This is a genomic window from Sphingobacterium psychroaquaticum (assembly GCF_004421025.1).
Lineage (GTDB): Bacteria > Bacteroidota > Bacteroidia > Sphingobacteriales > Sphingobacteriaceae > Sphingobacterium > Sphingobacterium psychroaquaticum.
Genome location: NZ_CP038029.1, coordinates 4,264,966 through 4,322,636 on the forward strand (window position 1 = coordinate 4,264,966; position 57,671 = coordinate 4,322,636).

Consider the following 57,671-nt stretch of genomic DNA (forward strand, 5'->3'; position numbering starts at 1 on the left):
ATGCGATCGCTCCTGGCTACATTGCAACCGACAATACCGAAGCGCTACGCGACGATCCGGAGCGCTCAGCTTCGATCTTAGGTCGTATTCCGGCCGGTCGCTGGGGCGAACCACAAGACTTTAAAGGCCCTGCCGTATTCCTTGCTTCTTCCGCATCGGATTATGTGCACGGCACGATCTTAACCGTCGATGGCGGTTGGATGGGTAGATAAAAAAACGGGGCCATTTATCGTGGCCCCGTTTCCTCTATTTCAAATCTTTCAAAATTTCCTGTACGGCTCTCTCGAGCTGTGGATCTTTATCGTTCACCCGGTCTTCTACTGTATTTTTAACGTAGATATCTGGTGCAACACCTGTCAGCTCTAAATCTTGACCGTCCAATGTGTAACATCCCCAAGCCGGTACCCGATACATCGAACCATCCACCAAGCCTTTGGCCGAAGTAAAGATAATCCATCTGTATGTCTCGGTTCCAATAATTTTCCCAAGCTTCAAAGCTTTAAATCCCGCAGCAGTCATCTCCGCATCGCTCAATGATTGTTCATTGATTAACAGCACAATTGGCTTCGCTCCGGGCGCGAAATTACTCTGAGGCGACTTCTTACCGCCGCGATATTGCCATTGCAAATAAGGTCGTTGTGCTAAGAAACGTAATACCTCATCATGTACATTTCCACCTGTATTAAAACGTAAATCGAGAATAATACCCTCTTTATTATTTTCCTGCTCGGCCATATCCAGCAAGAACTGGTTCAGCTGATCGCCCCCCATATTCTTCATGTGCGAATATGCTATACGATTTTTACCCCATTCGTCAACTTTTTTACGATTTCCTTTAATCCACTCATTGTACAGCTGTTCCTTTTGTGCGCCCGATGTTTGGGGACGGATATTGATATTCATGTCCTTACCGTTACGCTTTAACCGCAACGTCATCTCCTGCAATAACGACGGCTGCATAAAGTAAGCATCCCGATCGCGCGTTTTATCAACCTCCACACCATTTACGGCAACCAATTCATCCCCAGGTTGTATATCCACTCCCACGCGACTAGCCGGACTGTTCGCAATAATACGCGCTACCGTAAACGGTTGATCCCCACGAAACTCCAAGCCCACTTCATTGCTGGCTGTTCTGAAATCCTTACGCTCTTCTGGACCTGATGAATTAAATCCTAAATGCGAAGCGTTCAACTCGCCCAACATATCATTGAGCAACACACGTAGATCCATACGGTTACTGATATGAGGAAGATACGACGCATACCGCTTTTTCATGGCCTGCCAATCAACACCATGAAATGTACCATCATAGAAATTCTCTTCTATTCCCGCCCATGTTTCGTAGAACATCTGGTTAAACTCTTGCTCTAGATTCCGTTGAAATTTCTGCGAAATCTCAATCTTATCTAATTTATTCGCCTCTAGGTTGTATTTCTGCACCGAACCACGGCTCAACACAAAATATTTTCCTCCCACTTCCAGTAGGCCACCCCACCCACCATCAATCACTTTCTCTGTTTTGTTTGGCGTAAAAGGCTCCATAATGGTGCGATAAACCGCGCCTTTCCCTTCGCTGTGGTTGGAATAGTAGAACACATAATCTTTATCGCCTTTCTTAAGCAACTCGGGGTTATATTGTGTTCCAAAACCAGGACTTACCTGCGTGATGCGATCTAGCAATCCTTGCGTATTGATGGTTACCACGGTTTTACCTTTTGTATTGCTCCCTGCACTTACAGGTTCTTTTTTCGCAACATCCGCTCCCTTTTTAACGGAGTCTGGAGTCATCTTTGGCGCTTCTTTGAATAGCTCATCAAACTTACTCGTACGGTACTCTTCATCGAAATTATCTAATGCCATACGATAGATACTTGCATTCTGCATGCCCATGGGATAGGAAGGCTTAATACGATTGCTCGCAAAATAAATGTACTTCCCATCTGGAGACCAAGCCGGACTCGTTTCAGAAACGCCGGTATTCGTAAGGTTAATTGTTTTGTTTGTCTTTAGTTCATGTACAAAGATATCTTGCTCGAAGTTGCGATACGCTGTAAAGAGAACATACGCATCATCAGGAGAGAAAGATGGTGTCGAGTTCTGGAAAGCCCATATCTCATCCTTCACCACCGTCTTACTCTGTAAATCTTTAAGATCCATAATCCGGACCTCATCACGTCCACTCAAATAAACGGCCTGACTACGATCTTTGTTGAATGCAATATCTCGGTTATTACGCTTATCTGATGTAAGTTGCTTCGCAGCACCTGTTCCGTCAGCGGCAATCGTATACCAGTTTAAATACCCCTCAAATGTTTGATTGATAAGCAATGTACGATTATCCTTTAACCACTTGACTTCCATAATACGCTCCCCTAAACTGGGCATCTGGCGTACAAATTTCCCCTCTACATCACTCACAAAGAGCTCCCCGCGAGAAACAAATGCTAACTTCTTTCCATCAGGCGAGACGTCCATATTAGAAATATTATCCTTGACATCAAACTCCTGTTTCTTATCGAGTACTACATTTCGGCTCAATGTCACCTGCGGTTTTACCGTCTTTTTTGACGCAACATCATACACAAACAGTTGATAGTCTTTTTCGAAGGCGACTTTATTTCCATTTGCAGATACATTCGGTCGCTTAATGGACGTAGGGAAATTCGTTAATTCGGTCTTTTTTCCGTTAACGAAGGTATAGAGATTAAATTCATCATTTCCTTCATCAGAAGCAAAATAGATGGTTCCCTTACGATCAACGCTACCCCAAAAATCTTTCCCTGCGTAATCAGTAAGCTGCTTAAAACTCTTGTTCTTAGGATTGTAGGAGAAGATATCCGGATTAAAAGCGCCTTTGTAACGTTTCCGATTTGCGGCCGAATAACTCTCCCACGAATCGTTGAACAACAACTCGCCTTGCGGGGTTTCCACCACATTATGGATCGTATTGAAATAATGTCCAAAAACACGCGTTGCCGTGCCTCCTTCGATATTGACCTGATAACTGCTGAAATTATTATAACGACTGGACGTGAAATAAATGGACTTACTATCCCAGCTCCAGCTATCAACCACATCACCTGCCTCATGGAACGTCAATTGCTTGATATCTCCGCCTTCTAACGGCATAAGATAAACATCCATATTCCCGTTTTGATCGGCAGAAAAAGCCAACCACTTGCCATCAGGAGAGATACGTGGGGCGAGTTCATTGCCCGTCATTGCTGTCAGTCGTAACGCCAGCCCTCCATCGGTAGGAACACGCCAAAGATCACCGTTATATGCAAATACCATTGTACTTCCATCCGGGCTCAACGTAGGATAGGATAGGAAAGATGGCGTAGTGGTCTGCGCATGTAGCAGCGTACCAGGCCACGAGAGAGCCAAAGCCCAAATCAGATTTTTGATCATAAATATTGTAATAGGTTAAACCACAAAGGATACGCTTAATACTCTCGCGGTTAATTCGTTCTAAAACAAAAATACATAAAATACACTATATCAAGTACGCCCCAATTATAACCTTTTGCTTACAATACCAATCCGATCTTACTACACTCAATCTCCAAACGCACAACGAGTAAACATGATCGTCCTTCATAAAAATATAACACAGGGTTAAAATGAACTTTGTCCACAGTTAACATAGCTGAAATAGATTTGTAATACACTAAATCGAAAACAAATAAGCATGATTTTACTACTACGAAAAAACAGTTTAACTTATTTACTTTTTACCGTATTGAGCTTCCTGTTGCACCTTTCAGCCGCCGGGCAAGGTACACAAGCATCAATTTCGGGAACGATTTCAAATGAAAAAAATGCCACGGTTAGTGGTGTCACTGTACGGATCAAAAATGAATCTACCGGATTCACCACAACGACCGTAACCAACGATCGAGGAAATTATGATTTTAAACAGCTGCCCTTGGGTGGACCGTATACCGTAACGGCCAACCATATCGCTGATGGTGAAGGCCAAATAACCAATGTCTTTATTAACCAAGGGGATGTTGCTCGTGTAAACATCCAAATACTTTCTAAAACAGTATCGCTTGACGCCATTGAGGTAAAAGCTTCCGGCCTCAAGAATAGTAAAGATTATTTTGGAGCGGCTACGGCTTTCTCTTCAAAGGATATAAGCTCGTTGCCTGTCAATGGTCGTAACTTCACCTCCTTGACCGACCTTTCACCTTTGGCACGCGGAGGTAGTATCTCCGGACAGCTAGGTTCGTCTACGAACTTTACAATCGACGGTATGAATGCAAAAAACCCGACCTCAGCGGGCTCTACAACCAGCCGCAGTGGCGCGCCGTATTCTGTTTCTATGGAAGCGGTACGTGAGTTCAAGGTCGTAACCAATCAATATGATGTTACTTTTGGTCGCAGTGGAGGTGGTACCATCAGTGCGGCAACAAAAGCAGGAACAAATACGGTAACAGGATCGGTATTCGGTTTCGGTCGAGCCGATTGGTTAACCAGTAAATATGATATTCGCGGCAACAAACGTGTCGGGAACTACTCCACATACCAGTATGGTTTCTCGTTAGGCGGTCCGATTATCAAAGATAAACTTCACTTCTTTGCGGTATGGGACAGACAACAAGATAACCGGTCTTTATTGATTGCGAATATCCAGTCTCCAGCAGATGAGGTGTTATACCGTATTAATCAGTCTACATTAGACGAGTACCTGGATATTGCTCGGCGCAAATATGGCGTATCGGCTCAATCGCAAACAGGCTCTATTGACAAGAAAAGAACATCAGATGCCGGATTCCTTCGTTTGGATTGGCAGATCAATGAGAAAAACTTATTGACCATCCGCAACAATATGACGTACGACTATAACCCATTGGGGCTAGGCGACAACACCAGCATCAACATCTTAGAGTCTTACGGTAACGACAAAAACTTTGACAACAGTCTGTTAGCGACCCTACGCACGTCAATATCGCCGCGGATTACCAACGAAATGAAACTACAGCACCTTTACGTATACCAAAACAGTACGCAAAACGATCAGATTGGCAATAGCTATATTCCACGTGCAATTGTAGAGAATATTGTTTCTAAAATTGACGGTAAAGACCTTTCTACAGCAATACAACTTGGGGGACACCGTTTCGCACAAGAGAGCTTTAAGAATCATGTCTTTCAATTTACGAACAACTTATATTACGACACAGATCTGGCAAAGTATACATTTGGTGTAGACGTGATGGCAACACGTTCCACTTCGATATACGGATCAGAAGTTAATGGTCGTTTCCACTTCACAAGTACAACAAGTAAAGATCCGGCAATCCCTTCCACAACGGCTCTGCAGAATTTTGAGAATTTAAAACCGTACCGATATTATCGTGAAGTTCCACTGAAGGATGATGTCGCTGTACGTGGAACAATTATGAATTTCGGCCTTTATGGTCAAATGAAAACCAACCTTGCTGACGGACTAGAAATGACAGCGGGCTTACGTGCGGACTATGCCGCATATCCGACAGCAAATTTCAATAAACTGGTTTTTGATGAGCTCGGCATTCGTACAGATAATAAGATCAAGTCTTTTATCCTGCAACCGCGTTTACAATTTAGTTGGGATATTAATGAAAATCAAACCGACTATCTTCGCTTCGGTGCAGGGGTGTTTGCTTCAGACATCAACAACTACATGATTATCAATAACCTTACCTTCGATGGGTCCAACTTTGCAACAGTGGACGTGCTTGGAGCAGATGTGCCAACACCTGATTTCAACGCATACCGGAACGATGTCAATAGCATACCATCCTTAGCTCAACATCAACTTCCGATGATAAACTACACGGGTAAGGACGCAAAAGTGCCAACGGTCTACAAAGCAAATATCTCATACTCCAAGTTACTGACCGATAAGTTAAAAGTTGGGGTTACAGGCTTTATGACGTTAGCCCGAAATAACTATACGTATGTAGACCGCAACATGGTGAACGATCCTTTCTTCCGCTTAGCAAATGAAGGAAACAGAGGTGTATTTGTTCCGGCAAACAGCATTCCGGTAGACAATGGACAACCCGATTGGAAAGCGGGGCGTATTTCAAACAAATTGGGACGTGTTATGGAATTGACCAGCATGGGTAAAATCAACCAGTTTGCAGTAGTTCTTGACGGTACCTACAACTACTTTAAAGATGGGGCGATCACGGTAAGCTACACGTGGAACGATACAAAAGATAACACGTCATTCAATGGTAATGTGGCCAACACAGCGACCTTATCACAACCCGTTGTTGATGACCCACGTAACTTGAGTGCAATTACTTATTCTGATAATCAGTTTAGACACAAAGTCGTTGTGTACGGTAATCTTCCTACATTTTATGGAGTACAAATTGGCTTCCGATACACAGGTCTTGGCGGTACGCGCTACAGCATTTTATCGGGGGGTAATACCAACGGCGACTTTGTTACTTCAAGCAACGACCTGGCTTACATCTTTGATTACAACAACACGAACACGCCAGAACATCTTCGCAAAGGTTTACAAGCGATCTTAGATAACCCTGATGCCAGCCAAAGTATGAAGGACTTTGTTTCCTCTTCGGCCGGACAAGTGGCAAAACGTAATGGCGGTGTCAATGATTTCTTTGGTACCATTGACTTGCGCGTAGCGAAGAAAGTTCGTTTCTACAGAACGCACTCTATTGAGGTTTCCGCTGATATCTTCAACTTCGCCAACATGCTGAACAAAGAACGTGGCGTAAACAAATCATTAGGAAACCAATCGCTTTACCGGGTGACGGGATTTGATGCAGCCAAACAAGAATACAACTACCAAGTAAATAGTGCTGGAGTGGCTGGTTTCTCTGGAAATCCGTTTCAAGTACAGCTTGGGGTTCGTTACGCTTTTTAATAGACACATTTCCTCCTCCATATGTGAAACAAGGCTGCCCCACAAAAGTGGGTGCAGCCTTTGTAATTGTAATAATATACTAGTTTAATGGAAATCCGTTGGCGCTCCGCTGGTAAATAAAATAAAAATAACAGATATTAGTAGGGTTCAACCACAACCTATTTTTAATGATGGAAAGTAGAAGAGATTTTTTAAAAAAAGCAGGAATGCTTGCCGGTACTTTTGGACTGTTTAACAGCTTGCCACAGTCTATCCAAGCCGCCTTAGCCATAAACCCCGCCCTTGGATCCACCTATATGGACGCCGAACATATTGTATTGTTAATGCAAGAAAATCGTTCATTCGACCATAGCTTTGGAAGCCTTAAAGGAGTACGCGGATTTCACGATAGTCGCACCGTTGTTTCTCCAGATCGTCGTCCAGTATGGTTACAGTCTTACAAAAATGGAGACACTTACATGCCATTTCGTTTGGACATCAAGAACTCCCGGGCAGCCTGGATGCAGGACTTGCCACATTCCTGGGAAAACCAAATTGGTGCTTGGAATAAAGGGAAGTTCAACAACTGGCTTGAATGGAAACGATCCGGCAATAAGAATTACCGGGACCTTCCTTTGACGCTGGGTTACTATACACGAGAAGATATTCCATTTTATTATGCTTTTGCAGATGCTTTTACGATCTGTGATCAGCATTTCTGTTCGTCTATTACGGGAACCACGACGAATCGTCACTTCTTTTGGACAGGTACTTGCGTGCCAGAGAAAGGGGCGAAGCCGCTTGTACGCAACTCAGACACGTATTTTAACCGGATGCGTCATTGGAAAACGTTCCCTGAGCGCTTAGAGGAAGCAGATATCAGCTGGAAAGTATATCAAAATGAAGTGAGCATCAAAAATGATCTCGAAGGTCCACCAGAAAGCTTGCTTGGAAACTTCACCGACAACAATCTGGAATGGTTCGAGCAATACCAAATCCGCTACAAGAAGAGCCATATTGACCACTATGAAAGGCGGATTAAAGAACTGCCGGAAGAGATCGCCGCTCTAACGAAGGAGCTCGCGGGCAAGCATGACCAAAAACTACAGCAAAAGCTGCAACAAAAACAACAGCAGCTTGAAAGCTATGAGACAGAATACAATAAATTTAATGCCAAGCAGTTTGCACAACTGGATGCGCTAAGTAAAGCATTGCATGAACGTGCTTTCCAAACCAATGAAAACGACCCGCATTACCACGAAACAGAAAATGTTACGGTTGATGGAATCGAGATTACAGTGCCAAAGGGAGATATTCTCCACCAGTTTCGATCGGATGTTCGCAACGGACAACTTCCGACGGTATCCTGGCTTGTTGCTCCGCAACACTTCTCCGATCATCCAAGTGCACCGATGTATGGTGCTTGGTATGTATCCGAGGTATTGAATATTTTAACCGAAAATCCCGAGGTTTGGAAGAAGACTATCTTTATCCTCAACTACGATGAAAATGACGGTTATTTTGATCACGTACCACCATTTGTAGCTCCAAAACCAGGCGATACTAGCACGGGAATAACTTCCGCTAGTTTAGATTACAGCAGCGAATATGTCACCAAACAGCAGGAGCTGGACTACGGCATTGAAGAAGCTTATGCAACGGAAGGGCCTGTCGGCTTGGGCTACCGCGTGCCGCTTATCATAGCGTCGCCATGGAGCAAAGGAGGCTGGGTTAACTCGGAGGTTTGTGACATTACCTCCACCATTCAATTTATGGAGCATTTTCTTTCCAAAAAATATGGTAAACGCATAACGGAAGATAACATTAGCAGCTGGCGCCGTGCAATTACAGGGGATTTAACATCGGTATTCAGACCCTTCCAAAAGGAGGAACAAGTCATGCCGGCGTTTTTAGACCGAAATACGCAGGTTGCCCAGATTAACAAAGCGAGGGAGAAACCGGTACCCGATGGATTCAAGAAACTTAGTCCTGCAGAGATAAACCAGGTGATAGCAGGAGGAAGGGTTAGTAGTTCTCCGCATCAAGAACCGGGGACAAAGCCATCTAATGCCTTGAAGTATGAGCTTTATACACAAGATCGTTTACATGGAAATACACTGACGCTCCGCATGGAAAGTAGTCAGCAGCTCTTTGGTAAGGCAGCACTCGGTGCAGCGTTCAATGTGTACGCCTATAACCATAGGAGCGAACGCTCCAACTGGTCTTTTGCCTGCTCTCCTGGTGATGCGGTAAGCTACGACTGGCATGTTGATGATTTTGAAAATGGCTTGTACCATTTAGCTTTGCATGGCCCGAATGGGTTTTACCGCGAGTTCCAAGGGGGCAAAGGCGATAATGGACTTTCGGTAGATATGCAGTACGATCCGAAAAAGGAGGAGCTCATATTGATCCTGCGCAACCCTTCAACAAAATCTATCGCGCTGGAAATTAAGGATGGCTATCGCTCGCGCACAGAGAATAGGGTAGAGGTGGGCGCAAAAAAAGAAAGACAGCTTCGAATTGCGACAAAACAACAGCAGCGTTGGTACGATATCACGATCGTAAACACAAAAGACACCGCATTTAAGCGCCGCTTTGCCGGCCGCCTGGAAAACGGACTGCCGAGCATTACGGATCCACTAATGGCGGGTTAAAATCCGCATCTTATAACTTATACCCAATGCCGAGGATGATTGTCCTCGGCATTACCTGCGTCTCACGCTCCAAGCGGTAGTAATCGCCAAAGTGCAGTTTGGTAAACACAGCAAAAGCACGAAACCCTTAGTCTCCCTTCCTCAAATAAAAATAGAATGAACTTCCTGCCCCATACTCACTGGCGACACCAATCTCTCCTCCTTGGGCTTCAATAAATTCCTTACTGATACTGAGTCCCAATCCGGTTCCTCCTTTTTTAGCTCCCGGCACGCGAAAATAACGTTCAAAAATGCGATCAAGATATTTTGGTTCAACCCCTTGTCCGCTGTCTTTTACCGAAAAACGAACGCGCTGATCCGCCGCTTCAACCTGTATATGAACCATTGAATCTTCATGCGAATACCGCACCGCATTCGACAGAAAATTAGTCAGCACCCAAGCCGTTTTTTCGTTATCTGCAAACACTGTCTGTACTTGCGGATCAACATCGATCTTAAAACCAATTCCTTTTTGCTCCGCCGCCGACCTATTCGCCTTAACCGCATACTCGATCATTGGCTCCACCTCGGCAGGATGCAAATTAATCTGGATCGATCCGCTTTCAACCTGTGTCATATTCAAGAGCTCTCCCGTAATATTCAAGAGCCGTTCTAGATCTTCTTTAACACCACCGACTAGATTTCTCTGCTCTGGATTTAATAAACCAACCCGTTCATTTTCCAACAATTGAACCCCCATCTGAATCGACGCAATCGGCGTCTTAAACTCATGCGAGATTGTTCCGATAAAATTTGTTTTAGCCAGATCCAGCTCCTTAAATGGTGTAATATTTTTAAGGATAACCACTTGGCCAATAAACTGATCTTGCAGTTCACCTGTGGGCGTGACATTAATCGGAATCACGTCCTTCTCAAAATAACTTTCACGTCCATCAGCAAAGATTTTTATCGGTAATTTATCCTCACGTTCACTTGATGCGGTTAGCGTATTTTTAAATATATCCCGTATCAAATCGTTCTGCTGTGCGACCTGATCAACCAGCAAATCCAAGAGGTTCTTCTTATCCAGCGCCGTAACTTTTAACATCTCCTCATTGACGAAAATAATCTGTCTATTTTCATCAACCCCAATAACAGGATCATGCATATTATCTATAAGCGCCTCAATACGTTGCTTCGCTTTCAGTATTTTATCCAATTTGCTCTCCGAATATTCCTCTAATTTCTCGGCCATCGTATTAAAGGACTGAGCCAACTCCGCAAACTCACTCGTTCCCGCAAAATGCACCCGCTCGCGGTAGTTTTGACCTGCAATCTGACGAATACTTTCGGTTAGCTTACGAATCGGATCCGCAATATTGGATGGGAGATTAATCAATAAAGTAAACGCAATAACAAAACATAGGGTTCCTGCAATCGAGATTACAATAACCGCTTGTTCCGCTGTCTGCTCGGCAACCTTACTTTTCAAGGATATCGCGTGCATATTCTGCTCCATCAGCTGCGTTAAATCCATACGAATGGCTGATATTATCGTGCTATTACCAGGTTCCTTCTGTAAAGCCTCATAATGCGACACAATGGCATTTGTGGTCATCTGTTCACCTTGCTCCGTCACATTCTCTCGTTGCTTATCCAAGTTGATAGACAAGCGCCCCAAAGCACTTGGGTCTTGAGGCAATTCCTCGAGTGCACGCAACATATTTTTAGCATATAACAACGTGTTATAATTTGCTGTTAAGATGTTTCCGGTATCTTTTTTTAACACATTGATATACCAACCGCCAAGTGCTGCGAGAAGAAATATCATCAAAAAAAGGAGGCCAACGCCAACGTTTAATTTTGCTTTTATTTTCATGATTCTACCGTTTTTCATGTCCCGCTTAGGACAATATCACCAAATCAATATCCGCCTTAGAAAGCTGTCGAAGTAGCTTCCGAAAGGCATCCGTTGCCAAGAGCACCCTACCGAAAGTTAACCGAGGCTTTCCTATACACACCGTCGTAATTCGTCGCAGCGCACATTGCGCCATAATTTCTGAGGCCACACTGCGCCCCTCGACCTTTATAATCTCCGCGCCAAGCTCTGTTGCGAGCTTAAAGTTATTTATTAAATACCGTTGTTTATCCAACGCGATTCTGTCGGCACGCTCACGCGGTACCTGCACATATAAAACATACCAACTGCTGTTGTAGTAACTGGCGAGCCTTGCTGTTTTACGGATCACATTTTTTGCCTTTACTTCATTGGAACTGATGCAAGCCAAGAAGCGCTCCGGACGACTTTTCCGCTCCGGGACAACCTCCGCCTCCACCTTTCTTTGCACCTGCGCCGCAACCTCCTTAAGCGCCATTTCCCGTAATTGTAAAATGTGATCGTTCTTAAAAAAGTTCTGAAGCGCTTGTTCTATTTTTGTCGCATCATATATTTTACCCGCCTTCAATCGCGCAATAAGCTCTTCTGCCGTCAGGTCAATGTTCACAACTTCATCCGCGCTATCAACCACACTGTCTGGTATCCGTTCCTGCACTTCAATCCCAGTAACCGCTTTCACCGCTTCGTTCAGGCTTTCGATATGTTGTATATTGACTGCGCTGATCACGTTGATGCCCGCATCCAGAATATCCATGACATCCTGCCAACGTTTCTCGTTTTTGCTCCCTTCAATATTAGTATGCGCCAGCTCATCCACAATTACGATCTCCGGTCGAATGTTCAGGATCGCTTGTACGTCCATCTCCTCAAGCTCCTTCCCTTTGTAGAACAGCGTTCGCCGTGGGATCAACGGGAGCCCTTCGAGCAGGGCATGTGTATCTTTTCGAAAGTGCGTTTCAATATACCCGATCCGCACATCTACGCCACTAGCCAGCAGATCGTGTCCCTCCTGAAGCATCCGGTACGTTTTACCGACCCCGGCACTCATCCCGATGTAGAGCTTGAAGCGCCCCCGTTTGGAGCGTCGGATTAAATCCAAAAAGTGTTCCGCACTTTTTCTATCTTCTGCTTCCATATATTATCCTTCTTGTTGATTCTTTTGTTGTGTGGCTCCATTCCTATGATCGTCGTTTAAAAACTAACCGCCAAAGCCGTTAACGCCATCGGACTACTTTTCTCCAGTTCTCCCTTTCGATCACCAAACAACGCCCCCTTACTGCTAAAATTCCGTAGCTCGGTACGCCATACCACATTGGGCAAAATCGCATAATCCACATTCATCGAATACCCAAATGTACGGAATCCATAAGCTGTTTCCGTCGCGATAATCACGCCATTTTTATCGTTATAATACTCTCCTCTAGCCGCAATCGCGACCTTATCCGTGGGCGAATATCGCGCAATCAACACCGGCGTATACCACGTGTTATAACGACTACTTCCTTTTGCTTTTTGTTCCGCACCGATATCAAATCCTACCGTAATGCCAAACTGACGGCTTGCTTGATAAATAGCATAAAAATTATGAAAATACCGCATCTGTCGAACGCTATCGGCCTTATCACTTCCGATAAAGGAACCACTATTCAAGGTTAATTTATCGGTCGGTTTAAACGTTACCTGATGGCCAAATGCCGGAAGGCTATTGCCCTCAACACGCTGAATGCGTTGCCAACCGTTAAGCACCAATCCGCTAAGGAACCATCGCCCAGAAGGAGAGGTGTACGAAACTTTTGCTCCTGTTTCGAAATAAGGAGAATTCTCTGCAAACAAACTTCGTGTCAGCGTCCAGTTGTCTTTCCCAACAGCACTTTCAAACCCTAAGTGAGATGAAAAGACGCCCGCATCGATCCAGAGATCATGCTTTTTGGAGATCTTGATGCCGACATTAGCTTCGTAGATGTTCTTTGCGACACCTGGTTCAGCCGAATAATTCGCATTCATATAGGTTCCTGTAGCGAGTGCCAGGTTGGCCCGCGTGTTGGTCGTACCATAAGCTGCTTTAAAAAAGGCCAGGTTCACATTCACTTCATTATTCCGATTGTGACTATATATAAAATTCGGGCGCGTATTTCCGATCGGATTATTAAAGTCGTACAGGTAGTATGCTTCCGCATAACCACTAAAGTTCAACGCTTTGGTCGTTGTATTTTCTTGTGCAAAAAGGCTGCCTATTCCACCGAGCATAAGCCCGGTGAAAATTGTTGTATTTTTCATAAAAGATTGTGTGATTGGGTTAAAATAAAGGTTCATGGAAGTGGTCAAAGACACGAGCTAAAGGCGCGCGCCAGCAAGTGTTGACGAAAATCTCCATTGAAGACAGCGTATCAAAACGTCATGCCGATGAACCTGCCAAGGACACGAGCCACAGGCTCGCGCCAGCCAGGTCAGCAAACGTTACCACTTAGTTCTTGCTTTCTTTGTCCAATGCAATATTTAGTTCCAAAACATTGATTTTTTCGGGGCCGAACAATCCCCATAACGGTTTCTGCGTATGCTTTTTCACCAGCGCCTGTACGTGCTCCACATCTAAACCACGCGCTTTCGCCACTCGCGATACCTGTGCTGCAGCCCCTTGAGGTGATATATCCGGATCGAGACCACTACCGCTCGCAGTCACCATTTCTACCGGAATATGCGCTTCAGGAACATCGGGGTTATGGATCAAAAACGTATCGATTCGTGTTTTCACTTCTGCCAGGTATTCTTCATTTGAAGGCCCTTTATTACTACCAGCCGATCCGGCAGCATTATAATCCACCGCTGAGGGGCGGGACCAGAAGTAGCCATCCTCGGTGAAAGATTGTCCGATATTCTTATAATACTTCTTTCCTTTATGTTCAAGGGTATCTCCCATACCGCCACTTGGACTCATCTTTGCTATCGCCCAAACCAACGCTGGGTAAGCAACAGCCAACAGAACCAATAATACAACGGTCATCTTTATTGCAGCTAATACATTCGTTTTCATCTCTATACTAATTTTAAATCTTTTACTCGGCACCTATAAAAACAAGGACACCACCATGTCTATGGCTTTGATACCGACAAATGGAATCAATACACCGCCTACGCCAAACACCAAGAGGTTGCGTCGCAACAGCGCACTGGCACCAATCGGCTTATAGGCCACCCCTTTAAGCGCCAATGGAATCAGGAACGGAATAATAATCGCATTGAATATCACCGCAGAAAGGATCGCACTCTGCGGACTTTCTAAGCGCATAATATTAAGCCCCTGCAATGCCGGAATGGCTGTAATAAATAGCGCAGGGATAATCGCAAAATATTTCGCTACGTCATTCGCGATACTAAAAGTCGTCAATGTTCCACGTGTCATCAGTAATTGCTTCCCAATTTCCACAACCTCAATAAGCTTGGTCGGATCGTTATCCAAATCCACCATATTTCCTGCTTCTTTCGCCGCCTGTGTACCACTATTCATCGCGACACCCACATCTGCCTGCGCCAATGCCGGTGCATCATTCGTACCGTCACCCATCATCGCCACCAAACGGCCATTCGCCTGCTCCTGACGGATATACAGCATTTTATCTTCTGGTTTTGCTTCCGCAATAAAATCATCCACACCAGCCTTTTCAGCAATATATTTCGCCGTCAATGGATTATCTCCTGTCACCATCACCGTTTTAATTCCCATTTTTCGCAAACGCTCGAAACGCTCTTGGATCCCCGGCTTAATGACGTCTTGCAGCTCAATAACACCTAGCGCACGTTCATTTTCGGAAACCACCAAAGGCGTTCCTCCATTCTGTGAAATCGCACGCACCCGCTCTTCCACCTCAGCTGGAAATGCATTTCCAGCTTGTGTTACCACGCTGCGGATCGCATCTGTAGCGCCCTTACGTATCCGCGTGTTCCCAAAATCAATACCTGAACTTCGCGTCTCTGCCGTAAATTTCACAAAGGTCGGCTTAGAAACACCATACGTCACCGGATTAACGGCCGCCAACTCAATAATAGATTTTCCCTCCGGTGTTTCGTCCGACATCGAGCTCAATACCGCGGCACGCACCAACACCTCATCCGCAACACCCGGCGCCGCATAAAAATGTGTCGCCTTTCGGTTTCCGATTGTTATCGTACCTGTTTTATCCAGCAACAACACATCAATATCACCGGCCGTTTCCACGGCCTTACCACTTTTGGTAATCACATTCGCCCGTAAAGCGCGGTCCATCCCCGCGATACCAATCGCTGAAAGCAATCCCCCGATGGTGGTCGGAATCAAACACACAAAAAGCGAAATAAAAGAAGCAATAGTAATACCCACATTAGCGTAATCAGCAAATGGTTTTAAAGTAACCGTCACAATAATAAACACCAGTGTAAAACCAGCCAATAAAATCGTCAGTGCAATTTCATTTGGCGTTTTCTGCCGACTAGCCCCCTCTACTAAGGCGATCATCTTATCCAGAAAACTCTCTCCTGGCTGCGTCGTCACCTCCACGATAATCCGGTCGGACAGCACTTTTGTACCACCTGTTACCGAGCTTTTATCTCCACCTGCTTCGCGGATTACAGGCGCTGATTCCCCCGTAATCGCACTTTCGTCGATCGTCGCCAACCCCTCAATAATTTCGCCGTCAGAAGGAATTACATCCCCCGCTTCGCAGATAAAGACATCACCTTTCTTCAGCTGGGCCGAAGATATCGTCTGCCCATTTTTTAGCTTAGCCGGTGTTTCCTCCCTCGTTTTACGTAAACTATCGGCCTGCGCCTTACCTCTTGCTTCGGCGATTGCTTCCGCAAAATTGGCAAAGAGCAGCGTAAGAAATAGGATAAGGAAAACCGTGAAGTTATACCCAAAACTTCCCTGTGCGGTCTCACCCATTAAGACCCAAATACACACGATCGCCATTACAAAAGTTCCGATCTCAACGGTAAACATCACCGGGTTACGAAACATTATTTTTGGATTCAGTTTCACAAAAGACTGCTTCAATGCTTGTTGCATAAGCTCCTTTTGAAACAATGATTGTTGATTGCTCATTTCTAGAATTCTACAGTATATAATTAAGACATAGAGAAATATTCCGCAATTGGCCCAAGTGCCAAAGCAGGGAAAAAGGCCAATGCAGCGATAATCGCTATAACAGCGAACACCATCAGGCCAAACGTGCTCGTATCAGTACGCAAAGTGCCTTCCCCTTCGGGAATAAATTTCTTTTCAGCCAGCAAACCGGCAATAGCTATAGGCCCGATAATCGGAATAAAACGCCCTAAGAGTAAAATAATACCGGTCGAGATATTCCACCAAAGCGTATTATCTCCCAGTCCCTCAAAGCCGCTACCGTTATTGGCGGCCGAAGAGGTGTACTCGTAAAGAATCTCACTAAATCCGTGGAAGCCAGGATTGTTCAGGGTCGCAGCTCCTTGTGTCGGAAAAGCAGTTGCCAACGCTGTTCCCACCAAAATCAAGAACGGGTGTGCCAGGGCAACCATCATCGCAATCTTCATCTCCCGCGCTTCAATCTTTTTGCCCATGAATTCTGGGGTTCTTCCCACCATTAATCCACTTATAAAGACCGCGAGGATAACGAAGATGAAGAAATTGAGAATACCTGCACCAACACCGCCATAGAACGCATTCACCATCATGGCAATCAGCTCATTCATTCCCGATAAAGGCATATAACTATCATGCATGGAGTTGATCGACCCCGTCGATATCATCGTCGTCACAATACTCCAAAAGCCTGAAGCGGCAGCCCCAATCCGAATTTCTTTCCCCTCCATTGCTCCCAAAGAGTTGTCGATTCCCATCTCCGTAATCGCCGGATTACCCGCCATCTCCATCTTCACATTGGGAATCACAAGGATCAAAAAACCGACCGTCATCACGCCAAACATCATCCAAGCGAACTTCCGCCTTTTGATAAAGAAACCAAAGGCAAAAATCATGGCCATTGGAATGATAAATTGTGCAACCATCTCCACCATATTAGTCAGGTATGTCGGATTCTCCAAAGGATGTGCGCCATTCGCACCAAAGAAGCCGCCACCATTGGTCCCGACGTGTTTGATCGGCACAAAAGCGGCAACCGGACCACGGCTTACCTCCACCGTATCACCTTGCATATTGATCATCGTGTCTTTTCCTTCAAACGTCATTGGCATACCCTGAAACACGAGTATAGAAGCCACAACGATGGAGATCGGCAGAAGAATCCGTGTACAAGATTTCAAGAAGAAATCATAGAAGTTTCCGAGCTGCGTGGTTGTTTTATCCCGAAATGCTCTAAAAATTACCACCGCCGCAGCCATCCCAATCCCGGCTGTCACAAACTGCAAAAACATCAGCCACATCTGACCGAAATAACTAATCCCTGTTTCACCAGAATAGTGCTGCAGGTTACAGTTCACGAGAAAGGAGATACTGGTATTAAAAGCTAAATCTGCGGACATATTCGGGTTGCCATCCGGATTGAGCGGCAGTGCCTCCATATTCATCAGTACCGCCATGCTCAATAAAAACCAAACCAAATTTATTGTCAGCAATGCCGTTAAATGTTCCTTCCAGGTCATCTCTTTGCTCGAATCAACGCCCGATATTTTATAGATAAACCGCTCTATCGGTCCCCATATCGGATCCATCCATGTTTTCTCCCCGCCATAGACTTTCGCTATGTACTTTCCAAGGGGTAGGCCCAATAGCAATGTCACAACGAACATGGCTATGATTCCTAAAATCTCTGTATTCATAAGTATTAATTAGTTTCTTTAAAATTTTTCGGGTTTTAGGAGGACATAACAGATGTATCCAAAAACCAATAGTGCTACTATAAATAAAGCTGCCATAGCCAATTAAATTATTACGTGTCCTTTTTTCTGTTCGGCGTAGATGCTTAAAAACATCAATGGGAGATGCTGTTGTATCGTTCCCCACTCGGTGTTGGTGCTGGTCCGTTCAAGACCACGCAACGACCGAATAAATAGGTTTTCAAGAATATACTTTACATAGTGATTACCCCGCGCATAGATGCGGCCTAAAAAACGAATGTGCCGACATATTTTATCTATATTTCCTTCTTCCCGAAGCGTTCGCAGGTGGTTTACAATAGCCTGCAATACGCCTGCAAAATTGTGCTTCCGCATAAGGGGGCGGATCTCAGACCGAATCTCTCGATAGTGAAGAACCATAAATAAGCCCGCCCGATATTGATTCAACTTTTTCATATTTCTATTATTCACTAGTTTCTTACTTCTTTTAAATCTTGCCGAAGAAGGAAATCATCTTATAAAACAGCCAGAATATGGCTAGACCGATGATTATCATTAATGCTGTTAACATGTTTCTTTTTTTACGGATGAAATTTATCTGTTGCGATTACATTTACTTTCCCTGTCCGTAGCGCGCCAATAATTAACTGTGCTATCGAGGGATGAAGCTTACTTTTAGCCGGCGGAGCCTTCCCGCTTTTTTTAATTTTCATATTTGCTTGTCTTTGCATACTATTCCCCTTGTGCCAAAGAATGTTCCAACGAACAAGAATAACAAGCAACAGACTCATCTATAGCGCGATACGATGTTTTTGAAAAATGTAAAATTCTTCAACCCTATCAAAATGATAGGGTTTCATTCCCATAATGATAGGGTTAAGCAGAAAATGAAGATCTAGATCAGACAAATATTTACGCCAAATCCTTAAATGATTTCCTTAACTTAGAGCGACCTGATTCAAAACCAAAAGCATGCAAGAGATTCAAGAATTAACGGATGAGCAAAAGCTTATGATCGCAATAGGGCGGGATGAACATGTATTTAAACAGTTCTTTCTCCGCAATTTTGTGGTTCTTAAGGATTACGCTTTTTCTATTGTTCGAGACGATCTTCAAGCGGAAGATATTGCTTCAGAGGTTCTCTGGAGAACGTGGAACCTTGGTGACCGATTTATAGAAGTCAAATCCATCTCCGCCTACCTTTATCGAGCCACAAAAAACAGCTGCCTCAATCAGCTGAGAAACAAAGTCATTCAATATGAGCCCGTATCTAGTCACAAAGACAATCTCATTGATGACCTTTCGCCAGAAACACTCTTGTTATCAAATGAAAGGATGCAAGAAATAGAGGGAGCGATCAATCAACTATCCCCCAAAACCAAGGAAGCCTTCCTATTGGTAAAAGATTATCAACTAACCTATAAAGAAGCAGGAGAGAGTATGGGAATCTCTCCAAAAACAGTCGACAGGCACATCCAATTAGCCTTAAAAAAACTGTATTTCCTCTTGAAAGAAAAAAAATAATTTTTTCTATTGGGGGATTTAATTTTCTGATGTGTCTTATCTGTAAAAGCAGTAGTATGTCATCGGAAGATCAATACTTTTTACAATTGATTCAAAAGTTTTTAGATAATAGCATTTCTCCCTCGGAGCAAGAGTCGCTATATAATCTGATGGCGGAAGATGAAAATAAAATCGACCTATACCTTTACCTTACAAAAAGCAAACAGCCTAGCGTATCCAGTAGCGTTGCGGCAGAATCCGTCTTTGAAAAATCAAAAGATAAATATCAACCGAACGAAAGCGGATACCTCGTGTCAAACGAAAAGAAAGTCCAAAAGAAATACACCAAAAAGAAATTACTTGCACTTGCTGCGGTAGCACTGTTCTTTGTTATATCCGGTATAAGCTATCAATACCTCCCTTCAGAGCAAGTCGCCACCATTACGCTCGCATGTGCCAAAAGTGAGCGTAAGTTTTTTCGCCTAAAGGATGGTACGGAGATTTGGCTGAATGGCGAGAGCCAGTTGAAATATGACGCGGAATATGGCATAACGAACAGAAATGTTCATTTATCGGGTGAAGCATATTTTAACGTTGCCAAAAATAAAGAGATGCCATTCTTGTTAGACGCTTATGGGAATACCATTGAGGTGCTGGGTACGCAATTTAATGTACGGGCCTATCCGGAAGAACAAAAAATGGAAACCGCCCTCTTTGAAGGAAAGGTTAACCTGAAGGTGAAAGACAGTGGAAAAACACGATCCTTCATTATGAAGCCGGGTGAAAAAATTGAGATTACCAATATTATGACCAATGCGATGCGCATCAACCGACAACAAATTGATGCTGCCCCGGACAACCCCAAGGTATCCATCGATTTCAAAAAGATACAGACCGATAAAGGGGATGGGCTCGATCTACTCTGGACAAAAAATAAACTTGTCTTTCAAAACGACCCGCTGGAAATAATCGCTAAAAAGATGGAAAGATGGTATAATAAAACCATCATTATTGAAAATGACAACCTCCGTAGCGAGCCATTTTCTGGTGTTTTTGAAGAAAAAAATTGTCGCGATATCTTGAATATACTTATTCAAACAGGTATTCCGCTGAAATTTAAAGAGAAACAAGACAGTATAATAATTTACTAAAACAATCATTTATGAACTAAAAGACTACAAAAAAAGGGTATACCAACAGATATACCCAAAAGACGAACTAACAAGCACAAAGCCCTAGGAAAGTGTTGTGCTACATTATTTACCTCTAATTCTAAAGTTATGAAAAAAAACCCACATGCTGGAAGTCATGTGCCTATTCTTTATTGCCTAAAGTGGATCCTCATGGTAAAATTTACATTGCTGCTTATTGTCGCTTTCTGCTACAATAGTTACGCTATAACAAGCTTAGCACAAGGAAATGTAACATTAAAAAACAAAAACATCAAGTTCAAAAATCTCATCCAGCTTATCGAGAAACAAACAGACCTGCGGTTTATTTATAGCGACAAACAGGTTGATAAGGTTGTAATCGAGGAGATAAATGCATACAATAAACCATGGAAACAGCTGTTAGCGCCCATTTTAGCCACAACAGGTTTCCGTATGCAACAGATCCAAGGTGGACGCGTTATCCTTTCTCAAATAGACAACCAGGAATTAACCAGCACAGGAAAGGTTGTAAATAGTAAAGGAGAACCGCTACCTGGTGTATCGATTAAGGAAAAAGGATCCGATAAAGGTACGCTCACAAATGATAACGGTGAGTTTTCCCTTCCCGTAAAAAACCAACAAAGTATGATACAGATCAGTAGTATTGGTTTTATTACGCAAGAAATTCCATTTAGCACAACGGCTGTACAAATCCAACTCAAAGAAGATCTGGCACATCTAGAGGAGGTTGTTGTGGTCGGTTATGGTGCACAAAAACGTATCAACTTAACGGGAGCTGTTTCCACCATAAATGGAAAAGAGCTCGAAAACAGACCTGTCGTCAATGCGACACAAAGTCTACAGGGCGTTGTCCCTGGCCTTAATGTTAATGTTGGAGGCAATACCAAACCTGGACAAAGCTTTAACCTCAACGTACGTGGTATGGGAAATCTTAGCGGTACAGACGGGCCATACGTATTAGTAGACGGCATGGAGATGTCACTGGCGGATGTCAACGCGAGTGATATTGAGAATATCTCCGTTCTAAAAGATGCATCGGCCTCGGCTATATATGGATCACGCGCCGCTTATGGCGTAATTTTGGTGACCACCAAAAAAGGTGCTGCGGGCAAAAAAACGATCAACGTAAGTAGTAACACAGGCTTGACCTCTCCAGTAAAATTGCCAGAAATGGTCAATTCGGTAGACTTTGCTAATTTCTTCAATGCTGCAACGTTTAATGCACTGGGCACAAAACAGTATTCCGAGGACAAGATCGCTCTACTCCAACAATACATCAATGATCCGACCAGTGTCTCCATCTTTCCTGAAGTCAATACCAATAACTATGCAAGTTGGGAAAATAGTGCCAATGGCGTTGCCAATACCAATTGGTTTGACCTACACTACAAGCCTACGGCGCTCCGTCAGAACTATAACGTCAGCATGAGTGGCGGAAACGCTGGAACGCAGTTTTATGTTTCAGGTGGTTTCTATGATGAAGACGGGATTTTACGTTACGCCGACATCAACTACAAACGTTATAACTTCAATAGTTCCATTCAGTCGAGCTTAACCTCTTGGCTAAAGGTAAAAGCAAATGTAAAATATACAAGAAGCAACAACCAAAGTCCGCTGGCTGGTTTTGAAGGCATGTTCTTTCACAATCTGGCACGGATGCGCCCCAATGTCTCCCCCTACGATTTTTACGGAAACTGGACCGAACAATCCATGGTTCCTTATCTACAATCTGGCTCAAAAGACAACCTGACGGACAACACATTGGCCCTACTCGGCGGACTGGAAATATCTCCTCTCAAAAATTGGAAGATCTTTGCCGATCTAAACTATCGTCTAGACAATAGTGCGAACGAAATACTAAAACTTCCCGGCACAATCTATGGTATTGATGGCACGACTTATTTAGTAAATCGTTCGGAATACAACATCCCACTCGGCGGTAGCTACGAACGCATGATGAACAATAATAACTACCTCACACCCAACATATACACCAACTACAAAGTAGCCGCTGGCAAGCATAATTTTGACCTCACGGCTGGTTTTCAGCAGGAGTTAAATACCTTTAAACAGCTGTACTCTTCGTCCATAGACTTAATAAGTTTCGACCGTCCTGGGATCAATCTTTCGACCGGTACCAAAACGAGTAACGAAGCGAGAAACCACTGGGCTACCCGAGGTGTTTTTGCTCGTGTAAACTACAACTTCAATCAGAAATATTTATTAGAGATCAATGGTCGATACGACGGATCTTCTCGCTTTGCCCGCGGAAACAGATGGGGCTTCTTTCCATCTATATCAGCAGCTTACAACATGAGCGAAGAGTCCTTTATCAAGAATAAAGTAGGCTGGATCGATCAGTTGAAAATCAGAGGTTCATACGGTTCGCTCGGGAACCAAGCTGGTGCCGGACTGTACGCTTATTCGGAAAATATGAGCATCGTTGTCCCTGGAGCAAATGGTAGCGGAGGTTCCTACTATTTTCAGAATGGACGAGAGAGCTACATCAATGCACCGGGAGCTTTCAATCCTTTAATAACCTGGGAGAAAGTAAGAAGCGCGAACGCGGGTCTAGATTTTACGTTCCTAAACTACCGATTAACAGGAACAGTAGACCTATACCAACGGAATACGAAAGATATGCTTGGTCCTTCTAAGGATGTTGCCGACCTTTTTGGAACCACCCCAGCAAGGAGTAATAATGCCGATTTACGCACCCGCGGTTGGGAGTTAAATATCAAATGGCGCGATAAGATTAATGACGATTGGGGCTACAATTTAGGTTTAATATTAAACGATTACGTATCGGTCGTTACCAAATACCAGAATCCAACAAAATTTAACCCGGCTAGCCAATGGTACGAAGGCCGTACCGCGGGCGAGATTTGGGGGTACCAAGCGAACCAACTTATCCGGACCAAAGCTGAGGCAGATGTTTACAACAAACTGGATCGTTCATTTATTTCAGCGCGTGACTGGATTCCTGGTGACCTCATGTACCTAGACACCAATGAAGACGGCAAAATCAATAATGGTAACAACCGTATAGGTGATATGGGTGATTTGTCGATTATCGGCAATAGCACACCTCGTTACAGCTACAGCTTTTCAGGAGGTTTGAGCTGGAAGGATCTATCATTAAATATGCTGTGGCAAGGAATTGGTAAAAGAGACTACAGTCCCGGTTTTGCGGACGCCTATTTCTGGGGAGCGGGAGCGCTTGCACAGGTAACCGTTTTTAATCAACATTTAGATTATTTCTCGGAAAACAATCCGGATGGTTACTATCCAAATCCTTACGCCGCACCTGCTGGCGCCATTAATTCATACATCAATAAAACGCAACTTACATCAACACGTTACCTACAGAGTGCGGCATATTTACGCCTTAAAAACCTAACCATTAACTACAGCCTTCCAAAAGCACTGACGCAACGGTGGAAGTTTGAACGGATTAACGTCTTCGTAAGTGGCGAAAATTTACTCACGTTCAGCCGACTAGCAAAAATGTTTGATCCCGAGACGATTGAAGGGGGCTCTGGAATGGGTAAGATATATCCATTGAGTAAAGTTTATTCCTTTGGTCTTAATATTAACTTCTAATTGCCGTTATGAAACATAAGAATAATCCTACATACTTTATATTAGGGCTCCTGAGCATCCTTTTTTATGGATGCGACAGTAGTTTCCTTGACCGCGAACCGCTCGACCAATTGTCAACGAGCGGAAGTCTATCATCGACCAACGAGCTACGCCTATATCTGAATCAGTTTTATCAGGGATTACCTAGTCATCCGGCCTTTACTGGCGGAAATGGAATTGCTTTTGACGATGCGAAAACCGACAATATGATCTTCACGACGGTCGACAACAGGCTCAATGGGCAAATGACGGTATCCAATGCCACAGCTATTGACGAGTATAAGCAAATACGGTCGGTAAACTTCTTTATAAAACAGTCTGTACATGCAAAAGGCAACCAAGCCGATATCAATCAATATCTCGGGGAAGCATACTTTTTTAGGGCTTGGCATTACTTTACGCTCGTCAAAAAATATGGTGATGTATCGTGGGTGAACACCCTCTTGAATTCAGAAGATGAGTCGACGTATCTAGAGCGAGATAGCCGTGTGGTTATTGTGGACTCCATACTGAGCGATTTGGATCGCTCTATCAACCTACTAAAAGTCCAGGCCAATAACAGTACAATGCGGGTGCACCGCGATGTCGCGCTTTCCCTCAAGTCTCGAGTCGCCTTATATGAAGGTACATGGCAGCGTTACCATAAGCTAAAGAACACGCCTTTCTTTACCGCAACGATAACAGAAGATAAGATAAAAAGCTACTTAACCCAAGCACGAGATGCGGCAAAGGAAATTATTGATGGAAATCGCTGGCGTATTTACAGTACGGGAAAATACAACGACGACTACCGCAACATGTTCAACACAGCAGACCTATCCAACAATGGAGAGGTGATGCTTTACCGTAAGCATAATCCGGCTGAAAACATCGGTCACGGTGTCTCTAAGTATCTGTCCACTGGCGGTGGAGATATTGGCTTAACGCAGAGCTTGGTTGGGGACTACTTGACATACGATGGAAAGCCTTTTACTGGCGCTTTACAAACGGAGATTCAAAAAATCTATGGTCAAGACATGCGACCGAGCGTTCGCGACCCTCGTTTAGCACAAACGGCCGTCTTACCGCAGGCACCACTTCGCCCAGATGCAGTTGCCGCAAACTTTCCACCCATCAACCAAAGTGGTTTTAATCGTTCTACAACAGGATATCCCCTTTACAAATATGTAGAATACACGAATATGGCTGCCACCACAGATGACGGGATGAGTGCAGCTCCTGTTATCTACTTCCGATATGCAGAGGTATTGCTCAACTATGCGGAAGCACTTGCTGAGCTTCAGGAAGACCCGACTAAAATCATTGAAGCCCTCCGTCCACTGCGCGCTCGTATCAATATGCCTGATATGGATTTCGATCGAGAATACAACGCCTCCGTGGAATATCCTTTCTCTACATTGAGCAAGTATATCCAAGCCGTGCGCCGTGAGCGTCGTGTAGAAATGGTTGCAGAAGGCACTCGTTTACAGGATATCTTCCGTTGGGCTGCTGCAGATCAACTTATTGTAGGCAAACGTCCTTTAGGTATTTTATTTACGGGGAGCAATATTGTGCAAGAAAACACAACAACAGGATTCTACAAAGATAATCTCCTCTATTATGATACGGCACCAACAGGTAAAAGCATTAATTTCTATTTAACAGGAAACCCGGGAGATGCAACACGCTACATGGACCCATACAAAAGTGTGCTTCCAAATGGATATCGTTTTCGCACAGACCGAGACTATTTACTACCTATCCAGCAAAGGATGATCGAACTCACAAATGGAAAATGGAAACAAAACCCGAACTGGTAACATTGACAATTATGAAGACATTATTATTAGAAAAAAGAAATTACGGTTTTCTCATCCTCTGCTTTTTAATTACATTTAGTAGCTGTAAAAAAGAAAACCTGCCCGCCAAACCTATACCTGGACCGTTTCAGGTGAGTAGTACCATCACGAATGAAATAGAAAAAGGTGCTGGAACCTTTACGCTGACGATCGAAGGAAGCACCAATGGCTGGTGGATTACCCTGCCTGATAATGTACAGTGGTACAGCGTTGAGCGGAGGTATGGCTCGGGCACCGTTACGCAGAAATTGAGTATCAAAGCAAATGATACTGGCCTCCAGCGAACAGGATGGGTTAAAATCAATTCTACATCAAGCGAAGAGGTAACTATTAATTTTAAACAAAAAGCATTATGAGGAAATCGTTTATTTCCCTGCTTCTGATCATGTGTGCGATAAGTATCCGCACACATGCCCAACGGCAACCCAATATCATCATCATTATTTCTGACGACCACGCTTACCAAACTATTGGTGCATACGGTTCGAAGCACGGCAAAACGCCCAATATCGATCGTATTGCAAACGAAGGCGCTTTGTTTAAAAACACATTCGTCAACAATTCCATCTGCGGGCCAGCCCGCGCCACCTTGCTGACGGGGAAATACAGTCATAAAAATGGCTTTAAGGACAATGAAACATCAGAATTTGATTTCAGTCAGGATCTATTTGTAAAACAGCTGCAACAGGTCGGGTACAACACCGCTTGGGTAGGAAAAATACACTTGGGTGATAAACTACAAGGGTTCAATTACTACGACATTCTAGTAGGTCAAGGAACGTATTTTAATCCTGATTTCATCAGTAAAGAAGGCCGCCATCGCAACGAGGGTTATGTGTCCGATATCGTCACCGAGAAAGCGCTAAACTGGTTGGATACCTTAGACCAGAACAAACCATTCTGCCTGGTTATTGGACATAAAGCGACGCATCGCACATGGATGCCTGATCCAAAAGATTTTGGTCGCTATGATACCCTTAACTTTCCTCTTCCCGAAACATTCAACGATGATTATAGTACACGCAAAGCAGCGGCATTACAAGAAATGTCTATCGACAAGGATATGCAGATGGGCTACGACCTGAAGATGTTCAAATCAGTAGAGGATATGATGAAAGACGGCAACTTCAAACGGATGTCACAAGCACAAAAAGACAGCTATATCGCTTACTATCGCCCGATTTATGAACAACTAGAAAATGCTAACCTTACCGGAAAAGCACTTGCTGAGTGGAAGTTCAATCGCTATATGATTGATTATCTCAATACAGCAGAGTCCATGGATCGTAATATTGGTAAAGTGTTGGATTATGTCGACCAACGCCAGCTAACGGATAATACTATTGTTATCTATCTGTCAGATCAAGGCTTCTATATGGGCGAGCATGGCTGGTTCGATAAGCGCTGGATGTATGAGGAGTCTTTCCGTACGCCAATGGTTATGCGTTACCCCCCACTTATTAAACCGCACACGGAGCTCAACGCGAAAGTGGTGAATGCAGATATAGCACCAACGCTTTTGGAGCTTGCGTCCGTTAAGAAACCTGCCGCAATGCAGGGAGAGTCCTTTGTCCATATACTCCAAAAACCAAAGCAGGAACACCGTAAAGATTTGTTTTACCATTACTTTGAAAATGGCGAACATGCTGTGAGTCCGCACTTTGGTGTTCGTGATGATCGCTACAAGCTGATTCGATACTACAAGCGTGTGGAAAGCTGGGAGCTTTTTGATCTACAAAAGGATCCTGCTGAACTTCGCAACTGCTATGCAGATCCGGCGTATCAGAGAGTGGTGAAGCAAATGAAAAAGAAGCTGGCCAAACAGATTCACTTGTTTGACGATACCGAAGCGGAAACAATCTTTAATACAAATATTGATAAATAATAAAACGTAGTAAGCAAACCGAATTGTGATTTAATTGTTAATCGGTTAAGACGGCCTCACTTTCGCTTTTTTTGTGTAGCTCGAAGGTCTACCTTTGTACCACAATACAGTTAAAATAAATATTCACAAATTATTGTTTTATGAGAGTTTTATCCCATTTTCTAGTAGGATTATTCCTTTTGTTTAGTGTAAAGGCAATCGCTTGTACCCGTGTTGTTTACAAAGGGCCTAATGGCAACATTATCACGGCACGGAGTATGGATTGGAAAGATGAAATCGCAGCCAATATTTGGGTTTTCCCCAAAGGGATCGAGCGGAGTGGAGAGGTTGGTCCTCAATCTATCAAGTGGAAATCTAAGTATGGTTCAGTGATTGCTAGCGCTTGGGATATCGCAACGACAGATGGAATGAACGAGCGTGGCTTGGTCGCCAATGTACTTTGGCTGGTGGAATCTACATATCCTAAATTCGACCCGAATGGTAACAGAAAAGGTCTTTCTATCTCGGCATGGGCACAGTATGTCCTTGACAATTACGCTACTGTAGAAGAAGCCGTAAACGACCTCCGTAAAGAATCTTTTGCCGTCGTCAGTGATTACGTTCCAGGCACGACAAAATTCACTACGCTTCATTTATCAATCTCTGATGCAAGCGGAGATAACGCCATCATGGAATATATCAACGGCAAACTGATCATTCACCACAGCCCTTCCTATACCGTTATGACAAACTCTCCGGTTTTTGAGGAACAGCTCGCACTTAATAACTATTGGAAGGGGATTCCGGGAACAGTGATGCTCCCTGGCACAAACCGTGCTGCAGATCGCTTTGTACGCGCATCATACTATATTAATGCGATTCCACAAACCGAGGACACACGAGTGGCTGTTGCGAGTGTATTTAGTGTTATCCGAAATTGTTCGGTGCCGTTCGGTATCAGTTCGGAAACCGAACCAAATATCTCCTCCACCCGTTGGCGTTCTGTTGCTGACCAGAAAAATAAAGTTTATTATTTTGAAACAGTATTGACACCCAATACCTTTTGGGTCGATCTTGAAAAATTTGACTTATCAGCAGGAGCAAAGGCCATGAAGCTCGATCTGACCGGATTTAAGACCTACAATGGTTTAGCAAATGCGAGCTTTGCCGCAACAAAACCATTTCAGTTTTTAGGCATATAACTGAAATCAGGGTGTTCTACAAAATGTAGAACACCCTGATTCCCTCTAAAAAGACAATTTCCTAATTCACCTCATTAGGAAATCGAACTCGTTGTCCGTCCGACTTATCATACGGGAACTGCGCTTCCATCCTTTTTAAGTTCTGGGTCAAGACCTCACTCAGCTCTTTCACCTTCTTCCGATTTTTCCCTGCCAGGTCTGTTGTCTCGCCGATATCATTTTTAAGATCATACAGTTCAAGACGCGCTTTTTTCATGTCGTAAACAAGCTTAAAATCTCCTTGACGAACAGCCGAAAAGAAGTTGATACCCGGACCGTCAGGAACCGTCCACTTATTGGGGATATGCCAAATCAACGCCCTCGAATCCCAAGCCTTATCACTTTGTCCATCAATTAACGGAACGATACTTTTACCATCTATCTGCTGTTGTACGGTCGAATAGCTTTTCACCTGAGCAAGCTCCAATATAGTAGGGAAGAGGTCTTCAATAATTACAGGAGAAGCTACGGTCCGAGCTTGGTGACTGTTCGCATTTTTAATCAGTAATGGAATTCGGATTCCTCCCTCATAAATCGACCCTTTGCCCGCTCGCAGCGGTAAATTTTGCGTATGATTTGGTCCCGTACGCATCGGTTGCAGGCTCAATCCACCGTTATCACTTAGAAAGATAATAACTGTATTATCATACACGCCTTTATCCTTCAAGAATTGCACGACATCACCTATACTTTTATCAAATCCTTCGACCAAAGAAGCATAACCTGCCTCCACAGGATCCATCCCTTGATCCAGATATTTCTGAACAAAACGAGGATCCGGTTGGATCGGAACATGTACCGCATAATTAGAGAAATTTAGAAAAAATGGCTCCTTCCTTCTTATTGGTTCCGCGATTGCTTTAATGGCTTCAAGCGTCAACGCTTCCGTAAGGAAAGTCTCACCACCATGGTACTCCATCAAGTCTGGTACCGCTTGAAGACTAGCTCTACCCGGTACATTTCCGTAGTTATCTTTCGCATAATAGCTCTGTGGATGTCCCGCGGAATGTCCGGCAACATTCACCATAAAACCAAGATTCAACGGACTTGCGGCGGGAGTTCCTGCAGATCCCCAATGCGCTTTTCCAATATGTATCGTAAAATAACCTGCTTCTTTCAGGAGCTGTGGAAAGGGTGTGGCATAAACAGTTTTTGGGATGTTTGGAATAGGGCTCATTCCATTTATATTCCACTCTGGTGGAGTAAGCATGTCGTCGGGATTGTCCGTCGGTCTATTCGCCACAGGATGCGTCCAGTTTGTTACCTTATGGCGTGCCGCATTCAAACCCGTTAGCATACTCACTCGTGAAGGCGTACATACGGGCGTGGCATACGCATCTGTAAATTTCGTCCCTTCTTTGGCTAAATTCTCCAAAAAGGGGGTATTGAATTTTTTATTCAACGGTGTAACCTCTTTGTAAAAAGGCACAGAAACATCCTGCCAACCTAAATCGTCTACAAAAAATACAATAATATTTGGTCGATCCTTTTTCTGTCCGGAAACAGAGAGTGCCATAAACAGAGCACCCAGCAGTAAACTTACGCTACACGTTCTTTTTGTTCGTTTCATACGAGTTCCGTTTTAACCCGTTCTCTTTGTCGGGAAATGATTATACAATGGAATAGGTTTATCAATATTACTTTAGGCAAAGTAACATATTTCCCCATCAAACACAAACACTATCTGGGCGATGAGCGATTACATCTTCTACAAGATTTAGAACATGCCACAACTTTAATACGAGATCTCTTTCCGTTTTCGGACAGTGATATCAAAAACCAGGAGGAAATTCCCTCTGCCAGTCATCCATTATTGATCAGCATTTTCCTTTTCGAATAGTTTGATGTTCTGTTCTATCGTTTTTTCGGTTTGAAGAATATCTAAAAGGATCATTTTTAAGGTCTGCTTGGTGTTATGATCGGTTGCATTTATGTTGGTATACAGAAAGCTCATTAAAAATTGAGTTTTGTCGCTTAATGTTCCTTTCAATTCTTCAATATTGGATAGTGAAGCGACCCTCGTATAGTCAATTAAATCAATTTTACTGCCGGAAACAGCCTTCCAGGCATTAATTCTAATCCGAGGAATAAATATTCCTTTAGACCGCATCACAATATCCTGAATAGTAACCTCTTTATGGGTTGAATAGAAGTCCAATGAATCAATCAACGATTCTTGTTGGGGTATCGTTGCCATGATATCTTCTCTCGATTCCTTTATTTCACTGTCTATGGTTGAAAACACTTGATCGATATAGAGTTTATCTTTCCTTTGGGAGTTCCAATTATCAATGAAAAGAGCGATAAGAATACCCGCAATTACAGGAATAATCTCTTTAATAAACTGAATCGTATAATTCTTAAATTTTTGCTTCATGGGTTTTCGTTTTGTCTATAATAGGAGGTCCTTCATCATTTGAACAGTTCCCCATTTTAAAAGAGTAAGCAAATATAAAAAAGCCATTCTACATATCTAGAATAGCTTTTTGAATAGACCTCTGCTAGGATGAATATACAGGCCATGGAAAGCAAGAAACTACAGGTCTTTATGCTTCGTTAAAGCTGGTTTTCAACGTTTAACACAAGAAAACATCGCCGTATCGCTTGGTAGTCAATCCATATTAATTCCCAAAACGATAACTCAGAGATAATAAAACCTTACGATTATCAGGAAAATCTGAATAAAATATCTTTAGGTCACCGTGTTCACTCGTAAGCTGTGGATTAGCATTGCGAAGCAATCCATTTACGGCTAATTTAATCATTCCACGATCGCCAAACATTTTCTTTTCCGCTGCTAGATCTAAACCATAGCGCTGATCTGTTCGCGATGGTCCCGTCGTCACCCCCGAACGATAATACATAGAAATCTCCGATCGTATCCCATATTTAAACTGTAAAGTATGCCGACTGTTGGCGGTCCAACTAGAGCCTTTCGCATCTAAATTAACCTGATCAATTTCTCCCGAATAATCATTGTAAAAAGCATTCACATAATGGCTAGCAGTCCACCATCTCGTTAACGTTTGATTATACATAACGCTTGCGCTGTAGTTAAGATAACGTCCGATATTTTCAGGTTTAGAAAGGTTCTCTCCAACTTGATCTCCTCGACGCATGATCCAATTAATAATATCTTTTCCATAAGATATGCCCAATGTAGTGAACAATCGATTTTTGAAACCATGCCCTATTTCCGTGATATAACTCTTTTCTGGCTTCAAATCAGGATTTCCTTCGAAATAACTAAATGCATCTTCATAAATACGAAAAACATTGATATCATGATCCCCCGGACGCTCAATACGACTACTAAATGAAGATCGCAACATATGATTTTCATTCAGGTTATACAACAAGGATCCGCTTGGAAAGAGATCAAAGTAACGTTGATCATTTTTCTTATTTAATGTTACCTGATTCGCATTGATAAATGTGTACTCGCCGCGCAAGCCTGCTTGATATTCAATTTTTTTATACTTCCCTGAATAAATAGCGTACACAGCTTCAATATGTTGCGTATATTGAAAACGATTTGAAGTAGCTATATCCTTGACCCAAAGCTTGTTCTCAAGCACAGTATTGACCACATCATTATTGATAAAAAAATAAGTTCCTTTCCAGCCAAGCTCAATTTTATTGGCATTCGCTAATGGCCTACTGTAGTCAAGTCGACCGGCATACGTCGTATTACTTAGGTCCTGTACGTTGGTACGTCCTATTGCTTTTTCCGTATTATTCAAAAGATCAAAAACATCCGTTTCAAAACGATTATTATAATCATTACCGTGTGGCGCAAAATCAAAATTGAATTTTAAAAAGTGATCTTCTCCTTCGTATTTATTAGCATAATTGACATTAAATGTCCAATTTTTGTATGATTCATCAAAGTTGTTAAAACTTTTTGCCCGGCTAGCATGTACCTGATTGGGGTAGTTCCATGTATCCATTTCAATCGTTGCATATGGTTTATATTTACCTTCCATCCAATGCACACTTCCGTCCAATATTCCTCCATTTGCAAACTCATACTTCGCTCCAGCCCGAACACTGTGAGAGACCGCATTATCAAGATACTTTTTTTCATCTTGTCGTTGAAAAGACATCAAATTCCCTTGGCTATAAAAGCTCCGCTCTGTCAGATTATAACTGTTCGTCCGGCTATAATTTTCATTTCCTTGCACATACATATCCAAACCATTGACTTTATAATGCAGTCCTCCGCCAAAACCACCATCGAAAGATCGACCTTGACTACCCCGTAAGGAAACATCGCCACCAAAACCTACTTTAGTATTTCGTTTCGTTACGATATTGATAATTCCAGCAGTACCTGAAGCATCCTCGCGTGCCGATGGATTGCTCATCAGCTCAAGTTTTGATACCTCAGAAGCTTGTAGTCCACGCAGAATACTGGCTAACTGCTCTCCCGAAACATACATATCACGCCCATCTATACGAACGTTTGCCCCTGCTCGACCTTGAATAGAGAAATTCCCTTTACCATCGGAGACCAGTCCAGGAGTTTTTTCTAATAGCTCCAACACATTATTTCCCTCTGCCAATACACTTCCTTCCACGTCAACCACCATTTTATCTGCATATTGACGAATACTTGCCTGCTTCCCCACAACTTTTACCGTTTCTATGGCTTGTTCTGTTGGCTGCAAGAAAATCGGCACCACAGCTTGACTCGTGGTCGTTAATGTATAAGGTCTGCTGAACATAGAAACATAGCCCACAGAACTATAATGAACAAGATATTCGCCCTTTTGAAGTCCCCGCATCTCGAATGATCCATCCGCAAGCGCTGTTGTCTGCATCATTAAGGTTGAATCAGGTAGCTGTAGCAACCGTATTGAAACACCTTTCATCGGTAAGCCCCCCTCATCAAACACTTTACCAGATAAAGTGGCCTGCGCGAATGCCCCTAGCACAGAACAAGAAAATAACACGCATAGTATGGTTGATTTCATTATAATAGTCTCCCATGTCCCTCCCCACGGGAAGAACCAGTTTAAGCATTGTAAATTAAATAGTAATTATTACGGTAATTTTCTAGGTACACTTTTTAAAAAGTGTACCTAGAAAATTGTATCGTCTACATATTCGTAGACTTAGGTCGGAACCGTACAGGAGGCTTTATTTCAAGCGCATCACCTGCTATGTTTTGAACGTCCCGGTTTGTATCCTTTGATTTTTTGTTTCTTCCTTTTTTCTTTCCCCACTTACGATTATACCAGATAATAAATCCTGTAATCGGCATTGAACCGGCTATAAAAGTTAAGAAAAAAGCCAAAACCTTAGATGGGAATCCCCAAATCGACCCTACATGGATATCGTAATTAAGTCTCCTAAACTTTTCTCCCGCACTCAACTCCTCGTAATCTTTATTAAATAAAGAAATACTATTTGGAAGAAACGCTCCTGTATATTGATCGAACGAATAATAACGATTATTAAACTGTCGGTCCATATCATTTCGGATATACACCGATATCGCACCCTCTTTTTTGTCCTTATCTGGATAAGTAATCGTCAAATAATGTGGATCCTTATACTGCGTCAGTATGGATTGGATTTCCTTATCAAAAACGGCTGGAAATTGAGTCAGGTAAGCAGTTTTTGTCGTATCTGAACTCACCGAAGTACGTTCGGGCAAACTTGTTCCCCAATTCGTTGACCAATACAAGGCTTTATTTAACCAGGTAATACCGTAATACATCCCCGTAACCGCCAACAATAGAACCAACAGAAAAGAATAAAAGCCGACCACGTTATGCAGGTCAAGATTCACCCGTTTCCATCCTGCTTTCCATTTTATTTTAAAACTCTTATCGCGGACGGACTTCGTCCATTTTTTCGGGTACCACCAGACCAAACCGGTAATTAATGTTATCGAGAAGATCAGCGTCGCATAATTGACGATTGGCCGACCAACATCTCTAGGTAACCACAAAAAGCGATGCCCACTCAAAGTCCAAGCAAAGAAACTATTCAACTTTTCACGTAACTGTGCTTCTTCTGAACTGTCCTCCTTTTGTAACCCCAAGTATGCTCCGGTATAGGGATGCAGTAAATGGATTTCATGTTTACTCCTCTTTCGATCCCCATCCTTATTTTGTTTTTGAATCGTAAATGATACGGGATAATCCCTGGTATACGTAATTCCACCCACAACAGTGTTCGGGTAAAGTGAGTCAGCAATAGACGTAATCTTAGAAGGAGAAATCAAAGATTTGCTTGATGCTAAAATATATTGTCGCTCCTTTTTAGGAATCATAAGATCTATAATCTCATAATTGAAAACCCATAAACAAGCCATCAAGCAAATAATAAACACGATAATACCTGATATTAAACCTAACCAAAGATGTAACCAGTTATTAACCAGCCTAAATATCGACAAGTTTCTCTTCTTCTCTCTTACAGCCATTTCCTATTTATTTCACCTCAAAACTCATCGAAGTAGCTCGGCTATATTCTTCGAAAGCTTCTCCTTCAACTTTTTCTTTTTTCGATACCTCAACAAAGTATTTGCCTGTCCATTCTGGAATAAAACGAGCAACACCTTTGTCATCTGTCTCGACCCATCTAATCCAACCACTCGGGGCAATTACCTGAAAGAAAGTATGCGCCGCAGGTTTTCCTTTTTCGTACAACGCCAATGAAACTTCTTTTTTGTTTTTGTAAACCCCTTGATCTGCATAAACAAACAAATCATTAACAATATGGGTTGCAACATTTCCTACGGTACTACGCCCCACTTGAATTGACGCTAAAGCATTGATTTGATACTGTGTTTTAGCCCCTTCACGACGCTCGGTATCCCTCGCTAGCGACACATGATAGACGCCTTCTTGATCCGGGACAAAAGTTGCCAACAGATGGTTGCCTTGTGCTGTTGTCGTCAATGCGGTCGTACTTCCATCGGGTTTGATCAAAGTCAAATCCACCTGCATTCCATCTTTGTACCACCACCATTTCGAGATATCCTCATGCTCATCAGGTTCGCCGTAAACGACTTTAACCGTGTGCGACTGACCTTTAACTCCTTTGAGCGCGGTCTCGATAAATACCGCATGGGCCGAAGCCGACAATACCACAAAAAAAGTAAGGATGGATACTATTAATTTTTTCATAAAATGTCTTTTACTTTAAAGCTGATAGACAAGTAAAGCTCGCTCTATGAGGGTGACTTTACCTGTCTGCCATTATGTACACTAAATTTTATTTTAATTTATTGACGTGATAAACATGTGTAATCCCCGGATCAATCTCTGCACCACGTTTTACACTATTGGTAGCTGGGTCATATTCAAAAACAAACCACTTCGAAGCATCAGTCTTGAACACATCATACAACTTTCCATTCTCCATAAAGTTCATCGTAGTTTTTGACTCACCACCACCGACTAAGATTCTTAAATCCGCAATAACTTTTTTGTTGGCAGGATCCACAACATAAGGGCTAAGGTAGGCTTTACCATTACCTAATTTTTGTACTTGAGCTGTACTGTTTTTAAACACGTTGTAATCTTTCAAATCAAAGAAATAATCTTTATCAATCTCCGTTTCTCCTGATTTTATACGTATTAATCCATAAGTAGAAGCTATTCTATTCTTCGTTACAATGTACAAGTCATTGTTATCATCCATGAAGGTAAGCGTCTGAACCTCCCAGTGACCGGCAGCAAAACCACCTCTGGCATCCTTTAACATTTTGCCATTCGTTAAGCCTGGGTAATCACACACGTAAACATATGTTGTATCTGATATATCCATACTACCCGACACGTCTGTACCTCTATATTTATGTCCGACAAACAGCTTATTCCCTCTTACGGTAATGCTAGTAGGCACCATATATGGATTCGTATAAGGTGTTTTATCTGGCTTAAGCGGGGCGTACTTTAAAAATGGGATATCGACATTTAATGTTTTATTAAGTGTCATATCTTTAAGATTCATAAAATATATAGGCTGCTCTAGTACATTTTTAGCCTCATTGAAAGTACCCGCTGTTTTGGTCATCACCAACTCATCTTTCGTACTCACATCTTTCAATACTTTACCTAAAAAGAAGTTCGAAGGAAAAGCATAGTTATCCGTCTCTTTTAGCGTTGCATTATTCTGAATCTCAAGTTGGCTGAAACGCGTACCATTATTAGACACATAAAATTTGCCCTCATGGTTGTATGCATATACTGCATAAAAAGCTGCAGGAAGGTATGCTGAAAGGTCTATCCCTTTGTTTCCTACAGGAGTCAACAAAGTATCCTTCATTAAATTATCTGTTGTTAATAGATACGATCCTGTAGCAGAAGTTACCCAAACAGAATATTCTGTACTTATTTTTTCTACAGTTTCTGGCACATCAGGACTATCTTTACAAGATGCTAACAATGCTAACGCTAGTGCGCCGCAAGCTAAAATACGATTGTGTTTCATTTTTATTTTATTATCTGTTTTGTTTTAATACTACATTAATGACACTCTCAGTTTGACATAAAAAGCTCTTCCGGGCTTTTGCAAACGGAAATTATCATAAGCTCTTTCATTGGTTAGATTACGTGCCTCCCCGGAGACATTATATTTATTTCGACTCCAAGAATAACTGAGAATTAGCGAATGAACGGTCTGACTTGGAATATGGTTCTTGGAGGCCAATGAGCCTAAATGCGAATCGCTCAAATAATACCATCGTGTAAAATGTGTTGTCCACGACAATTGTGTACGGCTACCTTTCTCAAACCAATCATTTTGGGCAACTCCAATATCCATGTTTCCATAGACCCAAGGTCTATTCGGAATTTGGTACCCATAGGTCAGGGTCACCTCTTGGTTTGTATCATCTGTATATTTAACATTATCTAGCGCTTTGTCATAACTCGCATTGACAGTCGCCGTAATAATATCCTTATAACCGTAGCGAATCTCCGTTTCCGCCCCATAAAGCTTGACCCCCGGTATATTATACGCCTGAAACTTAGATTGTCCATCGACAGAAACAATACGGGTGTTGATATAGTCTTTTGCCAAACGATAAAAACCTGAAAAGTCAAAATTTAGAAAGTGATTTTCATTCAGAAAGGTATTGTAATAAAACCCACTATTTAAGTTATCGCTTCGTTCGGGTTTCAACTCCCAATTGGCTAATTGATTCTGACCATCACCATACAGCGCATTCATGGTTGGCATATTGTATGCCCGTTCAGCGGAAAACTTGACTCCGCCATCTTTAAAAATCCGAAACCTCGAGGCGAAGCTATAGCCTTGATAATTAAAGAATTTATCGTAGGAAACTATGGCACCGCTTATTAGCTGATTATTGGTGTCATACTTCCGCTCATCCACTTCTTTATAGGTATCCAACCCATAATATTTGATGGCAATATTATTCACCAAACGTTTATTAAACCATTGATTTTGCCACGACAACCCGATGATATGTCTTGTCATACGACTCGGCAATCCCGTCATGTCGTAATCTAAAATCCTATCTTGGGTTTTTCTATTATTAGCATTAACATTATAATTGAGGTTCAAACTGTGGTTACGTTCCGCATCAAAATCGTAGTTAAAATTTGTTCTTGCCAACCAGTTTGTCGTCTTCTGTTCTTCATCTTGCAGCAGATTCGGTTTCGCACCTTGGTTGGCAATCCACGTCCCACCCCAGTTGTAATTGTAGCGTGCGGTATCGCGAATATTAGACACATCGTAGCTCGTGCTAGCGTAGATATCCGCAAAAAGACGATCCACTAAAAAATTCTGCTTCTTATAACTTAATGTGGGCATGAGGTAATTCGATTCTCTCCAGTTTCCGCCATTAACATCACTGATAGTCGCTCCAAGTTGATTTTGCTTATTATTTGCGGAATATGTCAGGCCGACAAAAAACTGATCCGCCCAACTCTTATCTCGCAAGCCGACCTCGATCTGCCCCATCGCGGAGTAGTATCGATCTTTAAATCTTTTTACTTTATCAAGCGGTACAAATTTGTTATCAACTGTCGTCTCATACACCACACCATATTTGGGTTCACTATACATGGTGTAATTATTGTCTGAATAATTATAAAAAGCATTCGTCCGAACCGACAGTTTATTTTTTGGATTGGTATACATACCAACCAAAGCGGCCTGATGGGTATTGAATGATCCATAGCTATAGCTTAAGTCAAGATAATGACGTGACCGTTGCTTCGTAATAATATTTACAGCTCCGCCTAAAGCATCCGAGCCTAAGAAAGCGGGTACAACACCTTTATAAATTTCAATACGATCAACGAGATTTACGGGAATATTATTCAGCGACATAGAAGACCCAAAATTATCCATCGGAACACCATCAATGTATATTTTAGCATCCAAACCATTGATCCGAAATACAAAATTTGAACCTAGGCCACCATCTTCTCGAAATGTAACCCCTGGTGCTGTTCGTAATATTTGGTTAATATTTGCCGTTTGATTCGCATGCATGTTCATATCAATGACACTCACATTAAATCCTGAACGCTTTATTTCGGCGACTTTTCGTTCATTTTCCGTTTTGGCAATTCCTGATACTGTTACTTCCTGTATCGTGTTACGATCTTCCTTAAGTTGGAAATCTTGAATATACTTTCCGTGTAATAAGCGCTGTTCTGAAAGATAACCCAAGGCGGTCACTTGAAGAATAGTTTGACCTGATAGCGTCATTGTTACCAATTTATAATACCCATCTACATCTGACGAAGTACCTTGACTTTGCCCTTGTATCATAAGGGTGGCGCCTTGGATAGGTTTGCCAAAATTATCTTTGATAAATCCTGAAATTGATTGCTGTGTGGTTGTCTGCCCTTGCGCAAACACGGTAAAGATTATGAATAGTATAAAAGTAGATGTTGACCTCAACATTTTTATTTAGATTAAGTATACATAAGAGAGTAGCATATACTTAACCTTACCGAAGGTCTATAATCAATTATATTCAACAACCTTCATCAAACACCTGAATAACAGACGAATAAATTTAAAAACGAAAACAGGGGGGATAGAATTATTTGAGGTAATCCAGACGGACTGTATAATTCGTTGAACTCGGGAGCTTAATTCCCTTTGTTACTTCTTTAGTTTGAAGGTTATATTTCCATACCCGATGATCATCATTAGCGTCATCGATGGCGGCATAGATATACTTTTTATCGCTCCAAACATTCTCCTTTTGCGTTCCTTTATCTAAGGGAAATGGAATTTTTTCAATCTTACCCGATGCTAAATCTACCAATCTATACTCAAATTGGTATACGGAATGGTGATTCGAAAAATCAGTATACAGTTCCTTTTGTTCGTTGCGAATAATAGCTTTACCATCTCCAACATACCAAAGTCCGTAAGCATGATTTCCAACAGCAGCAGAGATATCGATCATAAAAGCCTCATCGACCAGAGATTGTCCTTTCTTCTTCCTAAAAATAGCCGTCGGTAGTTTAATATTATTTCCCAATGCTATACCTGGATTCGTCATAAAATAATAGTCTCCTTTTTCATCTTCAAAACTATATGACTGTATAATATTGAATCCACCAGGATAAGTAGATCGCATTTCCTTTTGAATATTTTTAAGCTGGAAACTTTTGTAATCTAATGTGGCATAATATGTCGTATCCGATGTTGTATGTCCGTACTTTCCTTTGGATTTAAAAAAAGAATAGGCTAACCACAGATCATCTTTATCCACATGCACAAGACCGACATGCAAAGCCCAAAACTCGTCGGTTGCATAGGGCAAAACTATCGTGTCTTGCCTGACGATCTTCATCGATTTAACGTCGATTTGATAAACACGTGCTTGGCTCTTTTTCTCCTGAACATCTTCCCGGCTAACAGCAACCAAATGTTCATCATCTATCCAGCTGAATGTTTCAAAATTGGAATTATTCAACTGCAAACTATCGACCAATACCAACGAAGAGCCTTGTATTTGATACTTCGTAAAGACATTATTTCGATTTGACAATCGATAAAAAAAACCATGCTTTTGAATATATTCTCTTTCGCGAATGCGTGAGGTAGACAGCGGTATTTGCACCGCAGTTGATGATTTATCTTCGTCCAGACTTTCAACTAATAAAAAACTCGTTGGACTTTCATCCTTATTGAACAAGCACAGAACAAAGTTTGGATCTACATTTCTCTCTGTAGGTTGCTGACAAGAAAAAAGAAAAATCGAAATGAAATATAACAGTAAAACAACTCTTCTCATCCTCAACAACTAGATACTTTGAAATTGCTCTCTAATTTTAATTTGCATACTTGATGGCAAAAATGCTAAATCACTTTTTTGAAAAGCTACAATTTTTCCAAAATCAGGAGAATCAGATACAAAATATTCTCTTCCCGCCTTAAAAACTAACGTATTTTGGTCTGCATCCAATAATTTGAAATCACACTTTGGTTTGAGTATAAAATCTCCCGAAAAGAGTAGCTTATTATTAACCAAATCAATCTTTACGTTACTATTTCCTCCCAACAAAACATCATAGTTCTCGCGGACGAAAAACTTAGTTTCACCCAATGATTCATTGGCAAAAGAAAGTGAGTCCAGTGTTTCTTGTCTGAAATGTAAAAATGAAAAACCAAGAATAAAAAGAACCGCAGCTGCAGCTGTAATCTTGGCCCAACTTATCCTCCGCGTAGCAACTGTTTGCTCCGAAACCCCATGCCAAATACTTTTCCCTACCTCTTCGGCTACCACTTCCTGCTCTTCAATACTATCCCAAGAATCACTCTCAAGCCATTTTTCAACCAATAGCTTCTCATCTTCCGAACATTGTCCCGAAGCATATTTATGGAGCATATCTGGATTGATTTTCATCCGCTGTAGATTGTTTATAGTCAAAATTACAAAAACAAATTAGTATTAGTTTGATTTCTATATATTTAGGCTCTCACTCAACCTTAACCTAATGATAGACAGCGCCTTGCTAATATGATATTCTACTGCTCTCTCCGTAATTAACAAATTACCTGCTATTTCTTTGTTGGTCAAACCTTCTTCACGGCTCATCTTAAACACATTTTTACATTGATTGGGGAGTGACTCGACAACAGTATTCAATTGATTTTTTAACTCTTTATATTGAAAATTATTATCTTCATAATACGGTGTTTTGTTATGAAGTATAACTTTGTGATGTCTTATTTTATTGCCTTTATTTCTAAGATATTCCAAGGATTTTAGCTTCACAGAACGCAACAAATAACGTTCCGCATCTGCCAGTTCTAGATTACTGCTCCTCTCCCAGAGCGATTTAAAAACTTCCTGCACAATTTCCTTCGCATCCTCCTCATCCGCCACCGTTTTCACAGTAAATAAAAACATCCGTTTCCAATATAATTGGAAAAGAGTTTCAAACTGCTTCTTATTGATTTGCATAATGTCTGCGGATATTTTTAAAACATCCAAAGATAATTTTATTTAGATTAATTTCAAATAAGGTTTTGTAATGGAGAGAATAGGCCCTTTACAGAAACAAACCGGAGGTTTCGGCGTCGAACTATTTCAAGCATTGCCAATTTTTATATCTTTGCGACATCAAATTATTAACCCTCAATGAAAAAATTTTTTATTACAACACTTATGGCGATCGCTTTCGCCGACATGTCTTTTGCGCAAACAAATACAGAAACTGAAGCCACAGTAGAGAAGCACCAATTTGCTTATAATTTACTGACCAACGTATCATACGAAAAGAGTATTGGAAAAAAAACGACATTACGTTTATCAGGCCCTATAGCAGGGGGCGTTTTATATAGAACTTCCTCCATAACAATTAATGACTACCATTATGAAGAATCGGAATGGGGTTATGCTATCCGTCCTGCGCTTGATGTACAAGTCAGACATTATTACGATTTAAACAAAAGGCTAAGAAAAGGTAAAAAGGTAGCACATAACTCCGGAAATTATATTGCCGGAGTGGTTGCTGCAGGCGGTCCGTCCATCCTGCAAAGTGACAATGTATATGTTCCTGATTTCTCCCTGGTATTGGGTGCTATGTGGGGAATACAGCGTAACTATGGAGAGCGTTTTATGATGAATGTAGGCATCGGTCCCGGAGTAAGTTTTTATGATGGTATAAATGAATTTACTTTTGTAGGTGGTGTTACACTTGGCTTTAGATTAGGAAAATAAAATATCCCATTGGAATAAAGGGTTTATTATCCTTTGTCATATAATGAGCAGGGTAGAAAATTGCTCTTCCAACAAATTAAAAAAGGGCCGTCTTACGCATTTGTAAAACGGCCCTTTTCAGAAAGTGACCCCGCTGAGGCTCGAACTCAGGACCCACAGATTAAGAGACTATAGACCTGCATTCGTCAACAAGGATAAAAATCTTTATCTCTGTCTTGCAAAGGCAATTTACGAACTATTTTTTAGTTTCAAATTTAAGGCTGCGACGTATTTGTGACGTTTGGTCTGAAGAAAACGGTACAAATAATTGCTAAGTAAATAAAAAAACCTATCTCGTAGAGGAATCGAACCCTACTTGCATTGATCTATTTTTCAGCAATTTACAAACCTATCTTTTTCCTACTCACCAAATAACACACTGAATTTGATATGAACTTTAGCTGCAATTGCTATTCGATAAATATAGTAATCTTAGTTAACATTATTTAAATGTAAAATTTGTTTTTGGGTTGATAATTTGAGAAAGTAAGGTTTGTGTTACGTAAGTGAGGCATTTACATACTTATAAGTATGATTCGATATTAATTTTAAGCTTGTCTTCTTCAGTGAATTGACCTCCCCCCTAAAAATCGGACGATTTAAAATTAGAGAAATCCTGTTGATTAACTAACTTTAAACTAGGAGGAAAACGATGAAAAGATCAAAATTTACAGAAGCGCAGATTGCATTCGCTATCAAGCAATCCGAATCAGGTACTCGTGTAGAAGAAATTTGTAGAAAGATGGGTATTAGTGAACCGACCTTTTACAATTGGAAGAGGAAATACGGAGGTTTGGGAGTTGCTGAACTTCGTAAACTGAGACAATTAGAGGAAGAAAACGCTCAACTAAAGAAATTGGTTGCGGATCTCAGTCTGGACAAACAAATGTTGCAGGATGTGTTAAAAAAAAAGTATTGAACAGCTCCCAGCGTAGAAAAATAGCTAGTGAATTGATTTCAAATTATCGAGTTTCCCTAAGCCGAGCATGTGCAGTTTCACTTTTGAACAGGTCGATGTGGTACTACACTAGTTGTAAGCGAGGAGATGGTCCACTACGTTTACGAATTCGAGATATTGCTGAGTCGCGAGTTCGTTACGGTTTTTGGAGGATCTGTGTACTCTTACGGCGGGAGGGTTGGCCAGATAATCATAAACGGATTTATCGGATCTATAAAGAAGAGGGGTTGAATCTTACGAGTAAGCGTCCTAGACGATCCAGATCTGCTTCACATCGATACGAGAGACCAGTATTTTCTAATTTACATGACTGCTGGAGCATGGACTTTGTCTCGGATTCATTGTTTGATGGAAAGAAAATACGTTGCTTAGCTATAGTCGATAATTACAGTCGTAAATGTATGGCAATTCATGTTGGACAGGGGATAAAAGGGCACCAAGTTGTTGAGGTCTTGGAAGAATTAACGCTTTTTAAAGATGCAAAGCCCAAGAAAATTCAAGTTGACAACGGTCCTGAATTTATATCAAAGGAAATAGATAGATGGGCTTACGAACAAAAGGTGGAACTTGTTTTCTCTAGACCTGGCAAGCCCACAGATAATGCGTATATTGAATCATTTAATGGCAGCTTTCGCGATGAATGCCTGAACACTAACTGGTTTTTATCATTGGAAGATGCTAAACAAAAAATACAAGATTGGAGAATAGAATATAACACCTTCAGGCCCCATAGCTGTTTGGGGGATTTAACACCTGAGATGTTTATTGAAAATCAAACAAAAACACCAGATTTCTCTATTTTAGAATAGTCTTGAAAATGGGAGGAGCTCAAAACAAACTAATTTAACACTTTTAATTTGTCTGAAAAACAGGTAAGTCTACCGAATGACCTCTTCCAAAAATGCTTTCCAGAGGATACCCCCCCCTATCTAGATCGCTATAATCATTGAGGTTGCGATTGAATATCAGTCATGAAGAATTGTTGGATATCTCTAATAAACAATATTAATGATACTGAAAAGGAAATCGATAAATAAGCACAGGAACATGACATTTCTAAAAACACGATTGATAAAGATTGGGTATTAGGCCATTTTATAGATGCTATATTCTCAAATAAGACTTGTCGAGATTTTTTATTTTTTAAGGGAGGCACATGCTTGAGCAAGTGTTATTTCCCAAATTATCGTTTTTCAGAGAACCTAGATTTTACTTCTATAAATACGGAATTTAAGCTGATGAGCGTTGCATTGAGCAAAAGAAATTCTAATTCCAATTTTGTGCTTAAATTTTTAAAATCATTTTTTATAAATTTAAATTCCTTAAAGAATACATTTGTGTAATGAATTTTTCAGAATCTGAATGACATGTTACTGTATTGTTGAAAATTGTTCCAATAAATACTCAATGTCTGAGCTTGGCTTAGTTTCAATTTCTGTTGTCTTATGCCTCAAAATAAATAGGGGTGGATTAGCGTAATGAGTTTTGTACGAGAGTGTGTGTCTCAAATCTTGGAGCAGTTCAATCTGCGGATTAGTGTTTTTTAATTTAAATGTTTGTATTGTTTTGAGCTCTAAAAATATATTTCCTGTCCTATCCTGAGGTAAATTGTAAAGAGTGCTTATCTTCTCAGCATGTTGTCGAAGAGTTACATCATCTAAAACTTTAGAAGCTCTAGTACCTTTACCCAATGCGATATCACGTACACCCGAAAAATATGGTTGGAAACCATATTTTTCTCGCATTTGAAATATGATAGTTTCAAACTCCTCTTTAGTCTTAGTGCCGATAAAGAATCCCTCTGTGATCTCACATAACTCCACAAGTTCTTTAATCTGTCCAAGAGCTTCATATGCATTTTGATATAATCCAAGTTCCAGGAAAATGCTGTATGCTAAAACTCCGAAGTTGTAGTTTCTTTCATACTGTACGCTATGATTAAAATTTAAGCCCTCTTCGTAGTCAATTGAAAATAATGCAGTTCTAAATGTTAAAAAGTTTTGACATAGAGCTTGTGCAGCTGTGGCTTTTAATAGTTTAAAATTGTCACCAGCATATTGATAGGCATCAAAAATTGCTTGGTTGCTATCACTAATAATACCTAAGATATTCTTTGTGATTTGTAGACGCTTTTCTAATGATTCTTCAATGCCTAATGACTCCTTCAGTTTTATATCGACAAAAGTCTTTAGAAAATACTCAACAACCATTGCATGATAGGTTTGATATAGATATATTTTATATTGATGCTTCTGTTTTGTTTCAATAGTAGAGTTTTCGATTTCTATTAGGAGATCATCTATGTGTGAGGTGTCGAATTCTATCACTAGATTTGCTGATCGGTGATTATTTAAGAATCTAAACCATATTGTGTTAATTTTTATTAAAAGATTATTGTCTTCAGATAAATTTGGATTATCAAGTTGTGATACGAATAAATCTAAATATTCCTCATGTGTTAAATTTCCTTTTGCAAATTCTACATAATAAGCAGCAAAATCTAGGCATATTTGTTTTTCTTCGGACAACTTTGAGGAAAGTCGCTTTGCCTTTTGAACGTAATATTGTCCTTCTATAATTTTTCCTGTATATGAATAAAGTAAGGCAGCAACAAAAAGGATTTCGCTTGATGAATTTATTTCTTTAGATGATAACGACTCTATTGCTTCGGTGAGAATGTCATATTCGTTCTCGTTGAAAAGCATAGAACCGTGCTTTTCGAGTAATGATACTTTATCTTCGTCAATATTGATGGATTCGGAACCCGTTTTGAATGACAGGCTTGGAATATTAAAGTCATTTCCATGTTTTTTTATTAATTGAGTATGATTTTTAAATCTTAGAGTAAATTTATTATGGATTTCTTTTGATGTTTCGTTGCTTAATATTTGAAAAGGAATAAGGATGTTTACACTATCCTGATTTTTCCATGAATCATCTGCTTTTATCTCATTCAGCCTATTAATGATTTCCTCAACGTAATCAAAATATGTCTCCTGCTCCTTTTCACTATAAACAAGAATCAGACCATAAGTAGGTTCCCGCTCAGCAAGGTATCTTAATCTAGAAGTTTTAAAAGGTAATGAAACAAAGGTCTCACTGCTATAAGTAGCTGTTTTAACTTCAGTCATACTTTTTATTTGGACGCCAAACTTCTTAGAAGTTGCTCCGGAATTATGGTCAATCAATTCAATATCGAGATCAACACCGTAGTCTGGGGATTCAGTTCTTGAAAGAAAACCATTTTTTTGAGAGAAGAATCCCTTAGCTTGGAGAACCGATTCTTCTGATCGCTTTGAATTTTCATCAACTTGTGGACTCTCGTAAAATGTCATATCTTATTTAATATATTGATTAATTCTGCTTTAAGAGAATGTATTATTCCCGTTTTACCAAATTACATTTATATAGAAAGTATAAATGCTAATAAGGAAATTTTCTTGTTTCGATTACACTTTTCATTTATAGTCTATCCAAATTTAAGATTTTGTTACCATATTTGAGATTTTCTGAGATATAGTGCATCGACTGATGATGTTAAGGAAAAATGCGAAACTGATTATAAAACGATGCTGGAGAACATGACTGTTGGATAGAGTTTGAAAAGAGAGGAATTTCTAGAAAGGATAGGAGAGATTGAGAGAAGATTCAATAATATTGATTGAAATTTTGTAAAGAAATACTTTCTGCGCATTAATGTTGTGAAGAATTCTTAATAGGTTTGTAACACCTGTATAAGATTACAAAGTGAGTTTATACAACCAATTATTAAAATAAACATTTAGTTAATAGAAATGGAACCAAAAAAAGACAATATATCTACAATCATACTTAATGAAAGTACTAATGCAAAAAGGTTTGATCCAGATAGCATCATTCATAAACAACAATTTAAGAGCGTAATATCGACTATTAACAACTTCGTTGAGAACGACTTAGAGTCTGAGTATGCTCACAATACAATAACTTTATTAGGCACAAGAGGAAGTGGTAAGACTTCATTTTTATTAAGTATCAAGGAAAGCCTAAAAAAGAATAAGGAAATTAAAGTTCTAAAGATAATTGACCCCACCTTGATTGAAGAAAAAGGACATGTTTTTCTTAATTTAATATCTTCTGTTTGTGATTTAGTTAAGAAGCATTTAAGTTCTTGTCGATGTAATCCAGATCTATTTGATAAAGAGGTCGAAAATCAATGGAAGAAAAGTGTTACAAAGTTAGCATCTGGCCTACCGTCGATAGATCATCTTTCAAGGGATTTAGAATTTGCTTGGCAGGACCCTGAGTATGTAATGGAAAACGAATTGCGCGCGGTAGGCGCGGCACAAAATTTAAGTGATAATTTTAAATTATTTTTGGATCGATCACTTGAAATTTTAGACAAAAAGGCTTTTTTGGTTCTTTTTGACGATATTGATGTAGATTCGTCAAAAGGTTACGCTGTATTAGAAACGATAAGGAAGTATTTTACAACGGGTAAGATTATTACCGTTTTAAGTGGAGATTTTAAGCTCTACAATTCATTGATAAGACAGAGTAAGTGGAAGAATTTCGGTACGGATATTCTTCAATTTGAAGCTTCTAAAGAATATCAGACCAATTCAAATAATAGTAGAATTCGCTATTATGATGACATGGTGACGGACCTTACATCTCAGTATCTTTTAAAAATAATGCAACCTCAATATCGTTATCAATTAGAAACAGTTTATAGCACATTAAACTCTATGAACAAGTTACAGATTGATGTACAAGTTGATAGAAACGGAGATTCTCTCTCTTTAGAGAAAACTCTTCAAAAAGTGTTTTCTCAATTAGGGATAAATAATGGGTATCAACTAGAAAGTCAAAAGCATTTTTTGTTAAATCAGCCATTACGTACAATAGTACATTTCTTACAAAGAATCGTTATATCTATCACTGAAGAGAGATTAGAGTTAAATGATAATGTAAATATTGTATCGGTTCTTTTAGCAGATTTATATGAGAAAAATATTAATATAGAATCCATCGTTAATTCACCTAAATTTATAAATATCGAAATTCTGAAGCTTTTGGTGAGAGATGGACAATTGAAAGAGTTGTATCAACTTAGCCCAACATCCACTGATAACAGTCTAAATGCGGGAGTATTTTCATTAAATATATTATTCTCAACAGCTATTACGAAGTATAGATTTTTAATATTTGATTACTTAGTTAGAATTTCTTACTTGAGAAATATTATTGATTATTATCCAGAAGGTTATAGTTTAAAGAGTGGTTTAGTAAAAGAAAGTGGAGTAATGAATGACTTAGTATTAAGGGATATAATGAATACTCTTCAAGTTTTTCACTTTTCTACTAAAAATAAACACAATAATATTGGTTCTTTAATTAGCTTACCTGGATTAAAGAAAATAAGTAAGAAGTCTGGTTTAGATAATCGTCTAGATACGATTTTAGATAATAAAGATGTCTCGAGTGCTCAGCGGATTATTGGGTATATGCCATGTTTGGCAGGAGAGTATCTTTATTCAAACCAAGGCGAACTGTTCTATTCCTTTTACACTTTACTTTCAGCTATTGGAGAATTATTAAAACGATATGATCTGAGCGTAGATAAGGATGCAAATTTAGAGCTTGCATTTAGTGAATTATCGCAGATTAGATATTACTCCATGCAAGAACAAGCTCCAAGTGATAGTACCGTTGATGAGGATGAGAATGATGGCGAAACAGTATTATCAGAGAGAAAAGATGAAGACATCAGTGTTTTGAGTGAAGTTGTAAATGAGTGGATGGAAGAGTTTAATGAAAATCGTTTGTCTGTTCACCAATTAGGAAAGAGTTTTACACGCTTTTACGTTGGATTATCTAACTTAATGAAGTCTCACAATGAGAAAAAACTTGGAAAGCTCTTTCATCTTTGTGTAATTAATTTTATGAATTCAATCCTTATAGAAGATGTACGGGAGAATCTTTCAATAGGTGCCTCTCAAGTTCTCGATTTGAATCATAGCAATATGGTTAGTTCCGAAAAAATATTCGTAGATAATTTGAATAAAGTTATAGTTAGTGCGGAAAAAGGAGAAACAGATGGTAGTGTAAAACTGAGATTTTCTAAATGGATCATGAAATGTCCAATTCTCATTTCTTATATAGATGGATCGAAGACAGAGCTGATGGGCAGCCTAAGAGAATTTTGTGAGATGGACTTTTTATCGCTTACGAAATTTAATGTTTATCAATTGCTAGAAGAAGTTTTATTACAGACTAAAAAGGAAGGAGGATCTTCTAAAGGTGGTAAACTAGCGAAATGGAAAACAGACCCTTCCTACATTAAGAAATCGAAGTATGATGAGCTTATAAAATTTCTTGAGAATGATGAATTTAATATGGATCTTTTTAGGGATCGTGGTTCAAGTGAAAATAAGCCAAATAATAACACAATTCGTGAAAATCTGCCATTTCTTCAAAAATCAGAGCATATTAGAAATTTCAGGAACCATCTTAAAGAAATAAAATACTTCGAGGAAAGATAATGCAAAAATACCTTTTTGATGATATCGAGTCTTTAGAAAAATACTACTCGAGTGAATTTCCTGATATTAAAGATATTGGCTTAAGTTCTTTTTTAAAAAAACGAGATGAGAATCGTAATCTGCCCGATCATTATTATAGATTGGAAAAGGAAGAGTTTTTCAGAGATGTAAATACTATTGCTGATTTATTTTTGGTAGCGATTCCAAAAATAGCAAACGAATTTCTGTCTATAGAGCGACAGAGTATCTCTGTTAAAAGTGAGAAATTCTTCAATTGGCAGGAGTATATTTGCCATATTTCTCCACTAGTGTTTGTTGCGCATAAGTTGGAACCATATTTGGTAGAGGAATCTAACGGAAATGTGCTAGTTAATGATTTTTTTTACAGCTATATTTTAACGAACACGCAGAATACCATTATGCCTAGACCCAATGTAATACAACTAGATGCTAAGACAAAAAGTTGGGGAGGTCTTCATGATTTACATATACATTTAAATGGCACATTAGAAACCGATATAGTTTGGCAGGATTTATTGTCACATCCAGACAGAGTCTATAAAGAGCTTAAAAAGTCCTTCGTTAACAAGGAGAAAGTATTAGAGCAATTGAGGCAAGAGTCCTTTCTATTGACCCCAATTAAATATACACATTTACTAAAAATAGCAGGAAGATTACGTCAATATTTTTTTATGTATTGTAAGCGTTCTAAATTACTTTCAACTTTCTCTAGTGAAGAGTGTTTACTGAATGAGATTCTGAGTAAGAATCATAACCTTTTTGATCATAACCAAGTATCTCACCCGTTTCTCGATTATATATTAGATGGAAGTGAGGATTATAAATATCCTCACTCGATTGAATGTCTGATGTACATACTTATTCTTAAGGAATTAAAAAAGAGTAAGAACCTAGTGCTGTCATCAATGTTTCATTTTTATAATTTGATATTAGGATTAAATAATAGGTTGTTGGTACAACAAAGACATCAAAAGGGGTTTGAACAATTCCAAAAGATAACGCTCAATGATATTAGACGATTTAGTGAATCCACATATTTCAGACGCTTCCACCAGTTAAATGGGAATAATAGAAATGATCTAAAATATATAGAAGGCAGAATTGCTCCTAAAAACAATGAAAAGGAATTACAATTATTAATAAAAAGTATCACTGAAGGTTGGAATAAATTTACTGAATTTAAAGAAGAAGGGCAATCAAAGGACACTACACTAAAGCTAATAGTTCACTTTATAAAAACTAAGGAGGATTTATCAGCCTCATGGGTGTTTAGGTTCGAAAAGCTCAGAAAGAGTCTGCTTGCACAAGCTCATGTGTTGAAGTTGTATTGCGCGAAGAATATTGATAATAAGAATATTTCAATAGTAGGTATTGATGCTGCTTCTAGTGAGTTTGATACGCCTCCTGAAGTATTTGCTCCTGTATTTAGAATACTTAGAAGAGCTGGAATAAAGAGTTTTACATTTCATGCAGGAGAAGATTTTCATCATATTTTGAGTGGTATCCGAGCAATTTATGAAGCCATAAATTTTTGTGAATTGAAGAATGGAGATAGAATAGGGCATGCTACGGCCTCTGGTTTGTCGACAAAACTTTGGTGCAACGAAGTTGGTGAGCAAATCTACATAAGAAAAGGCGATTATTTAGATGATTTAGTTTTCGTTTACCATTTTATTGTTTCACAACATATAGAAGAGTTAAAACCTAATTTACCACATTTAATTACAAAAATTCAAGAATTAGCCTTTGATGTGTACAATAATTTCTACGCTATTGGTGTCATCGAACAGGCTTGGTTATTGCGGGCTGCATGTCCTTTACATATGGAAGATGAGGCTTACTTCTTACATGGAAACTTCAGTTCGGAAGAACATACTTTTTCAAAAAATCTTAACAAGAAGTATAGACAAGCGGAAAAAATATTTAAGATGTACCATACAATTGATGTTAAGAATAACAGAGACGTTGTATTAGACATAAATCCCGTAGAATTTTTTTCTGCACCTGATTTAGAGTTAATCCAAAAAACATTACTTAGATATATGACCAAGCAGGAAATTGTAATTGAAACTCTTCCAACAAGTAATGTCCGGATAGGGATTCATAAGGACTTCAGTACGTACCATTTGTATAATTGGATCAAATGGGAGAAAGAAGGGTTTAGTATTCCGCCTATTGTCATTGGTACTGACGATGCAGGAATATTTGCAACGAATATTTACAATGAGTATGCTAGTGTGTATTTGATGCTTATCCAGCATCATAATTTTTCTCATTCAGAAGCAATAGAGATTATTACGAAAATAAATGATAATAGTCGAGTGTATCGCTTTACTTAAATTTTAAAATTTATGATCGATCCTTTAGAGTTTAAGGTTTTTTATCAAGAAGGTGTTTATGGTTTCAACAGTAGAGAAACTACTGTCAGAACGGTGCTAACAGAGATATTAAAAGGTAAATATAAAACAAATGTAGCTTATCTTCGAAATCTTCTTTTTAAAGGAGATCAGAAAGGATATGTTAGAGCAAAGAAAAATCTACCAGCAATAACTTTTGGAGCTACGTTTCACGAACATAGGACTACTCAAGATCTCAAGACTTATACGAGCTTACTTGTGCTTGATATTGATAATTTGGTCAATGAGGATAACGTTGTCGCAATTGAAGGTATTTTACATAAAGATAAATATGTAATATCTTGTTGGCGATCTCCATCTAATCTTGGGTTAAAGGGGATTGTATATTTAGAATATAAAGAAAGTTTTCCCTTAGAGCAAACAGCTTATTTTCATCAAAGTGCTTTTGTTGAAGTATCAAAATATTTTGAAAGCACATACGGAATAATCCTAGATGAATCAGGAAAGGATGTCGTGAGGACCTGCTTTGTTTCTCATGACAATAGACTTTTTTTTAATAAGAATTTTGAGAAGTTTCAAGTTTCTTTGTCGTCTATTATTAGAATTAAATCGACAAAGAAAAGAGTATTATCTTCTGTTGATAGAGCAAAAACAGCAGACGTGTTGTATAATCCAAAAGGAAAGAACAAATCGTTAGATAGAAAGGAGATAAGGCAAGTAATCAAGTTTTTAAAAAATAATGATTTGTCAATTACTCGTATACATAGTGATTGGTCAAACGTTGCACGAACCATTGCTTGTTGTTTTACATTTGATATCGGACTTAAGTATTTTCAAGCAATCAGCGAACAGGATAAAACAGTTTATTCCGGTGAAGAATGTGAAAATTTTCTTAAAGAAAGATACTTCGATACCAATACAGATTTTACATTTGCAACCATCTTGTTTCTAGCGAACAAAAAGGGATATAGAATGAGGGGAATAGATCCTAACCGTAGAAGGATAAAGGATATAATAAAATTCCTAGATAAAAGGAAACTTTCAATAATGTCTTCGAAAGGCGAACGGGAGGAAGTAGGAAAATCTATAGTACAGATATTCAAGTACGAGCTTGGAATTAAGTATTTTAAAATGCTTCATAAACAAGATGCTGATAAATATGATGAAGCAGAGTGTGAACGCTTTTTAAAAGAACTATATTTAATTAACCATGAAGGATATTCATTTGAAAATATATTAAAATTAGCCAAAATACAAGAATACAAAGAGAGAGATGGAGTACTAAAGATGGCTTCTGAATTACGTGATGAGCAAGTCGTGAGTATTAACAGTGTTTTTGAGTCAAACAATGTTTAGAATGGCGAAACTAGCTGAGTATTATTTGTCGGGTACTTCATTCTCTTTTTATGGAATTTTCTAAGTATTACAGTCACGAAGCAATTTTTAAAATCTTATGTAAGTTAAGGTGTAAAGTTGCGCTCAAAAGACATAAAAAACATTATTACTTTGATCATCTTATAGAAAAAAAGATTAAGGATAATAATGACGATTTATTCTTAATGTCACTATTTCCCCCAAGAAGGAGATGGCTAAAGCTTGAGCCAAAGTTGAGAAATGATAAAAATGGTTTACCTAAAAGCTCAACTGAGCGAAACATGCTTAGTTTAAAACTTACTATCAAGTATTATAGAGAAAAAAAACTAAAGGCAGATTTTTTAGAAAGACTGGATAAGTACATTGAATTAATTCAGAATTTTTTTATAAATGGTGACATCAAGCTTAAGACACCAAATGTGACACCTGTTTTAAAAAAGTTAGAAAAGGATGTAAATATTTGCCGACCATTATCAACTTATAGCTTAACAGATAAAATTATTTTGTCAATTACAAACAAATATGCAGTAGAGATTTTCGATTTTGTATTTAAAGATTGTGGATACGCTTTTAGAGCTAAACGAGCCTTTAGTGATGGAAAAAGGGCACCAAATCATATTGATGCATTCCAAAAGATCATAGATTTTAGAAAGCAGTATGCAGATAAAGTAATTTGGGGGGCAGAATGTGATATGAGCAAATTCTTTGACACCGTTAACCACTCTTTTGTTATCAAAAGATTTGACCAATTTTTAAAACAGAATCATTTTCAAAAAAAATGTAAAAAAGAAGACTTATTGCTCTTGAGACATATTCTAAAGCAATATCTCAGCTCATATACTTTTAATAAGTATGTTCGTATTTTAAGTGACAATCAAGAATACTTTAAGAGGTATAAAATTATTAATGGAAAGTTTGATTGGGTTGAAAGAGAGTTTGTAGCAGAAGGTTTCTACAAGGAGATCAATAAAGCTAAAATAGGAATTCCACAAGGAGGTGCTCTGTCAGGATTTATAGCAAATCTATTACTGCACGATTCGGACTATAAAGTAATAAAGGAGTTAGATAAAGATTCACTTTACTTACGGTTTTGTGACGATATGATCATCCTAAGCATTAATAGGGAGACCTGTGAAAGAAGCTATAAAGCTTATACAGAAACTCTTAAAAGAAATAAGTTGATTGTTCATCCCCATGTAGAGCCGCCCTTTGAGAAGCGTGATCAGTTTTGGTCAAGCAAATCCAAGTTATGTTACAAATGGACTTCGGACGAGACAAAAGATACATTTTGGGTCGGGTTTGTAGGATTAGAGATCAATTATTTCGGAGAAATTAGAGTTCGAAGATCTACATTAAAGAAGGAGCTACAAAAACAGGCGGATCTTATGTTAGAGATGAAAAGACTACTTGAAAATGAAAAAAGAAAAAGCTCACCGTCATCTATTTGTGGATCACTTCAAAAACGATTGATATCCATGTCTGTTGGTCGCATAGATCTATGGAATTACGAGAAATACCCAAACGAGATGTCCTGGGCAAAAGGTTTCAAGATATTAAATGATAATGTTCACGCTAGGATACAATTAAAAAGTTTAGATCGTAGCCGAAGCTTAAAAGTTTACAAACTCATCAAGTTTATTGAAAGAAAATATCCCAAGGATAAAGTTTCAAAAGATAATAATCAAGGCAGAGATACAGATGGGACTAGACTTCAGATAAAACACTATGGCAAACCGTACAGTTATTATTATAATGTGTTAAAAAACAATTCTGATTAAATTTTATTGACATTATTATGTTAGTTAACGACTTATCAGATAATAAAATTTTACAAAATTGAATTTCATTTGTATTTATTTTAAGTTATATCGTTGAAAATAGGATAATAATACTTTTGTATCGCATACTTCATGCGTGGGCAGTCGGTTTGTTTTTATCCTGGCGAAATAGGGAAGTTTACCAAAACAGATAAGTCTACCTATTAGGGAGGATTAGAAAGGGGTACAGGATCACTAGTATAAAGCATGCTGAAGTCGTTGGGCAAAGCCCTACTTTTCTTATCGTATGCGCTGCAAACGGTGTTTAGGGTATCCTCCGGGGATACCCTTTTTGTTTGACGACCCTATGAAGGTCGTTTTTAGTATACCTTGCAGTATACTAATGAACACTTCTCAGGTAGGTGCCCATCGATTTATAACACAGATGGGCTAATTACTTTTGACAAGAAAAAAATGGAGTTGCGATCATTTTTCTACCCCAAGAAATTCACGTTCCTTAAAGAACTCAAATTTTCGGGGCAAGTTCTTTTTTGAAGGACAGAAATAGAGCAACGATTCTGTACGTACAAAGACACAACTTGCAGACGACAAAAAAAAACAAGCGATATCAAAGAGACCCTCTCAATTACCTAAAACGCATAAAATGGCTTTTATACATGTTATATACAACAAACTGATGATGCAGATATGTATATATAAAGGTAAGTAGCATGTCATACATCTATAATAATCGATATCTCCCTATTCAGTTGACAACACTTCCTGCAAGATGGCTCAAACATAATTACAGTTAAAATCTTCAAGTCGATATAATTTCAACCCTCGATTTTTGCTATGACTAATTACAGTGCGAAAAGTCAAACTGCAAGAACAAATAATAATTTAGAAATCAAGCAGCTCAGAAACACTTAGTTCTAGTTTATCTGCGATCTTTTTAATTAAGGAAATCGTGGAGTTTGTTTCTGCTCTT

Annotated in this window: 39 protein-coding genes (2 of these 39 only partly in view); 17 read left to right on the forward strand and 22 right to left on the reverse strand. The window is 40.0% G+C overall.

Annotated features, from left to right (window positions below):
• On the forward strand, positions 1-212 hold the 3' end of the coding sequence (locus E2P86_RS17530) for an SDR family oxidoreductase (protein WP_200811814.1). 553 nt of this gene lie to the left of the window's left edge; the window shows 212 of its 765 coding nt (coding positions 554-765); its start codon lies off the left edge, out of view; it ends in the stop codon at positions 210-212.
• Between the two features lie 34 nt (positions 213-246).
• Here the strand turns inward: E2P86_RS17530 and E2P86_RS17535 are convergent, their stop codons facing one another.
• Positions 247-3,414 carry a S41 family peptidase gene (locus E2P86_RS17535; protein ID WP_134433891.1) on the reverse strand — a complete coding sequence of 1,056 codons (3,168 nt, stop codon included), beginning with the start codon at positions 3,412-3,414 and terminating at the stop codon, positions 247-249.
• 280 nt (positions 3,415-3,694) lie between these two features.
• On the opposite strand from E2P86_RS17535, the gene E2P86_RS17540 reads away from it, so the two are divergent.
• Both E2P86_RS17540 and E2P86_RS17545 read left to right on the forward strand, forming a co-directional pair.
• Complete coding sequence (locus E2P86_RS17540; protein WP_134433892.1) at positions 3,695-6,895, forward strand: TonB-dependent receptor; 3,201 nt, start codon at positions 3,695-3,697, stop codon at positions 6,893-6,895.
• Positions 6,896-7,062: 167 nt separating this feature from the next.
• Complete coding sequence (locus E2P86_RS17545) at positions 7,063-9,528, forward strand: phosphocholine-specific phospholipase C (RefSeq protein ID WP_240775539.1); 2,466 nt, start codon at positions 7,063-7,065, stop codon at positions 9,526-9,528.
• A 127-nt stretch (positions 9,529-9,655) separates the two neighbouring features.
• Here the strand turns inward: E2P86_RS17545 and E2P86_RS17550 are convergent, their stop codons facing one another.
• The 9 genes from E2P86_RS17550 to E2P86_RS18345 all read right to left on the reverse strand — a co-directional run bounded on the left by E2P86_RS17550 (position 9,656) and on the right by E2P86_RS18345 (position 18,921).
• On the reverse strand, positions 9,656-11,386 hold the full coding sequence (locus tag E2P86_RS17550) for a HAMP domain-containing sensor histidine kinase (protein WP_134433893.1): 1,731 nt from the start codon (positions 11,384-11,386) through the stop codon (positions 9,656-9,658).
• Between the two features lie 25 nt (positions 11,387-11,411).
• Entirely contained in the window at positions 11,412-12,539 is a 1,128-nt protein-coding gene (locus E2P86_RS17555) for a sensor protein KdpD (RefSeq protein WP_134433894.1), read from the reverse strand.
• Between the two features lie 56 nt (positions 12,540-12,595).
• Entirely contained in the window at positions 12,596-13,681 is a 1,086-nt protein-coding gene (locus tag E2P86_RS17560) for a porin (protein WP_134433895.1), read from the reverse strand.
• 187 nt (positions 13,682-13,868) lie between these two features.
• Positions 13,869-14,435, reverse strand: coding sequence for a K(+)-transporting ATPase subunit C (locus tag E2P86_RS17565; protein WP_134433896.1), 567 nt, complete (start codon positions 14,433-14,435; stop codon positions 13,869-13,871).
• A gap of 33 nt (positions 14,436-14,468) precedes the next feature.
• Positions 14,469-16,478, reverse strand: a complete 2,010-nt coding sequence (gene kdpB / locus E2P86_RS17570; RefSeq protein WP_134433897.1) for a potassium-transporting ATPase subunit KdpB — start codon at positions 16,476-16,478, stop codon at positions 14,469-14,471.
• A gap of 23 nt (positions 16,479-16,501) precedes the next feature.
• Positions 16,502-18,190, reverse strand: a complete 1,689-nt coding sequence (kdpA, locus tag E2P86_RS17575; protein ID WP_134433898.1) for a potassium-transporting ATPase subunit KdpA — start codon at positions 18,188-18,190, stop codon at positions 16,502-16,504.
• 18 nt (positions 18,191-18,208) lie between these two features.
• Positions 18,209-18,286 (reverse strand): potassium-transporting ATPase subunit F, encoded by a 78-nt coding sequence (locus tag E2P86_RS18415; RefSeq protein ID WP_134434096.1) that lies wholly within the window; start codon positions 18,284-18,286, stop codon positions 18,209-18,211.
• 6 nt (positions 18,287-18,292) lie between these two features.
• The gene (locus E2P86_RS17585) at positions 18,293-18,664 is read right to left on the reverse strand and encodes a DUF7674 family protein (protein WP_085473546.1); all 372 of its coding nucleotides are present in this window, start codon (positions 18,662-18,664) and stop codon (positions 18,293-18,295) included.
• Between the two features lie 125 nt (positions 18,665-18,789).
• Positions 18,790-18,921: a hypothetical protein gene (locus tag E2P86_RS18345; protein WP_262708588.1), complete on the reverse strand. Its 132-nt coding sequence runs from the start codon at positions 18,919-18,921 to the stop codon at positions 18,790-18,792.
• A 259-nt stretch (positions 18,922-19,180) separates the two neighbouring features.
• Here E2P86_RS18345 and E2P86_RS17590 point away from each other — a divergent pair, with 259 nt between their 5' ends.
• The 7 genes from E2P86_RS17590 to E2P86_RS17620 all read left to right on the forward strand — a co-directional run bounded on the left by E2P86_RS17590 (position 19,181) and on the right by E2P86_RS17620 (position 29,429).
• Complete coding sequence (locus E2P86_RS17590; protein ID WP_085473544.1) at positions 19,181-19,732, forward strand: sigma-70 family RNA polymerase sigma factor; 552 nt, start codon at positions 19,181-19,183, stop codon at positions 19,730-19,732.
• Positions 19,733-19,788: 56 nt separating this feature from the next.
• Positions 19,789-20,862, forward strand: a complete 1,074-nt coding sequence (locus E2P86_RS17595; protein WP_159451851.1) for a FecR family protein — start codon at positions 19,789-19,791, stop codon at positions 20,860-20,862.
• Positions 20,863-20,991: 129 nt separating this feature from the next.
• Positions 20,992-24,486 (forward strand): SusC/RagA family TonB-linked outer membrane protein, encoded by a 3,495-nt coding sequence (locus tag E2P86_RS17600; RefSeq protein WP_134433899.1) that lies wholly within the window; start codon positions 20,992-20,994, stop codon positions 24,484-24,486.
• An 8-nt stretch (positions 24,487-24,494) separates the two neighbouring features.
• Complete coding sequence (locus tag E2P86_RS17605) at positions 24,495-26,324, forward strand: RagB/SusD family nutrient uptake outer membrane protein (RefSeq protein ID WP_134433900.1); 1,830 nt, start codon at positions 24,495-24,497, stop codon at positions 26,322-26,324.
• An 11-nt stretch (positions 26,325-26,335) separates the two neighbouring features.
• Positions 26,336-26,719 carry a BACON domain-containing protein gene (locus E2P86_RS17610; protein WP_134433901.1) on the forward strand — a complete coding sequence of 128 codons (384 nt, stop codon included), beginning with the start codon at positions 26,336-26,338 and terminating at the stop codon, positions 26,717-26,719.
• Entirely contained in the window at positions 26,716-28,248 is a 1,533-nt protein-coding gene (locus E2P86_RS17615; protein ID WP_134433902.1) for a sulfatase family protein, read from the forward strand. Before E2P86_RS17610 ends, E2P86_RS17615 begins: the two co-directional genes overlap by 4 nt.
• Before the next feature lie 140 nt (positions 28,249-28,388).
• Positions 28,389-29,429 (forward strand): linear amide C-N hydrolase, encoded by a 1,041-nt coding sequence (locus E2P86_RS17620; RefSeq protein ID WP_085473539.1) that lies wholly within the window; start codon positions 28,389-28,391, stop codon positions 29,427-29,429.
• A gap of 61 nt (positions 29,430-29,490) precedes the next feature.
• Here E2P86_RS17620 and E2P86_RS17625 read toward each other — a convergent pair whose 3' ends face one another.
• The 10 genes from E2P86_RS17625 to E2P86_RS17670 form a co-directional block, all read right to left on the reverse strand.
• Positions 29,491-31,038 (reverse strand): sulfatase, encoded by a 1,548-nt coding sequence (locus E2P86_RS17625; protein WP_240775540.1) that lies wholly within the window; start codon positions 31,036-31,038, stop codon positions 29,491-29,493.
• Between the two features lie 240 nt (positions 31,039-31,278).
• On the reverse strand, positions 31,279-31,845 hold the full coding sequence (locus E2P86_RS17630) for a hypothetical protein (RefSeq protein ID WP_085473536.1): 567 nt from the start codon (positions 31,843-31,845) through the stop codon (positions 31,279-31,281).
• Between the two features lie 244 nt (positions 31,846-32,089).
• Positions 32,090-34,444: a TonB-dependent receptor domain-containing protein gene (locus E2P86_RS17635; protein WP_134433903.1), complete on the reverse strand. Its 2,355-nt coding sequence runs from the start codon at positions 34,442-34,444 to the stop codon at positions 32,090-32,092.
• 125 nt (positions 34,445-34,569) lie between these two features.
• Positions 34,570-35,904 (reverse strand): PepSY-associated TM helix domain-containing protein, encoded by a 1,335-nt coding sequence (locus tag E2P86_RS17640; RefSeq protein ID WP_134433904.1) that lies wholly within the window; start codon positions 35,902-35,904, stop codon positions 34,570-34,572.
• A 7-nt stretch (positions 35,905-35,911) separates the two neighbouring features.
• On the reverse strand, positions 35,912-36,610 hold the full coding sequence (locus tag E2P86_RS17645; RefSeq protein WP_134433905.1) for a hypothetical protein: 699 nt from the start codon (positions 36,608-36,610) through the stop codon (positions 35,912-35,914).
• 88 nt (positions 36,611-36,698) lie between these two features.
• A complete protein-coding gene (locus tag E2P86_RS17650; RefSeq protein WP_134433906.1) occupies positions 36,699-37,919 on the reverse strand; it encodes a hypothetical protein in 1,221 nt (406 codons plus the stop codon).
• Between the two features lie 30 nt (positions 37,920-37,949).
• A complete protein-coding gene (locus E2P86_RS17655; protein ID WP_134433907.1) occupies positions 37,950-40,370 on the reverse strand; it encodes a TonB-dependent receptor in 2,421 nt (806 codons plus the stop codon).
• Positions 40,371-40,512: 142 nt separating this feature from the next.
• Positions 40,513-41,718 (reverse strand): hypothetical protein, encoded by a 1,206-nt coding sequence (locus E2P86_RS17660; RefSeq protein ID WP_134433908.1) that lies wholly within the window; start codon positions 41,716-41,718, stop codon positions 40,513-40,515.
• A 9-nt stretch (positions 41,719-41,727) separates the two neighbouring features.
• Positions 41,728-42,330: a hypothetical protein gene (locus E2P86_RS17665; protein ID WP_085473529.1), complete on the reverse strand. Its 603-nt coding sequence runs from the start codon at positions 42,328-42,330 to the stop codon at positions 41,728-41,730.
• A gap of 57 nt (positions 42,331-42,387) precedes the next feature.
• Entirely contained in the window at positions 42,388-42,891 is a 504-nt protein-coding gene (locus E2P86_RS17670) for an RNA polymerase sigma-70 factor (RefSeq protein ID WP_134433909.1), read from the reverse strand.
• A gap of 204 nt (positions 42,892-43,095) precedes the next feature.
• On the opposite strand from E2P86_RS17670, the gene E2P86_RS17675 reads away from it, so the two are divergent.
• From E2P86_RS17675 to E2P86_RS18420, 3 genes are all read left to right on the forward strand, one after another.
• Positions 43,096-43,650 carry a hypothetical protein gene (locus tag E2P86_RS17675; protein WP_240775541.1) on the forward strand — a complete coding sequence of 185 codons (555 nt, stop codon included), beginning with the start codon at positions 43,096-43,098 and terminating at the stop codon, positions 43,648-43,650.
• 691 nt (positions 43,651-44,341) lie between these two features.
• Positions 44,342-45,456, forward strand: a protein-coding gene (locus tag E2P86_RS17680) for an IS3 family transposase (protein WP_394346503.1) whose coding sequence is annotated in 2 segments (ribosomal slippage) — positions 44,342-44,591 and positions 44,591-45,456 — 1,116 coding nt in all. Because the reading frame shifts where the segments join, the coding sequence is not laid out codon by codon here.
• A 297-nt stretch (positions 45,457-45,753) separates the two neighbouring features.
• The gene (locus tag E2P86_RS18420) at positions 45,754-45,990 is read left to right on the forward strand and encodes a nucleotidyl transferase AbiEii/AbiGii toxin family protein (RefSeq protein ID WP_394346518.1); all 237 of its coding nucleotides are present in this window, start codon (positions 45,754-45,756) and stop codon (positions 45,988-45,990) included.
• Between the two features lie 27 nt (positions 45,991-46,017).
• Here E2P86_RS18420 and E2P86_RS17690 read toward each other — a convergent pair whose 3' ends face one another.
• The gene (locus E2P86_RS17690; RefSeq protein WP_134433911.1) at positions 46,018-47,982 is read right to left on the reverse strand and encodes a DUF4365 domain-containing protein; all 1,965 of its coding nucleotides are present in this window, start codon (positions 47,980-47,982) and stop codon (positions 46,018-46,020) included.
• 459 nt (positions 47,983-48,441) lie between these two features.
• Here E2P86_RS17690 and E2P86_RS17695 point away from each other — a divergent pair, with 459 nt between their 5' ends.
• From E2P86_RS17695 to E2P86_RS17710, 4 genes are read left to right on the forward strand one after another with little or no spacing between them, the layout of a single operon-like run.
• Positions 48,442-51,171 (forward strand): P-loop NTPase fold protein, encoded by a 2,730-nt coding sequence (locus tag E2P86_RS17695; protein WP_134433912.1) that lies wholly within the window; start codon positions 48,442-48,444, stop codon positions 51,169-51,171.
• Positions 51,171-53,531, forward strand: coding sequence for an amidohydrolase family protein (locus E2P86_RS17700; RefSeq protein ID WP_134433913.1), 2,361 nt, complete (start codon positions 51,171-51,173; stop codon positions 53,529-53,531). Before E2P86_RS17695 ends, E2P86_RS17700 begins: the two co-directional genes overlap by 1 nt.
• Positions 53,532-53,543: 12 nt before the next feature.
• Positions 53,544-54,905: a BT4734/BF3469 family protein gene (locus E2P86_RS17705; RefSeq protein ID WP_134433914.1), complete on the forward strand. Its 1,362-nt coding sequence runs from the start codon at positions 53,544-53,546 to the stop codon at positions 54,903-54,905.
• Between the two features lie 50 nt (positions 54,906-54,955).
• Complete coding sequence (locus E2P86_RS17710) at positions 54,956-56,701, forward strand: reverse transcriptase domain-containing protein (protein ID WP_134433915.1); 1,746 nt, start codon at positions 54,956-54,958, stop codon at positions 56,699-56,701.
• An 882-nt stretch (positions 56,702-57,583) separates the two neighbouring features.
• Here E2P86_RS17710 and E2P86_RS17715 read toward each other — a convergent pair.
• Positions 57,584-57,671: the 3' portion of a helix-turn-helix domain-containing protein gene (locus E2P86_RS17715; RefSeq protein ID WP_134433916.1), read on the reverse strand. 143 nt of this gene lie beyond the right edge of the window; only the last 88 of its 231 coding nucleotides appear in the window; its start codon lies off the right edge, out of view; its stop codon occupies positions 57,584-57,586.

Coding starts and splice junctions, on each gene's coding strand:
- E2P86_RS17535 (WP_134433891.1), bottom strand. CDS start 3,414: ATGATCAAAAATCTGATTTGGGCTTTGGCTCTCTCGTGGCCTGGTACG.
- E2P86_RS17540 (WP_134433892.1), top strand. CDS start 3,695: ATGATTTTACTACTACGAAAAAACAGTTTAACTTATTTACTTTTTACC.
- E2P86_RS17545 (WP_240775539.1), top strand. CDS start 7,063: ATGATGGAAAGTAGAAGAGATTTTTTAAAAAAAGCAGGAATGCTTGCC.
- E2P86_RS17550 (WP_134433893.1), bottom strand. CDS start 11,386: ATGAAAATAAAAGCAAAATTAAACGTTGGCGTTGGCCTCCTTTTTTTG.
- E2P86_RS17555 (WP_134433894.1), bottom strand. CDS start 12,539: ATGGAAGCAGAAGATAGAAAAAGTGCGGAACACTTTTTGGATTTAATC.
- E2P86_RS17560 (WP_134433895.1), bottom strand. CDS start 13,681: ATGAAAAATACAACAATTTTCACCGGGCTTATGCTCGGTGGAATAGGC.
- E2P86_RS17565 (WP_134433896.1), bottom strand. CDS start 14,435: ATGAAAACGAATGTATTAGCTGCAATAAAGATGACCGTTGTATTATTG.
- kdpB (WP_134433897.1), bottom strand. CDS start 16,478: ATGAGCAATCAACAATCATTGTTTCAAAAGGAGCTTATGCAACAAGCA.
- kdpA (WP_134433898.1), bottom strand. CDS start 18,190: ATGAATACAGAGATTTTAGGAATCATAGCCATGTTCGTTGTGACATTG.
- E2P86_RS18415 (WP_134434096.1), bottom strand. CDS start 18,286: ATGGCAGCTTTATTTATAGTAGCACTATTGGTTTTTGGATACATCTGT.
- E2P86_RS17585 (WP_085473546.1), bottom strand. CDS start 18,664: ATGAAAAAGTTGAATCAATATCGGGCGGGCTTATTTATGGTTCTTCAC.
- E2P86_RS18345 (WP_262708588.1), bottom strand. CDS start 18,921: ATGAAAATTAAAAAAAGCGGGAAGGCTCCGCCGGCTAAAAGTAAGCTT.
- E2P86_RS17590 (WP_085473544.1), top strand. CDS start 19,181: ATGCAAGAGATTCAAGAATTAACGGATGAGCAAAAGCTTATGATCGCA.
- E2P86_RS17595 (WP_159451851.1), top strand. CDS start 19,789: ATGTCATCGGAAGATCAATACTTTTTACAATTGATTCAAAAGTTTTTA.
- E2P86_RS17600 (WP_134433899.1), top strand. CDS start 20,992: ATGAAAAAAAACCCACATGCTGGAAGTCATGTGCCTATTCTTTATTGC.
- E2P86_RS17605 (WP_134433900.1), top strand. CDS start 24,495: ATGAAACATAAGAATAATCCTACATACTTTATATTAGGGCTCCTGAGC.
- E2P86_RS17610 (WP_134433901.1), top strand. CDS start 26,336: ATGAAGACATTATTATTAGAAAAAAGAAATTACGGTTTTCTCATCCTC.
- E2P86_RS17615 (WP_134433902.1), top strand. CDS start 26,716: ATGAGGAAATCGTTTATTTCCCTGCTTCTGATCATGTGTGCGATAAGT.
- E2P86_RS17620 (WP_085473539.1), top strand. CDS start 28,389: ATGAGAGTTTTATCCCATTTTCTAGTAGGATTATTCCTTTTGTTTAGT.
- E2P86_RS17625 (WP_240775540.1), bottom strand. CDS start 31,038: ATGAAACGAACAAAAAGAACGTGTAGCGTAAGTTTACTGCTGGGTGCT.
- E2P86_RS17630 (WP_085473536.1), bottom strand. CDS start 31,845: ATGAAGCAAAAATTTAAGAATTATACGATTCAGTTTATTAAAGAGATT.
- E2P86_RS17635 (WP_134433903.1), bottom strand. CDS start 34,444: ATGAAATCAACCATACTATGCGTGTTATTTTCTTGTTCTGTGCTAGGG.
- E2P86_RS17640 (WP_134433904.1), bottom strand. CDS start 35,904: ATGGCTGTAAGAGAGAAGAAGAGAAACTTGTCGATATTTAGGCTGGTT.
- E2P86_RS17645 (WP_134433905.1), bottom strand. CDS start 36,610: ATGAAAAAATTAATAGTATCCATCCTTACTTTTTTTGTGGTATTGTCG.
- E2P86_RS17650 (WP_134433906.1), bottom strand. CDS start 37,919: ATGAAACACAATCGTATTTTAGCTTGCGGCGCACTAGCGTTAGCATTG.
- E2P86_RS17655 (WP_134433907.1), bottom strand. CDS start 40,370: ATGTTGAGGTCAACATCTACTTTTATACTATTCATAATCTTTACCGTG.
- E2P86_RS17660 (WP_134433908.1), bottom strand. CDS start 41,718: ATGAGAAGAGTTGTTTTACTGTTATATTTCATTTCGATTTTTCTTTTT.
- E2P86_RS17665 (WP_085473529.1), bottom strand. CDS start 42,330: ATGAAAATCAATCCAGATATGCTCCATAAATATGCTTCGGGACAATGT.
- E2P86_RS17670 (WP_134433909.1), bottom strand. CDS start 42,891: ATGCAAATCAATAAGAAGCAGTTTGAAACTCTTTTCCAATTATATTGG.
- E2P86_RS17675 (WP_240775541.1), top strand. CDS start 43,096: ATGGCGATCGCTTTCGCCGACATGTCTTTTGCGCAAACAAATACAGAA.
- E2P86_RS17690 (WP_134433911.1), bottom strand. CDS start 47,982: ATGACATTTTACGAGAGTCCACAAGTTGATGAAAATTCAAAGCGATCA.
- E2P86_RS17695 (WP_134433912.1), top strand. CDS start 48,442: ATGGAACCAAAAAAAGACAATATATCTACAATCATACTTAATGAAAGT.
- E2P86_RS17700 (WP_134433913.1), top strand. CDS start 51,171: ATGCAAAAATACCTTTTTGATGATATCGAGTCTTTAGAAAAATACTAC.
- E2P86_RS17705 (WP_134433914.1), top strand. CDS start 53,544: ATGATCGATCCTTTAGAGTTTAAGGTTTTTTATCAAGAAGGTGTTTAT.
- E2P86_RS17710 (WP_134433915.1), top strand. CDS start 54,956: ATGGAATTTTCTAAGTATTACAGTCACGAAGCAATTTTTAAAATCTTA.